The sequence below is a fragment of the Lentzea sp. NPDC054927 genome (genome assembly GCF_053610285.1).
Window position 1 is genome coordinate 1 of record NZ_JBSGXZ010000032.1, and the last position, 57,004, is coordinate 57,004.

Annotated in this window: 58 protein-coding genes (1 of these 58 cut by a window edge); 37 read left to right on the top strand and 21 right to left on the bottom strand. The window is 67.9% G+C overall.

Annotated features, from left to right (window positions below):
• Positions 1-149 precede the first annotated feature (149 nt).
• Both ACWGE0_RS31885 and ACWGE0_RS31890 read right to left on the bottom strand, forming a co-directional pair.
• Positions 150-857 carry a DUF305 domain-containing protein gene (locus ACWGE0_RS31885; protein ID WP_452264620.1) on the bottom strand — a complete coding sequence of 236 codons (708 nt, stop codon included), beginning with the start codon at positions 855-857 and terminating at the stop codon, positions 150-152.
• Positions 857-1,687, bottom strand: coding sequence for a DUF3105 domain-containing protein (locus tag ACWGE0_RS31890; protein ID WP_452264714.1), 831 nt, complete (start codon positions 1,685-1,687; stop codon positions 857-859). The genes ACWGE0_RS31885 and ACWGE0_RS31890 overlap by 1 nt, the downstream gene beginning before the upstream one ends.
• 169 nt (positions 1,688-1,856) lie before the next feature.
• On the opposite strand from ACWGE0_RS31890, the gene argS reads away from it, so the two are divergent.
• From argS to rho, 6 genes are all read left to right on the top strand, one after another.
• Entirely contained in the window at positions 1,857-3,485 is a 1,629-nt protein-coding gene (gene argS / locus ACWGE0_RS31895) for an arginine--tRNA ligase (protein ID WP_452264621.1), read from the top strand.
• On the top strand, positions 3,485-4,903 hold the full coding sequence (lysA, locus tag ACWGE0_RS31900; protein ID WP_452264622.1) for a diaminopimelate decarboxylase: 1,419 nt from the start codon (positions 3,485-3,487) through the stop codon (positions 4,901-4,903). The genes argS and lysA overlap by 1 nt, the downstream gene beginning before the upstream one ends.
• A 27-nt stretch (positions 4,904-4,930) precedes the next feature.
• Positions 4,931-6,223: a homoserine dehydrogenase gene (locus tag ACWGE0_RS31905; RefSeq protein WP_452264623.1), complete on the top strand. Its 1,293-nt coding sequence runs from the start codon at positions 4,931-4,933 to the stop codon at positions 6,221-6,223.
• Positions 6,224-6,234: 11 nt separating this feature from the next.
• Positions 6,235-7,287 carry a threonine synthase gene (thrC, locus tag ACWGE0_RS31910; RefSeq protein ID WP_452264624.1) on the top strand — a complete coding sequence of 351 codons (1,053 nt, stop codon included), beginning with the start codon at positions 6,235-6,237 and terminating at the stop codon, positions 7,285-7,287.
• Positions 7,284-8,138: a homoserine kinase gene (thrB, locus tag ACWGE0_RS31915; RefSeq protein ID WP_452264625.1), complete on the top strand. Its 855-nt coding sequence runs from the start codon at positions 7,284-7,286 to the stop codon at positions 8,136-8,138. The genes thrC and thrB overlap by 4 nt, the downstream gene beginning before the upstream one ends.
• Positions 8,139-8,458: 320 nt before the next feature.
• A complete protein-coding gene (gene rho, locus ACWGE0_RS31920) occupies positions 8,459-10,519 on the top strand; it encodes a transcription termination factor Rho (RefSeq protein WP_452264626.1) in 2,061 nt (686 codons plus the stop codon).
• A gap of 333 nt (positions 10,520-10,852) precedes the next feature.
• Here rho and ACWGE0_RS31925 read toward each other — a convergent pair whose 3' ends face one another.
• Entirely contained in the window at positions 10,853-11,215 is a 363-nt protein-coding gene (locus ACWGE0_RS31925) for a hypothetical protein (protein ID WP_452264627.1), read from the bottom strand.
• Between the two features lie 279 nt (positions 11,216-11,494).
• Between ACWGE0_RS31925 and rpmE the strand changes: the two genes are divergently transcribed.
• The 5 genes from rpmE (at position 11,495) to prmC (ending at position 16,385) form a co-directional block, all read left to right on the top strand.
• Positions 11,495-11,707: a 50S ribosomal protein L31 gene (rpmE, locus tag ACWGE0_RS31930; protein ID WP_452264628.1), complete on the top strand. Its 213-nt coding sequence runs from the start codon at positions 11,495-11,497 to the stop codon at positions 11,705-11,707.
• A 100-nt stretch (positions 11,708-11,807) separates the two neighbouring features.
• A complete protein-coding gene (prfA, locus tag ACWGE0_RS31935; protein ID WP_452264629.1) occupies positions 11,808-12,872 on the top strand; it encodes a peptide chain release factor 1 in 1,065 nt (354 codons plus the stop codon).
• A gap of 22 nt (positions 12,873-12,894) precedes the next feature.
• Positions 12,895-14,103 (top strand): acyl-CoA thioester hydrolase/BAAT C-terminal domain-containing protein, encoded by a 1,209-nt coding sequence (locus ACWGE0_RS31940; RefSeq protein ID WP_452264630.1) that lies wholly within the window; start codon positions 12,895-12,897, stop codon positions 14,101-14,103.
• A 9-nt stretch (positions 14,104-14,112) separates the two neighbouring features.
• Positions 14,113-15,498 (top strand): dihydrolipoyl dehydrogenase, encoded by a 1,386-nt coding sequence (lpdA, locus tag ACWGE0_RS31945; RefSeq protein WP_452264631.1) that lies wholly within the window; start codon positions 14,113-14,115, stop codon positions 15,496-15,498.
• 20 nt (positions 15,499-15,518) lie between these two features.
• Positions 15,519-16,385 (top strand): peptide chain release factor N(5)-glutamine methyltransferase, encoded by an 867-nt coding sequence (prmC, locus tag ACWGE0_RS31950; RefSeq protein ID WP_452264632.1) that lies wholly within the window; start codon positions 15,519-15,521, stop codon positions 16,383-16,385.
• Between the two features lie 4 nt (positions 16,386-16,389).
• Here the strand turns inward: prmC and ACWGE0_RS31955 are convergent, their stop codons facing one another.
• Positions 16,390-16,713 carry a hypothetical protein gene (locus tag ACWGE0_RS31955; RefSeq protein ID WP_452264633.1) on the bottom strand — a complete coding sequence of 108 codons (324 nt, stop codon included), beginning with the start codon at positions 16,711-16,713 and terminating at the stop codon, positions 16,390-16,392.
• Positions 16,713-18,386, bottom strand: coding sequence for a hypothetical protein (locus tag ACWGE0_RS31960; RefSeq protein WP_452264634.1), 1,674 nt, complete (start codon positions 18,384-18,386; stop codon positions 16,713-16,715). The genes ACWGE0_RS31955 and ACWGE0_RS31960 overlap by 1 nt, the downstream gene beginning before the upstream one ends.
• A gap of 217 nt (positions 18,387-18,603) precedes the next feature.
• Between ACWGE0_RS31960 and ACWGE0_RS31965 the strand changes: the two genes are divergently transcribed.
• Entirely contained in the window at positions 18,604-19,560 is a 957-nt protein-coding gene (locus tag ACWGE0_RS31965; protein WP_452264635.1) for a toll/interleukin-1 receptor domain-containing protein, read from the top strand.
• 114 nt (positions 19,561-19,674) lie between these two features.
• Here ACWGE0_RS31965 and ACWGE0_RS31970 read toward each other — a convergent pair whose 3' ends face one another.
• The 8 genes from ACWGE0_RS31970 to ACWGE0_RS32005 all read right to left on the bottom strand — a co-directional run bounded on the left by ACWGE0_RS31970 (position 19,675) and on the right by ACWGE0_RS32005 (position 25,291).
• Positions 19,675-20,202, bottom strand: coding sequence for a hypothetical protein (locus tag ACWGE0_RS31970; protein WP_452264636.1), 528 nt, complete (start codon positions 20,200-20,202; stop codon positions 19,675-19,677).
• 98 nt (positions 20,203-20,300) lie between these two features.
• On the bottom strand, positions 20,301-21,545 hold the full coding sequence (locus ACWGE0_RS31975; protein ID WP_452264637.1) for a hypothetical protein: 1,245 nt from the start codon (positions 21,543-21,545) through the stop codon (positions 20,301-20,303).
• Complete coding sequence (locus tag ACWGE0_RS31980; protein WP_452264638.1) at positions 21,542-21,844, bottom strand: type VII secretion target; 303 nt, start codon at positions 21,842-21,844, stop codon at positions 21,542-21,544. The genes ACWGE0_RS31975 and ACWGE0_RS31980 overlap by 4 nt, the downstream gene beginning before the upstream one ends.
• Positions 21,841-22,326, bottom strand: coding sequence for a YbaB/EbfC family nucleoid-associated protein (locus ACWGE0_RS31985; protein WP_452264639.1), 486 nt, complete (start codon positions 22,324-22,326; stop codon positions 21,841-21,843). The genes ACWGE0_RS31980 and ACWGE0_RS31985 overlap by 4 nt, the downstream gene beginning before the upstream one ends.
• Entirely contained in the window at positions 22,323-23,075 is a 753-nt protein-coding gene (locus ACWGE0_RS31990) for an ESX secretion-associated protein EspG (protein WP_452264640.1), read from the bottom strand. The genes ACWGE0_RS31985 and ACWGE0_RS31990 overlap by 4 nt, the downstream gene beginning before the upstream one ends.
• The gene (locus ACWGE0_RS31995) at positions 23,072-24,310 is read right to left on the bottom strand and encodes a hypothetical protein (protein WP_452264641.1); all 1,239 of its coding nucleotides are present in this window, start codon (positions 24,308-24,310) and stop codon (positions 23,072-23,074) included. The genes ACWGE0_RS31990 and ACWGE0_RS31995 overlap by 4 nt, the downstream gene beginning before the upstream one ends.
• 22 nt (positions 24,311-24,332) lie before the next feature.
• A complete protein-coding gene (locus ACWGE0_RS32000; protein ID WP_452264642.1) occupies positions 24,333-24,854 on the bottom strand; it encodes a DUF3558 domain-containing protein in 522 nt (173 codons plus the stop codon).
• Positions 24,851-25,291, bottom strand: a complete 441-nt coding sequence (locus ACWGE0_RS32005) for a hypothetical protein (RefSeq protein WP_452264643.1) — start codon at positions 25,289-25,291, stop codon at positions 24,851-24,853. Before ACWGE0_RS32005 ends, ACWGE0_RS32000 begins: the two co-directional genes overlap by 4 nt.
• Positions 25,292-26,282: 991 nt before the next feature.
• On the opposite strand from ACWGE0_RS32005, the gene ACWGE0_RS32010 reads away from it, so the two are divergent.
• The 13 genes from ACWGE0_RS32010 (at position 26,283) to ACWGE0_RS32070 (ending at position 40,218) form a co-directional block, all read left to right on the top strand.
• Positions 26,283-26,933: an L-threonylcarbamoyladenylate synthase gene (locus ACWGE0_RS32010; protein ID WP_452264644.1), complete on the top strand. Its 651-nt coding sequence runs from the start codon at positions 26,283-26,285 to the stop codon at positions 26,931-26,933.
• Positions 26,934-27,017: 84 nt separating this feature from the next.
• The gene (locus ACWGE0_RS32015; protein ID WP_166043735.1) at positions 27,018-28,157 is read left to right on the top strand and encodes a glycosyltransferase family 4 protein; all 1,140 of its coding nucleotides are present in this window, start codon (positions 27,018-27,020) and stop codon (positions 28,155-28,157) included.
• Positions 28,158-28,275: 118 nt separating this feature from the next.
• Positions 28,276-28,722 (top strand): hypothetical protein, encoded by a 447-nt coding sequence (locus ACWGE0_RS32020; protein ID WP_090008762.1) that lies wholly within the window; start codon positions 28,276-28,278, stop codon positions 28,720-28,722.
• Positions 28,723-28,872: 150 nt separating this feature from the next.
• Positions 28,873-29,649, top strand: a complete 777-nt coding sequence (gene atpB / locus ACWGE0_RS32025; protein WP_452264645.1) for a F0F1 ATP synthase subunit A — start codon at positions 28,873-28,875, stop codon at positions 29,647-29,649.
• Between the two features lie 64 nt (positions 29,650-29,713).
• Positions 29,714-29,971: an ATP F0F1 synthase subunit C gene (locus ACWGE0_RS32030; RefSeq protein ID WP_452264646.1), complete on the top strand. Its 258-nt coding sequence runs from the start codon at positions 29,714-29,716 to the stop codon at positions 29,969-29,971.
• A gap of 41 nt (positions 29,972-30,012) precedes the next feature.
• Positions 30,013-30,555 carry a F0F1 ATP synthase subunit B gene (locus ACWGE0_RS32035; protein ID WP_452264715.1) on the top strand — a complete coding sequence of 181 codons (543 nt, stop codon included), beginning with the start codon at positions 30,013-30,015 and terminating at the stop codon, positions 30,553-30,555.
• A 9-nt stretch (positions 30,556-30,564) separates the two neighbouring features.
• Positions 30,565-31,392: a F0F1 ATP synthase subunit delta gene (locus ACWGE0_RS32040; protein WP_452264647.1), complete on the top strand. Its 828-nt coding sequence runs from the start codon at positions 30,565-30,567 to the stop codon at positions 31,390-31,392.
• 47 nt (positions 31,393-31,439) lie between these two features.
• The gene (gene atpA, locus ACWGE0_RS32045) at positions 31,440-33,086 is read left to right on the top strand and encodes a F0F1 ATP synthase subunit alpha (RefSeq protein WP_452264648.1); all 1,647 of its coding nucleotides are present in this window, start codon (positions 31,440-31,442) and stop codon (positions 33,084-33,086) included.
• An 8-nt stretch (positions 33,087-33,094) separates the two neighbouring features.
• Entirely contained in the window at positions 33,095-34,009 is a 915-nt protein-coding gene (locus ACWGE0_RS32050) for a F0F1 ATP synthase subunit gamma (RefSeq protein WP_452264649.1), read from the top strand.
• The gene (gene atpD / locus ACWGE0_RS32055) at positions 34,002-35,438 is read left to right on the top strand and encodes a F0F1 ATP synthase subunit beta (RefSeq protein ID WP_452264650.1); all 1,437 of its coding nucleotides are present in this window, start codon (positions 34,002-34,004) and stop codon (positions 35,436-35,438) included. The genes ACWGE0_RS32050 and atpD overlap by 8 nt, the downstream gene beginning before the upstream one ends.
• Before the next feature lie 359 nt (positions 35,439-35,797).
• Positions 35,798-36,964, top strand: a complete 1,167-nt coding sequence (locus ACWGE0_RS32060) for an MFS transporter (protein ID WP_452264651.1) — start codon at positions 35,798-35,800, stop codon at positions 36,962-36,964.
• A 15-nt stretch (positions 36,965-36,979) separates the two neighbouring features.
• Entirely contained in the window at positions 36,980-38,491 is a 1,512-nt protein-coding gene (locus ACWGE0_RS32065; protein WP_452264652.1) for an ABC transporter transmembrane domain-containing protein, read from the top strand.
• Positions 38,488-40,218: an ABC transporter ATP-binding protein gene (locus ACWGE0_RS32070; RefSeq protein ID WP_452264653.1), complete on the top strand. Its 1,731-nt coding sequence runs from the start codon at positions 38,488-38,490 to the stop codon at positions 40,216-40,218. Before ACWGE0_RS32065 ends, ACWGE0_RS32070 begins: the two co-directional genes overlap by 4 nt.
• Here ACWGE0_RS32070 and ACWGE0_RS32075 read toward each other — a convergent pair.
• Positions 40,215-41,435 (bottom strand): hypothetical protein, encoded by a 1,221-nt coding sequence (locus tag ACWGE0_RS32075; RefSeq protein ID WP_452264654.1) that lies wholly within the window; start codon positions 41,433-41,435, stop codon positions 40,215-40,217. The genes ACWGE0_RS32070 and ACWGE0_RS32075 overlap by 4 nt on opposite strands.
• A complete protein-coding gene (locus tag ACWGE0_RS32080) occupies positions 41,426-41,914 on the bottom strand; it encodes a SigE family RNA polymerase sigma factor (RefSeq protein ID WP_452264655.1) in 489 nt (162 codons plus the stop codon). Before ACWGE0_RS32080 ends, ACWGE0_RS32075 begins: the two co-directional genes overlap by 10 nt.
• A gap of 106 nt (positions 41,915-42,020) precedes the next feature.
• Here ACWGE0_RS32080 and ACWGE0_RS32085 point away from each other — a divergent pair, with 106 nt between their 5' ends.
• Positions 42,021-42,386, top strand: coding sequence for a F0F1 ATP synthase subunit epsilon (locus ACWGE0_RS32085; RefSeq protein WP_204763922.1), 366 nt, complete (start codon positions 42,021-42,023; stop codon positions 42,384-42,386).
• Positions 42,387-42,408: 22 nt separating this feature from the next.
• Positions 42,409-42,840 (top strand): DUF2550 domain-containing protein, encoded by a 432-nt coding sequence (locus ACWGE0_RS32090; protein WP_452264656.1) that lies wholly within the window; start codon positions 42,409-42,411, stop codon positions 42,838-42,840.
• Between the two features lie 288 nt (positions 42,841-43,128).
• Here the strand turns inward: ACWGE0_RS32090 and ACWGE0_RS32095 are convergent, their stop codons facing one another.
• Positions 43,129-43,701, bottom strand: coding sequence for a cob(I)yrinic acid a,c-diamide adenosyltransferase (locus ACWGE0_RS32095; protein ID WP_452264657.1), 573 nt, complete (start codon positions 43,699-43,701; stop codon positions 43,129-43,131).
• 35 nt (positions 43,702-43,736) lie between these two features.
• On the opposite strand from ACWGE0_RS32095, the gene murA reads away from it, so the two are divergent.
• A complete protein-coding gene (gene murA, locus ACWGE0_RS32100; protein WP_452264658.1) occupies positions 43,737-45,005 on the top strand; it encodes a UDP-N-acetylglucosamine 1-carboxyvinyltransferase in 1,269 nt (422 codons plus the stop codon).
• Here murA and ACWGE0_RS32105 read toward each other — a convergent pair.
• Positions 44,995-45,282, bottom strand: a complete 288-nt coding sequence (locus tag ACWGE0_RS32105) for a hypothetical protein (RefSeq protein WP_452264659.1) — start codon at positions 45,280-45,282, stop codon at positions 44,995-44,997. The genes murA and ACWGE0_RS32105 overlap by 11 nt on opposite strands.
• Before the next feature lie 106 nt (positions 45,283-45,388).
• On the opposite strand from ACWGE0_RS32105, the gene ACWGE0_RS32110 reads away from it, so the two are divergent.
• Both ACWGE0_RS32110 and ACWGE0_RS32115 read left to right on the top strand, forming a co-directional pair.
• Positions 45,389-47,380: a protein meaA gene (locus ACWGE0_RS32110; protein WP_452264660.1), complete on the top strand. Its 1,992-nt coding sequence runs from the start codon at positions 45,389-45,391 to the stop codon at positions 47,378-47,380.
• A 21-nt stretch (positions 47,381-47,401) separates the two neighbouring features.
• Complete coding sequence (locus ACWGE0_RS32115) at positions 47,402-48,160, top strand: enoyl-CoA hydratase-related protein (protein ID WP_452264661.1); 759 nt, start codon at positions 47,402-47,404, stop codon at positions 48,158-48,160.
• Here the strand turns inward: ACWGE0_RS32115 and ACWGE0_RS32120 are convergent.
• Complete coding sequence (locus tag ACWGE0_RS32120) at positions 48,075-48,929, bottom strand: helix-turn-helix transcriptional regulator (protein ID WP_452264662.1); 855 nt, start codon at positions 48,927-48,929, stop codon at positions 48,075-48,077. The genes ACWGE0_RS32115 and ACWGE0_RS32120 overlap by 86 nt on opposite strands.
• Positions 48,930-49,031: 102 nt before the next feature.
• On the opposite strand from ACWGE0_RS32120, the gene ACWGE0_RS32125 reads away from it, so the two are divergent.
• Positions 49,032-49,733: an SDR family oxidoreductase gene (locus ACWGE0_RS32125; RefSeq protein WP_452264663.1), complete on the top strand. Its 702-nt coding sequence runs from the start codon at positions 49,032-49,034 to the stop codon at positions 49,731-49,733.
• A gap of 4 nt (positions 49,734-49,737) precedes the next feature.
• Here ACWGE0_RS32125 and ACWGE0_RS32130 read toward each other — a convergent pair whose 3' ends face one another.
• Entirely contained in the window at positions 49,738-50,145 is a 408-nt protein-coding gene (locus ACWGE0_RS32130; protein ID WP_452264664.1) for a hypothetical protein, read from the bottom strand.
• Positions 50,142-50,723 (bottom strand): DJ-1/PfpI family protein, encoded by a 582-nt coding sequence (locus ACWGE0_RS32135; RefSeq protein WP_452264665.1) that lies wholly within the window; start codon positions 50,721-50,723, stop codon positions 50,142-50,144. Before ACWGE0_RS32135 ends, ACWGE0_RS32130 begins: the two co-directional genes overlap by 4 nt.
• A gap of 108 nt (positions 50,724-50,831) precedes the next feature.
• On the opposite strand from ACWGE0_RS32135, the gene ACWGE0_RS32140 reads away from it, so the two are divergent.
• Positions 50,832-51,758 carry a GlxA family transcriptional regulator gene (locus ACWGE0_RS32140; RefSeq protein WP_452264666.1) on the top strand — a complete coding sequence of 309 codons (927 nt, stop codon included), beginning with the start codon at positions 50,832-50,834 and terminating at the stop codon, positions 51,756-51,758.
• Positions 51,759-51,770: 12 nt separating this feature from the next.
• On the opposite strand, the gene ACWGE0_RS32145 is transcribed toward ACWGE0_RS32140, so the two are convergent.
• Entirely contained in the window at positions 51,771-52,307 is a 537-nt protein-coding gene (locus tag ACWGE0_RS32145; protein WP_319965971.1) for an NUDIX hydrolase, read from the bottom strand.
• Positions 52,308-52,361: 54 nt separating this feature from the next.
• Between ACWGE0_RS32145 and nucS the strand changes: the two genes are divergently transcribed.
• From nucS to ACWGE0_RS32170, 5 genes are all read left to right on the top strand, one after another.
• Positions 52,362-53,021 carry an endonuclease NucS gene (gene nucS / locus ACWGE0_RS32150; RefSeq protein WP_452264667.1) on the top strand — a complete coding sequence of 220 codons (660 nt, stop codon included), beginning with the start codon at positions 52,362-52,364 and terminating at the stop codon, positions 53,019-53,021.
• A 288-nt stretch (positions 53,022-53,309) separates the two neighbouring features.
• Positions 53,310-55,001 (top strand): sodium:solute symporter family protein, encoded by a 1,692-nt coding sequence (locus ACWGE0_RS32155; RefSeq protein ID WP_452264668.1) that lies wholly within the window; start codon positions 53,310-53,312, stop codon positions 54,999-55,001.
• Between the two features lie 11 nt (positions 55,002-55,012).
• Positions 55,013-55,249 carry a hypothetical protein gene (locus ACWGE0_RS32160; RefSeq protein WP_452264669.1) on the top strand — a complete coding sequence of 79 codons (237 nt, stop codon included), beginning with the start codon at positions 55,013-55,015 and terminating at the stop codon, positions 55,247-55,249.
• Between the two features lie 227 nt (positions 55,250-55,476).
• Positions 55,477-56,484, top strand: a complete 1,008-nt coding sequence (locus ACWGE0_RS32165) for a DUF3558 family protein (protein WP_452264670.1) — start codon at positions 55,477-55,479, stop codon at positions 56,482-56,484.
• A 100-nt stretch (positions 56,485-56,584) separates the two neighbouring features.
• Positions 56,585-57,004, top strand: the 5' end (the start) of a protein-coding gene (locus ACWGE0_RS32170) for an aldehyde dehydrogenase family protein (protein ID WP_452264671.1). It continues 1,086 nt past the right edge of the window; 420 of the gene's 1,506 nt are visible here — the first part of the coding sequence; the start codon lies at positions 56,585-56,587; its stop codon lies off the right edge, out of view.

Consider the following 57,004-nt stretch of genomic DNA (forward strand, 5'->3'; position numbering starts at 1 on the left):
CACCCAACCTGTTCGGTGAGTGCCGAACAGGTTGGGTGTGGTTACAGGCCTGTTGATGTTGGGTTGGTGGTACTTGCAGACGCCATGACCGCAAAGCGAAAGGGCCGCCCCCACCTGGGGACGGCCCTCACGCACGGACAACCGGATGGCTACGGCAGCGGGGCGGCTCCGCGCTTCGCCAGGTAGTCCTTCATCAGCTCGGTCTCGGAAGACTGCGACTTCAGCATGTTGTCGGCCAGCGTCCGGACGAACGGCTGGCCGGCCTTCGTCGCGGCGTACTCGGCCATCGGTGCCCCGCCCATGTGGTGGCGGAGCATGAGCTGCAGGAAGTACACGTCGAAGTCACGGCCGGCGGGCATCGTCCGCAGCTTGGCCAGCTCGTCGGTGACGGCCATGCCCGGCATCAGCGGCTTGCCCGCCTCGGGGGTGGTGGCGCCGTGGCCGTGCACGCCCGAGTCGTTCATCCAGGCCATGTAGACGCCGGAGACGTTCTGCTCGTGCTCGTTCCACATCATCAGCCAGCCCTTCATGCGGCCGACCTGCTCCAGCTGGGTGGAGGCGATGTCGAACGCCAGCTGGCGGATCGCCGGATCGCTCGAGCGATCGCGGGCGATGTTCGCCATCTGGATGCCCTGCAGGTGGTGCTGGGACATGTCCTGGCAGAAGCCGACGTCCACGGAGCCGGAGGCCGGGACCGCGGAGTTCGTCGAGCCGGGCAGCTTCACCAGCAAACCGACCGCCGCGCCCAACAACAGCACGGCGAGTACGGCGGCGCCGATCACGAGGGTCCGAGCCACCCCGGAAGGGCGCTCGGACACCTCGGTCTCTGCGGAATCGGTGTCGGAAGGCGCAGTCATCAGCTCGACGGCGGCGTCGAGGCGGAGCCCGACGGAGGCGTGCTGGCGGGCGCCTGGCCCTGCTGGCCCTCGGTGGTCGACTCGTCCTTGCCGCCGTCCATCGGCACCGCGTCGGCGCCCGGCTTCTCGGCGACGAACGGGGCCGGGTTCGACAGGAACTGCGTGTTCTCGCAGGACGCGCCGACCTCGGGGTAGGTGTTCGGGTTGCGCAGCAGCGAGGAGACGAACTGGTCCACGCGCTCGTCGTCGGCCTTCTCGACCTTCAGCTGGTGGCCCCAGGACTGAAGGGAGATCGGCTTGTCGAGGCCGGGGAACGGCGACAGCATCATGTACGGGATGCCCTCGACCTTGGCCTTGAGCTTCGCGAGCGCGTCGTCCTTGACCTGGTCCGGGTTGTAGGCGATCCAGACGGCGCCGTGCTCGAGGCCGTGGACCATGTTCTCGGTGCGCACGGCCTTGTCGTAGACGACGCCGGTGCAGTCGGCCCACTGCGAGTCGTGCGGGCCGCCGAAAGCGGGGGTCTGGTCGTAGGCGACGCGCTGGGTCGGGTCGACGTGCTTCGAGCCCTTGTACTCCTTGGTCACGATGCCCGCGAGCTGCGTCGACGGGTCCTTGTTCGTGTCCGAGGGCTTCCACTTGGCCAGGGCGGCCTCTTTGACGTTGTTCGCGTGGATCTGCGAGTACGCATATCCGAAAACGCCGCCCGCGAGCCCCAGCACCGCGATCACCGCGATGATCGTGCCCCACGGCTTAGGCTTGCTGCCCACCACCGAGGAACGGGCTGCGGCCACGCTGCTGCGTGTGGCCTTCGTCTTCTTGCCGCTGGTCATGTCCGCCTCAGATGTCGTCCTGGTCAACCGGCGCCAGTGTAGGGACATCGTGTCTGATCACTGTCAGCGCAGGGCGATACCACGTCCGCGTTAACACTTGCCGTCTCACCCTCCGAGACCCGGTAACCCGGTCGAGACCTGCGACAACGCTTCTCTAAACTCATCGCCTGTGACCCCTGAAGCGCTCGCCGATCTGGTCAGGAACACGGTTGCCCAGTTGCTGGCCGACCGAGGCCTGGACGCCACCGCCGCACCACGGCAGGTGACGGTCGAGCGACCCAGGAACCCCGAGCACGGCGACTACGCCACGAACATCGCGCTCCAGCTCGCCAAGAAGGTCGGCGTCCAGCCCCGCGAGTTCGCCACGTGGCTCGCCGAGGCCCTGCTCGCCCAGTCCGCCATCGCGAAGGCCGACGTCGCAGGTCCGGGCTTCCTGAACCTCACCATCGCCACCGAGGCCCAGGGCGCGATCGTTCGTGCGGCGCTGGAGGACGGCTACGGCACCGGCTCCGAGCTGGCCGGCAAGCGGATCAACCTGGAGTTCGTCTCCGCGAACCCGACCGGCCCCATCCACCTGGGCGGCGCGCGCTGGGCCGCGGTCGGTGACGCGCTCGGCACGGTCCTCGAAGCCCGTGGCGCCGAGGTCACCCGCGAGTACTACTTCAACGACGCGGGCGCGCAGATCGACCGGTTCGTCCGGTCCCTGATCGCCGCCGCGAAGGGCGAGCCGGCCCCAGAGGACGGCTACGCGGGCACCTACGTCAGCGACATCTCGGCCGAGGTGCTGCGCCGGGAGCCGGGTGCGCTGAGCGACCCCGAGACGGTGCGCAGGGTCGGCGTCGGGCTGATGTTCGAGGAGATCAAGAGCAGCCTGCACGACTTCGGCACCGACTTCGACGTCTATTTCCACGAGGACTCGCTGCACCAGAGCGGCCGCGTGGACGAGGCGATCGCCAAGCTCAAGGCCAACGGCTCGCTGTACGAGAAGGACGGCGCCTGGTGGCTGCGGTCCACGGACTTCGGTGACGACAAGGACCGCGTCGTCATCAAGAGCGACGGCAACCCGGCCTACATCGCCGGCGACATCGCCTACCTCGTCGACAAGCGCGGCCGTGGCTTCGACCTCTGCATCTACATGCTCGGCGCGGACCACCACGGCTACATCGCGCGCCTCAAGGCCGCCGCGGCCGCGCTGGGCGACGATCCGGACAGCGTCGAGGTGCTGATCGGCCAGCTGGTGAACCTCGTCAGCGACGGCCAGCCGGTGCGGATGAGCAAGCGCGCGGGCACCGTCATCACGATGGAGGACCTGGTCGACGCGGTCGGGGTGGACGCCGCCCGCTACGCCATGATCCGGTCGAGCGTCGACTCCAGTCTGGACATCGACCTCGACCTGCTGCGCAAACACAGCAACGAGAACCCCGTCTACTACGTGCAGTACGCCCACGCGCGCACGTCGTCGATCCTTCGCAACGCCGCCGATCTCGGCATCACCCCTGGAGAGGACTTCGCGCTGCTCACCCACGAGCGCGAGGGCGACCTCATCCGCACCATCGGCGAGTTCCCGCGAGTGGTGGCCACCGCCGTCGAACTGCGTGAACCGCACCGCGTCGCTCGCTACCTCGAAGAGCTCGCGGGCACGTACCACCGCTTCCAGCAGGACTGCCGCGTGCTTCCGCGCGGCGATGAGGAGACGACTCCGTTGCACCAGGTCAGGCTTCAGCTCGTCAACGCCACCAGGCGTGTCTTCGCCGCGGGCCTCGGCCTGCTCGGCGTGAGCGCCCCGGAGCGCATGTGATGCGCGCGCACCCGGCCGGACCCCGGCACGCCGACGTCATGGTCCCCGGCAGCACCGCCGGTGACCGCCCCAGCACCGCCGACCAGCTCGACTACCTGCACCCGACGGTGTGGCCGCGCAACGCCTCCAGGAACGCTTCTGGCGTCGTGGAACTCGCGGGAGTGGACGTGCGCGGGCTCGCCGAGCAGTACGGCACCCCGCTGTTCGTCATGGACGAGCAGGACTTCCGCGCACGCTGCCGTGAGCACGCCGAGGCGTTCGGCGACCCGACGCTCGTGCACTACGCCTCCAAGGCGTTCCTGAGCGTCCAGGTCGCGAAGTGGGTGGCCGAGGAAGGCCTCTCGATCGACGTCTGCAGCGGCGGCGAACTCGCGATCGCGCTCAGGGCGAACTTCCCCGCCGAGCGCATCGCGTTGCACGGCAACAACAAGAGCGTCGAAGAACTGACCGCGGCCGTCGAGGCGGGCGTCGGCGGCATCGTGCTCGACTCGTACCACGAGATCGCGCGCCTCGACCAGATCGCGCGCGAACGCGGTGTGGTGCAGCCGGTGCTGATCCGCGTGACGGTCGGCGTCGAAGCGCACACGCACGAGTTCATCGCGACCGCCCACGAGGACCAGAAGTTCGGCTTCTCGCTGTCCTCCGGCGACGCCGCGGAAGCCGTGCGCCGCGTGCTCAAGGCGACCGGCCTCCAGCTCGTCGGCCTGCACAGCCACATCGGCTCGCAGATCTTCGACGCGTCCGGCTTCGAGGTCGCCGCCCGCCGCGTCATCGGCCTGCTCGCGGACGTGCGCAAGGAGCACGGCGACATCCCGACGCTCGCCGTCGTCGACCTCGGCGGCGGCCTCGGCATCGCGTACACGCCGGACGACGACCCGCCCCCGCCCGCCGAACTCGCGCGGCAGCTGCACAACATCGTGCAGAAGGAGTGCGAGCACAACGGCTTGGAGATGCCTCGCATCGCGGTCGAGCCCGGCCGCGCGATCGTCGGCCCCGGCACGGTCACCGTGTACGAGGTCGGCACCATCAAGGACGTCGAGCTGGACGGTGGCGCGCGCCGCCGGTACGTCAGCGTCGACGGCGGCATGAGCGACAACATCCGCACGGCGCTCTACGACGCGGTCTACGACTGCAAACTGGTCTCACGCGCCGCGGAGCCGGAGTCGCGGGCCGTGCTGTGCCGCGTCGTCGGCAAGCACTGCGAGTCCGGCGACATCGTGGTTCGTGACTGCTGGTTGCCGGACGACCTCGCACCGGGAGACTTGGTGGCGATCGCTGCGACCGGGGCCTACTGCTACTCGATGGCGAGCGGGTACAACCGACTTCCGAGGCCCGCGCTCGCCGCGGTGACCGACGGTGAGGCGCGGCTGTTGCTGCGTCGTGAGACCGAGGACGATCTGTTCCGTCTGGAGGTATAGGCAGTGTCAGTCAAAGAGGCGGGCCCCGTGAAACCTATTCGTGTCGCGTTGCTCGGGTGCGGCACGGTGGGCACCGAGGTAGTCCGGCTGCTGACGGACCAGGCCGAGGACCTCACCCAGCGCATCGGCGCGCCGGTTGAGCTCGCGGGCATCGCCGTGCGCAGGCCGAACAAGCATCGTGAAGTACCGGAGCACCTGCTCACCACGGACGCCGCGGCGCTGGTGAAGTCGGACGACGTGGACGTGATCGTCGAGGTCATCGGCGGCATCGACCCGACGCGCGGCCTGCTGCTGGAGGCGCTGCGCAACGGCAAGTCCGTCGTCACGGCGAACAAGGCGCTGCTGGCCGAGCACGGTCCTGACCTGTTCGAGGCGGCCGACGCGTCCGGGGCGGACCTCTACTTCGAGGCCGCCGTCGCCGGCGCGATCCCGTTGCTGCGACCGTTGCGGGAATCCCTTGCGGGAGACCGGATCACGCGGGTCATGGGCATCGTGAACGGCACGACGAACTTCATCCTGTCCGCGATGGACGCCACGGGTGCCGGCTACGCCGAGACGCTCGAGGAGGCCTCGCGCCTCGGTTACGCCGAGGCCGACCCGACCGCGGACGTCGACGGGTTCGACGCCGCGTCGAAGGCCGCGATCCTTGCGTCCCTTGCGTTCCACACGCGCGTGACGGCGTCGGACGTGTACCGCGAGGGCATCCGTGCGGTGTCCGCGGCGGACATCGCGGCGGCCAAGGGGCTCGGCCGCACGGTGAAGCTGCTCGCGATCTGCGAGCGCGTCACCAGCCCGTCCGGCCAGGAATCAGTCGCCGTTCGAGTTCACCCGGCGATGATCCCCAGGACGCATCCGCTGGCGAGCGTCAACGGCGCGTTCAACGCCGTGTTCGTCGAGGCCGACGCGGCGGGGGAGATGATGTTCTACGGGCAGGGTGCCGGTGGCGCCCCGACGGCGAGCGCGGTCGTCGGCGACCTGGTCGCCGTGGCGCGCAACATGGTCGCGAGCGGACGTGGTCCGCGCGAGTCGGCCTACGCCGCGCTTTCCGCGCAGCCCATGGGAAACACGCCGACCCGCTACCACATCAGCCTCGACGTGGCGGACAAGCCCGGTGTCCTCTCGCAGGTCGCCGCGGTGTTCGCCGAGCACGACGTGAGCATCGCCGCGGTGCGCCAGGAAGGCCGCATCGAGGACGCCAGTCTGGTGATCGTCACGCACGCGGCGACCGACGCCGCGCTGCGGTCCACTGTGGACAAAATCGGTGGCCTGCCCGTGGTGCGGGACGTCGTCAGCGTGATGAGGGTGGAGGGCGAAGAGTGAGCCCCGAACGAGTGAGCACTGTCAGAGCAGGCTGGCCCGGTCTCATCAACGCCTACCGGGACCGCATCGAGATTCCGGCGGGCGCGGAGGTCGTGACGCTGCACGAGGGCGGCACGCCTTTGGTGCACGCCAAGCGTCTGTCGGCGGCTACCGGTTCGGACGTGTGGGTCAAGGTCGAGGGTGCGAACCCGACCGGGTCGTTCAAGGACCGCGGCATGACCGTGGCCATGACGTACGCGCTCGCCTCCGGTCTCAAGGCCGTCATCTGCGCCTCCACCGGCAACACCTCGGCGTCCGCCGCCGCCTACGCGGCCAAGGCCGGTCTGACGGCGGCCGTGCTGGTGCCCAGCGGCAAGATCGCGATGGGCAAGCTCGCGCAGGCCGTCATGCACGGCGCGAAGATCCTGCAGATCGACGGCAACTTCGACGACTGCCTGGAGCTGGCGTCGAAGACCGCGGCCGAGTACCCGGTCACGCTGGTGAACTCGGTCAACCCGGTGCGGCTCGTCGGCCAGCAGACCGCCGCGTGGGAGGTCTGCGACGTGCTCGGCCAGGCGCCGGACGTGCACTGCCTGCCGGTCGGCAACGCGGGCAACATCACCGCGTACTGGAAGGGCTACACGTCGTACGACAAGGGCCTGCCCCGCATGTTCGGCTTCCAGGCCGCGGGCGCGGCCCCGTTGGTCAGCGGCGAGCCGGTGGCGAACCCGGAGACCATCGCGACCGCCATCCGGATCGGCAGCCCGGCCTCGTGGACGGGTGCGATCAACGCCCGGGACGAGTCCGGCGGTCTGATCGACGCCGTCACCGACGAGCAGATCCTGTCCGCGTACCGGCTGCTGGCGTCGTCCGAGGGCATCTTCGTGGAGCCCGCGTCGGCCGCGTCCATCGCCGGTCTGCTGATGACCGCCGAGGACGGGCGCCTGCCCAAGGGCTCGACGGTCGTGTGCACCGTCACCGGTCACGGTCTGAAGGACCCCGACACCGCGTTGCTTGGCACCACGGAGGTCGAGCCGGTCCCGGTCGACCCCGGCGCCGTCGCACACGCGCTGGAGCTTGCGTGAAGTTCCTCGTTTCCGTCCCGGCGTCGACCGCGAACCTCGGTTCGGGGTTCGACGCGCTGGGCATGGCGCTCGGGATGTACGACGAGGTCGAGGTGGCCGGCGGCGAAGGTGTCGACGGCCTCTCGATCGTCGTGGACGGTGCCGGCTCGGGTGAGGTCCCGCTCGACGAGACCCATCTCGTCGTGCGGGCCGTCCGCGCGACCGGGTACACCGGCGGCCTCGCCCTGAGGTGTCACAACACCATTCCGCACGCGCGGGGGCTGGGCTCGTCGGCCGCCGCGATCGTGGCGGGTGTCGTAGCCGGATTCACCCTGATGGGTCGCGAGTTGGACACGGACGCGTTGCAAATCGCTGCTGAGTTCGAGGGGCACGCGGACAACGCGGCTGCTTCTTTGTATGGCGGCGTTGTTGTTGCGTGGTCCGAGGGAGAGCGATACCGCGCGGTGCGAGCGGAACCTGACGCACGGGTGCGCCCGGTCGTGCTGATTCCGTCGCAGGAGTCGTCCACGAAGACCACGCGCGGCCTGCTTCCGGCCGAAGTGCCGCACGCCGACGCCGCGCACGCCGCGGGGCGAGCCGCCCTGGCGGTGCACGCGTTGACGAGGGACCCGTCCGTTCTCCTTGCTGCGACTGAGGATCGACTTCACCAGAACTACCGCGAGCCCGCGTGGCCCGACACCGTTCGGGTGATCAACGATCTTCGCAAGCTCGGTGTTCCCGCCTGCGTGTCCGGAGCGGGACCCACCGTGATCGCGTTCGGCGACCTCCCCGCGGAGGTGGACGTGCACGGCTTCGACGTGCGGAGACTCGACGTCGACTCCTCCGGAGTGCGCGTTCGGCCATTGGACTGACACGCCCGACCCCGGTTGTTGCATGGTGGGGGACCGGCGTCTACTCTCGGGGGCGATCAGTCACCGCGCGCACGGGCGCCGGTGTCGCGCTCGGACACTCGTTCCGAGTCGCAATCCTTTTGCGTTCCGGCTCTGTGCCGTGCGGGCGGGGCGAACGCAAAAGAGGCACCCGATCGCCGTGTGATCTGAGAAAAGTCCCGTGCTTGAGGGAAGCCGTCGTGCTTCCGTCTTCATCGGACTTGACCGCCGTTCCCCGCTGAAGTGGGAAGGCGGGTCCGCTGGGCCGCGTAGGAGGCGGGGCCTGGTCAGGAAGGACTTGTGTGACCAACACCGATTTGCTGAGCAGCGAAGTCGCAGCTGCCGCTGGTTCTGGAGCCGAGGAGAACGCTCTGTCCACCCCATCGAACGGCACGACGCCGCGCCGCCGCGCGGGTCTGTCCGGCATGGTGCTCGCTGAGTTGCGCGAGCTCGCCGGCCAAATGGGCATCACCGGAACCGCAGGTCTGCGCAAGGGCGACCTCATCGCGGCCATCAAGGAGAAGCAGGGCTCTGGCGCCCCTGCCAAAGCGGAGAAGCCCGCGAAAGCCGAGAAGGCCACCGCGAAGGCACCTGCCGAGAAGCCGGCCGCCAAAGTGGTCGAAAAGATCGCTGAAAAGCCTGTTCAGCAGCAGCTCGAGGTAGCGGACAAGCCTGCCGCCGCCGAGTCCGTCGCTGCCGACGACGGTGGCCGCTCTTCCGAGGAGGGCGGGCGCCGTGGAAACCGTCGCCGCCGTTCCGGCCGTGGTGGCGGCAACGCCGAAGCGGGCGAGGGCCAGCAGCCGCAGCAGGAGCAGCAGCGCACCGAGCGTCCTGAGCGCGCCGAACGTCCCGAGCGCACCGAGCGTCCGGATCGCGCTGAGCGTTCCGACCGCGGCGAGCGTCAGGACCGGGGCGAGCGCACCGAGCGCCAGGACCGTGGTGAGCGCACCGAGCGTCCGGACCGCGGTGAGCGTTCCGACCGTTCCGAGCGCCAGGACCGTGGTGGCGACCGCAACGAGCGCGGCGACCGTGGTGACCGGGGCGGCCGTGACCGCAACCGCGACCGCGGTGACCGCGGTGATCGCAACGACCGCCAGGGTGGCGGCCCGCAGGGTGACGACGACGGCGATGGCCGTCGTGGCCGCTTCCGCGACCGTCGCCGCCGCGGTGGCCGCAGCGAGGGCGGCGAGCGTCCGGACCGCGAGACAGAGGTCCGCGACGACGACGTCCTGCTCCCCGTCGCGGGCATCCTCGACGTGCTGGAGAACTACGCGTTCGTCCGCACGTCGGGCTACCTGGCCGGTTCGAACGACGTCTACGTCTCGCTCTCGCTCGTCCGCAAGTACGGCCTGCGCCGTGGCGACGCCCTCACCGGCGCCGTCCGCCAGCCGCGCGACGGTGAGCAGCAGCGCCAGAAGTTCAATCCGCTGGTCCGCGTCGACAAGATCAACGGCCTGGACCCGGAAGAGGCGCGCAACCGCCCGGACTTCACCAAGCTGACGCCGCTCTACCCGAACGAGCGTCTGCGCCTGGAGACCGAGCCGCACATCCTCACCACCCGTGTCATCGACCTGGTGATGCCGATCGGCAAGGGCCAGCGCGCCCTCGTCGTGTCGCCTCCGAAGGCCGGCAAGACCTCGGTGCTGCAGTCGATCGCGAACGCGATCACGACGAACAACCCCGAGTGCCACCTGATGGTCGTCCTGGTGGACGAGCGTCCGGAAGAGGTCACCGACATGCAGCGCTCGGTGAAGGGCGAGGTCATCGCCTCGACCTTCGACCGTCCGCCGTCGGACCACACGACCATCTCGGAGCTCGCGATCGAGCGCGCCAAGCGCCTGGTCGAAATGGGCCACGACGTCGTCGTCCTGCTGGACTCGATCACCCGCCTGGGCCGCGCCTACAACCTGGCAGCCCCGGCCTCCGGACGAATCCTGTCCGGTGGTGTCGACTCCACGGCGCTCTACCCGCCGAAGCGCTTCCTGGGCGCCGCCCGCAACATCGAAGGCGGCGGCTCCCTCACGGTGATCGCAACGGCGCTGGTCGAGACCGGTTCCGCCGGCGACTCGGTGATCTTCGAAGAGTTCAAGGGCACCGGCAACGCCGAGCTCAAGCTCGACCGCAAGATCGCCGACAAGCGCACCTTCCCGGCCGTCGACGTCGACAGCTCGGGCACTCGCAAGGAAGAGCTCCTGCTCTCCCCGGACGAGATGGCGGTCACGCACAAGCTCCGCCGCGTGCTGCACGCCCTGGACGGCCAGCAGGCCATCGACCTGCTGCTCGACCGGCTCCGCAAGTCGCGCACCAACATCGAGTTCCTGATGCAGGTGGCGAAGACGACGCCGGGCTCCGAGCAGGACTGACGGCCCGCGCAAGTTTCACGTGAAAAGACCCCCGGTGCAGGTCACCGGGGGTCTTTTCACGTCTGTTCACTCGAACGCCGAGGTCAGGCACCCGCCGCGGGGCAGCGGTGCACAGCGGGCAGCGGTGCACACCCAGGCGTTGCGATTGGGGCTTTACCTCGAGGGGGCGAGGTGCTTCCCTGCTGGGCTCGGCCGGTCGCGAAGCTACCGGCCTTTTCCGGCCGATTCAGCGCCTCGCCAGAGGCTCGAGGTCAAGCCCCAATCGCAATCGTCGCGCAGCGGCGATGGACTCCCACGCCGCGTCCACGGCCGTTGGTCAGCGGCGCGCGACGGTCAGCGGCAGTCCGCGGTCGGCCGGCTCTCGTCGTTCTGCACCAGGCACTGGAACACCAGCCCGAGCAGCACCGGCAACCCCACCACGGTCGTGACCAGCGCGGGAACCTCCACCGCGCCCACCAGGACCCCGAACGCCAGCACTGCCGCCAGGTACGGCCACCGCAGCCAGTGCCGTTGCCACGACCGCCTCCACTGCACGCCACCCGACACGGCAGCCGCGACCGCCACGCCGGCACCGGACACGACCGGCGACAGCGGCACCGTGGTCCAGGACGTGGTGATCAGCCCTGCCGACCCCATCAGGCCGAACACGGCGGCGGAGAACAGGAACGGCACGGCCAGCCACAGGCGCTGGCTCATGGGCCGCTCGGCGGTGCAGAACACGGCACACAGTTTGAACGGTGACAACCACCACCACCGAGCCGTATGTGGTTGAACGGCCACACCTTGCGCCGAACGGCCTATCAGGGGGGTTAAGCGGTTGTGACATCAACCACGTCAAACGCGCCGGAGCGCTCTCGGGAACAACCGCGTTTTTGCACGTGTTGCACGGTCTGGCAAACTAAACGGTCGAGTCCGGCTCCGGTTCACCCGCTCACAAACAGGGACCCGGCGGCCATCCTTGAAAGGGACAAGATCTTGAAGACTGGAATCCACCCCGAGTACACCACGACCCAGGTGTCGTGCAGCTGTGGCAACAGCTTCACCACTCGCAGCACCACCTCGGCGGCCGAGGTCCGCGTCGAGATGTGCTCGAACTGCCACCCGTTCTACACGGGCAAGCAGCGCATCCTGGACACCGGCGGTCGCGTCGCGCGCTTCGAGGCGCGGTACGGCAAGCGCAACAAGTAGCTGCTTTCACGGCGCCTGACCTCGGCAAGCGAGCCGAGGTCGGGCGCCGTTGCCGTTTCAGCGTCCATCATCAGGAACCCAACACAGGGAGCCACAGACCGTGTCGCAGTCGCTGGACAGCCTGCTCGCCGAGTACGACGAGCTCGAGAAGACGCTCGCCGACCCCGGCGTGCACGCGGACCAGGCGAGGGCGCGCAAGCTCGGCAAGCGGTACGCCCAGCTCGGGCCGATCGTGCAGACCTCCCGCGAGATCGAGCGGGTCAAGAACGACCTCGAGGCGGCCAAGGAGTTCGCCGCTGAGGACCGGTCCTTCCAGGAAGAGGTCGAGCAGCTCGAACAGCAGCTCCCCAAGCTGGAGGAGAAGCTCACCGAACTCCTGCTGCCGCGCGACCCGCACGACAGCGACGACGTGCTGCTGGAGATCAAGTCCGGTGAGGGCGGCGAGGAGTCCGCGCTGTTCGCCGGCGACCTGCTGCGCATGTACACGCGGTATGCGGAGCGTCAGGGCTGGAAGGTTGAGATGCTCGACGGCACCGACTCCGACCTGGGCGGGTTCAAGGACGTCACGGTCGCCATCAAGGCCAAGGCGACGACCCCGGACGGCGTCTGGAGCCGGCTGAAGTGGGAGGGCGGCGTGCACCGCGTGCAGCGCGTGCCCGTCACCGAGTCGCAGGGCCGCATCCACACGTCCGCCGCCGGCGTCCTCGTCTTCCCGGAGACCGAGGAGACCGCCGAGGTCGAGATCGACGAGAAGGACCTGCGCATCGACGTCTACCGGTCGAGCGGCAAGGGCGGGCAGTCGGTCAACACCACCGACTCCGCGGTCCGCATCACGCACCTGCCGACCGGCATCGTCACGTCCTGCCAGAACGAGCGCAGCCAGCTGCAGAACAAGGCCCGCGCCATGCAGGTCCTCCAGAGTCGCCTGGTGGCGCTCGCCGAGGAGCAGAAGGCGCAGGAGCAGAGTGACGCACGTCGCACCCAGATCCGGACGGTCGACCGGAGTGAACGGGTGAGGACCTACAACTTCCCCGAATCACGCATCTCTGATCACCGGGTTGGGTACAAAGCGCATAACCTGGACCAGGTGCTCGACGGCGACCTGGACGCGGTGGTGGACGCTCTGGCCGCCGCTGACCGGGCAGAACGGCTCGCAGGCGGTTAATCCGACGTGAGAGGGGCGCGTTGTGGCCGAGATTCTGGTGAACCCGCAGATAGCGCCCCTCGACCAACCGGTCGACGTAGTCGTCGTGGGCCTTCCTCCCGGCGACGAGATCACCGTCCAACTGTCCACAGGAGACCGCGCGTCCCACGGCGTCTTCAAGGCCGACGAACGCGGCGTGGTGGACCTCACCAGGCACGCCCCTGAAGAAGGCACCTACTCCGGTGTCGATCCGATGGGCCTGTTCTGGTCCCTCGAACGCACCGGCGGCAAACCAGGCCCGATGTGCCTGTCCGCCGAGGGCGCCGGCGAGATCGAGATCAAGCGCCTGACCGTGCCCGAGGGCGTCGAACGGCAGGAAGTGCGCGAGAACGGTCTCGTGGGCACGCTGTTCGCCCCTGAGGACGACGGAGGCGACCTGCCGGGCGTGATCGTGCTCGGCGGCTCCGAAGGCGGCATCCACGAGACCGACGCCGCTCTGCTGGCCGGGCACGGGTTCGTCACGCTTGCCCTCGGCTACTTCGGCATGACGGGCCTGCCGAAGCACCTCGAAGACATCCCGCTGGAGTACTTCGGCACCGCGATCGAGTACCTGTCCGAACGCGCGGGCGAGATCGGTGTGATCGGTGGCTCGCGCGGCGGCGAGCTGGCGCTCCTCGTCGGCGCCACGTTCCCGCAGGTCAGGGCGGTTGTGGGCATCGTCGGCAGCGGCGTGGTCACCCAGGCGATCGGGCCGGGCGCGAACCTGCTGCAGAAGCTCTCGCACGAAGCCGCGTCGTGGACGCTCAAGGACGAACCGCTGCCGTACCTGCCTTACTACGTGGGCGAAGACCTGCGCGCCAAGATCGTCAACGACGAACCGGTGCCGCTCCGGCTGGCGTTCGACCTGAGCGACGGCATCCCCGAGGACACCGAGATCCGCGTCGAGAACATCGTCGGGGGTGTGTTGCTCATCTCGTCCGGCCACGACGACGGGTGGCCGTCCGCCGAGCTGAGCGAGGTCGCGCTGCGGCGGCTGAAGGACCACGAGCACCCGTTCCCGTACGAGCACGTCGTGTATCCCGAGGCAGGACACCTGATCGCGGGCCCGCCGCACCGGCCCGCCACCGACGTGACCTATCCGGGGCCTGGTGTCACCTTCTCGGGTGGTGGTGTTCCGCACGCCACGGCGCACGCTCAGGCGAACGCTTGGAAACGGACGGTTGAGTTCTTGCAGGAGCAGCTCGGGACCTAGGGTGTGCTTATGAGCGCACACTTTGATGTCGTGGTCGTGGGTGCGGGTCCCGGCGGGTACGTCGCCGCGATCCGTGCGGCTCAGCTGGGGCTGAAGACCGCCATCGTCGAGGAGAAGTACTGGGGCGGCGTTTGCTTGAACGTCGGCTGCATCCCGTCGAAGGCGCTGCTGCGCAACGCTGAGCTCGCGCACATCTTCACGCACGAGCAGAAGACGTTCGGCATCAAGGTCGACGGCACCGTCAGCTTCGACTACAGCGCGGCGTGGCAGCGCAGCCGCAAGGTCGCGGACGGGCGCGTCAAGGGCGTGCACTTCCTCATGAAGAAGAACGGCATCACCGAGTACAACGGGTGGGCCAACTTCACCGACGACCACACGCTGACCGTCGGGGACGAGACCATCACGTTCGGCCACGCGATCATCGCCGTGGGCGCCACGACCCGGATGCTGCCGAACACGCGGAAGTCCGACCGCGTCGTGACCTACGAAGAGCAGATCATGACCGAGGAACTGCCCGAGTCGATCATCATCGCCGGCGCGGGTGCGATCGGCGTCGAGTTCGCCTACGTGATGCACAACTACGGCGTGAAGGTCACCATCGTCGAGTTCCTCGACCGGATGGTGCCCCTGGAGGACGCCGAGATCTCCGCCGAGCTGCTCAAGCGCTACAAGAAGCTGGGCATCGACGTGCGCGTCGGCACCCGCGTCGAGTCGATCGACGAGTCCGGCCCGAAGGTGCGCGTGTCCGTGTCGAAGAACGGCGCGACCGAGGTGCTGGAGGCCGACAAGGTCATGCAGGCCATCGGTTTCGTGCCGCGCGTCGACGGCTACGGCCTCGAGAACACCGGCGTGAAGCTGACCGAGCGCGGCGCCATCGACATCGACGGCCGCTGCCGCACGTCCGTGCCGCACATCTTCGCCATCGGTGACGTCACCGCGAAGCTGATGCTCGCGCACGCCGCCGAGTCGATGGGCATCATCGCGTCGGAGACCATCGCGGGTGCCGAGACCATGGAACTCGACTACGTGATGATCCCGCGGGCGACGTTCTGCCAGCCGCAGATCGCGTCGTTCGGCTACACCGAGGCACAGGCCCGGGAGAAGGGCTTCGACGTCCAGGTCGCGAAGTTCCCGTTCACCGCGAACGGCAAGGCGCACGGCCTCGGCGACTTCGCCGGGTTCGTGAAGCTGATCAGCGACGGCACGCACGGCGAGCTGCTCGGCGGCCACATCATCGGCCCCGAGGCCACCGAGCTGCTGCCCGAGCTCACGCTGGCGCAGCAGTGGGACCTCACGGTGCACGAGGTCGCGCGCAACGTGCACGCGCACCCGACGCTGAGCGAGGCCGTCAAGGAAGCCGTGCACGGCCTGGCCGGGCACATGATCAACTTCTGAGGTAACTTCACTTTCTCATGATGAACCGGCAGCCGCTCCGCCTCGCCGTCTCCGAGGCGGCGAAGATCCTCGCCGAGGCGGGCGTGGACAGTCCGCGCGTCGACGCGGAGTACCTAGCCGCGCACGTGCTCGGCGTGGAGCGCGGGCGGCTGCCGCTCATCCCGCTGGTCGACCCGTCGGTGATCGACCAGCTGCACAAGCTCGTCCGGACGCGGGCGTCGCGGATTCCGTTGCAGCACATCCTCGGCTGGGCGCCGATGGGAGCGATCTCGGTCGAGGTCGGGCCCGGCGTGTTCGTGCCGCGGCCGGAGACCGAGCTGCTGATGGAGTGGGGCCTGAAGTCGCTGGTGGGCGTCTCTTCGCCGGTTGTCGTGGATCTGTGCACGGGAACCGGGGCGTTGGCGCTGTCGATCGCGCAGGCCCGGCCGGACGCGGTGGTGCACGCGGTCGAGATCGATCCGCAAGCGCTTGCGTGGACGCGGCGCAACGCCGAGGCGCGCATCGCGGCCGGGGACACGCCGATCCGGCTGCACTCTGGTGACGCCACGAATCCCTCGCTGCTGTCCGATCTGGACGGTCTGGTGGATCTCGTGGTGTGCAATCCGCCTTACGTGCCAGAGGGAACTGAAGTGCAGCCCGAGGTCGGCGTGCACGACCCGCACCACGCGGTGTTCTCCGGCGCGGACGGGCTGGACGTCATCCGGCACGTCGTGTCGGCGGCAGCGCGGTGGCTCAAGCCGGGTGGGGCTGTCGGAATCGAGCACGACGACACGCAGGGCGAGTCCGTGCCGGCGCTGCTGTCGGCGCGCCGGGTGCTCACCGACGTCGCCGATCACGCCGACCTGGCGGGGCGGCCGAGGTTCGCGACCGCCCGCAGGGTGCTGTAGGACTTCAGAAGAGGGCGTCGAAGGCCTTCGCCAGGTCCTTCATCTGCTCGCCCAGCCCGCGGTCGGCCAGCTTCTCCATCAGGTGCTCGGTGACGTCCTTGCTGGGTTGAGGTTTGCGCGCCTCCACCCGCAGGTCGTCGACGGCCTCGATGGTCGCCGTCGGCGCTTTGGCAGCGTTCAGGTCCTCGCGCAGTTCGTCGAGGAGCCGCAACACGGCGGCGACGTCCTTGATCCGTCCGATGTGGACGTTCCCGGTTCTGGCGCGTCCGCTGGTGCCGACATTGCTGCCGATCACCGGCCCGTGGATTTCGAAGTTCCGTTCGCTCATCAGCTTTCCTTGGCTGTGCCGACCTTCGTGCTGCCCGTGCGTGCCTTGCCGGCCGTGGCGATGTTGCTGGAGATCACCGGGCCGGTGATGTGCACGTTGTTGTTCGTCACCTGCATGGCCTGTTCCATGAACTCGGTGACCGAGATTCCCTTGCTCTGCAGGAACTCGCCCATCGTGCGGAGCAGCCGTGACTCCAGCACCTTGATGTAGCGCTCGACGTCGGTGAGCTGGAAGTAGTTGTCCACCTGGTTCTCGCTGGCGAGCTCGCGCAGGCTGGTGCTGGCGCCGTACCGTGCGGCGACGAACGTGTTTTCCGCCTGGTGGATCGGGTTGATCCAGCCCACGGCCGTCGCGAACCGCTTGGGCACCGAGGCGGGGAACTTCAGCAGGTCGACGATCGCTTCGTTGAACGGGCGCATCGACTGCTCGGGCAGCACGTCGATCTCGCGGTGCCGCGCCTGGATCGGGTACAGGATGCAGGGCGTCCACTCGACGTAGAGCATCTCCTCGTCCAGCCCGAACGTCAGATACGCGGACACCACGACGTCGCGGTCCCACGTCTCGACCTGGAACGAGCGGAAGTACCGCATCCACTCCATCGGCCTGGCGATCAGATCGTCCACAACGGACCTGGCGACCGCTGTTTCCGGCGAGTGGTCCTTGTCCGGCAAAACGATCCGGGCCTCGGCGTCCTCGATGTGGTCGATCAGCTCGACGGACGAGATGACGACGCGATCGCCCGTCCTGAGCCCGCGCAGCCGGTGGCCGGGCGAGAGCGAGGGTGATCGGCCCGTCTTGACCAGTTCGGCGGTGAGGTGCTCGTACAGCTCGGGCAGGGCGAATCCGGGCATCGGTGCCTCGGTCTTCTCCTTGGCGGGCTTCAAAGGCAGCGCCATGGACCACGGTTCGAACATCACGCCGGAGCCGACGAAGGGCCGATAACCGTGGTAGACGATCACCTGCGCTTCGTCCGGGTTATCAGGCTCGTCGTCGTCGATCGGGTACAGCGCGAGCGCTTCGGCGTAGTTCGAGTGCCCAAGCCGGCGGAACTTCCACTCGTTGCGCCACAGCTCCTCCTCGGGCCTGCCGGTGCTGAAGTGGGCGCGGCGGAAGCTCTTCGTCATCAGCAGCCACGTGATCACCCGGTCGGCCAGCAGCACCGCGAAGATCAACGCGATCCCGATGATCACGATGGCGATCGCGCCGCCGCCGCTCTCCTGCTCGTACTCTTCGTAGTACCGCCTGTAGCTGCTGCTCTCGGAGAACTCGTCGGTGAGCTTGTACAGCACGAACAACAGCGCGATCCCGCCCGCCACCGAACCGAGCGCGAGCGGCCCGCGCACGTGCGGCGACGCTCGCCGCACGCGTTGACCGAGCCCCGTGCGAGCCCCGGCCCCGAGCGCGACGGTCAAGGCGATCAGCAGCCACGCCCCGAGCAGCGTCCCGCTCCCGGCGAAGAGCACCGCGACCGCCAGCACCAACAGCACGGCGTCTCGCACCTTGCGCCTCGTGCGAGCCGCCACCGCCTCCCGCAACACCGCGCCGGCGTTGACGCCCGGCGAACGCGGAATCGACCGAGTGGCCTCCACGAGGTACTCGCGAATGGCCGAGTCCGCGAACTCCTCGTCGCGGTGCGCGGCTCCGCAGAGGAAGCGGGTCGTGTCGTCGCGCAACTTCGGAGAATCGCTTCCCGTCGTCGCCGCGGGAGTTGACATTGTCCTGTCCACTTTCTGTCATTGAATCAAGCACTCTGTGTTTGTGCTGGTCAGGGACATGATGTGACAACGAACAACACGTATTTTTCTCTGTTGCTGGCACAATAGTGGGTCCAGATCGGAATCCGTCAAAGGTGGACGAATTGCGAATTGTCAATGCGCCGAACGAGGGCAAATGACGCCCTTCTCGGACGCCCCGCCGATCCGCTGTTTCCTGAGCTACGCCCGCCAGGACGACACGGTCATGGACTTCGTGACCCCGTTCGCGTCCTCGCTGCGCCACTACGCCTACGCCGACCGCGGCCGAGCCCTGGAGATCTTCCTGGACCGCGAGTCCATCGGCTGGGGAGACCTCGTCCAGCCAACCCTGCGCGCCGCGGTCCGCAGCACAACCGTCTTCCTGCCCGTCCTCACCCGCCGCTACTTCGACCGCCCGTACTGCCGCGAGGAACTCTTCCTCTTCTACAACCAGGCCTTCGTCGAGGGCGTCCGCGGCCTCCTGCTCCCGGTCGTCCTGCTGGGCGCCGACCACCTGACCGCCGACAACCCGGACCTGGCCGTGCAACTGGTGGTGGAACGCCAGCACCGCAGCGTCCGCGAAGCCTGGCTCGAAGGCCCGTCGTCTCCCTTGTGGCGCCGCACAATGCTCTCGCTGGCCGGCGAACTGGTAGACCGCGTCGAAGCCGCCGAGCGCGCCCTCCTGGTCGGTGCGCCCGCAGTAGAAGTCGACGTCGCCCTAGAACTGGACCGCTTCTCCCGCGACGTGCAAGCCGTGATCCGCTCGACGTCCGATGTCGTCACGGAGTTCCAGTCCCTGCTGGGCATCGACTGGCCGGCATTGGGCCCCGCCGCCATCCGCCTGCGCGACGCGGGCCGTTCGTTCGAGCGCCGAGCCTTCGAGACGGACCGCCTGCTGCGCGCCGCCGAAGCTTCCTTCCAGGCCGCCTTCGTCTCCGAACTGGCGGAGTTGGTGCCAGGCGTGGAAGCGCTGCTGAAGAGCACCCACCGCCTGGAAGCCTCCGACGTGCCCATCCGCCGCATGATGGTGGTGTTCCGCGAGGGCCTCACCGCCCTGCGCAGCGGCCTGCGAGTCGTGGAGTCGTGGGCGGAGTTGCCAAATCCTGGCCAATAACACGACGGTTCATCGCATTGAGGCCAAACGGCCGTATGTTTTCACGCTGGGGAGGGCACGCGGTCGCGCGCTACGAGGATCCGCCGCCTCGCGCGCGACCGCGTGTGCGCCTACCTAGAGGAATCCGCGTTCGAGCTTGGGCTTGTCCGGCCGTTTCTTCGGTTTCTTCGGCGGCCACCAGAGCACGGAGGCGATGAACCCCGCCCCTGCCAGCGCCGCGACGCCTACCAGAGCGCTCATCAGCGGTTTGATCGTGTCCGGCTCCGCATAGCCCGCGATTCCCTTGCTGTCCACCACCAGGTCGATCCGCCCGCCGACCGGCTTCGTCGTGTGACCGGGGCTGGGACGGTAGGTGATCTGCAGGGAGCCGCAGTTCAGGTCGTTCCAGAAGTAGGTCGGTGATCGGCGAGGGGTGTGGGACGACTGCTTGGTCACCACACAGCCGTTCGCAGGCTCGCCGAAAGCCGTGAGCCACAGCGACTTGATGCCCACCGACGACACGAACGCGATCGCGACGACAACGAGCAGGGCCCATGCCGATGACTGGCTCCAAGGACGCAGCTTTTTCGTCGCGAACCAGGCGGCAGCTCCGCACACCAGCGCGATGCCGATGGCGAGAAACGATGTCAGGTCGCCCTTCATCGCCAGAAGTGGCGCTGCGACAGCACAACCGAGCGCCACCGCCAAGAGCACAGCCCAGCGCTTCCGGCCAGTGCGGTGCGGCTGATCGTCAGCAGAGGTCACAGGTCCAGATATCCCTGCTGTCGTTCGAACGCCTTCTTCTCGTTGTCCGGTATGCCTTCCGTCTGCAGCTCGTCCTGCTTGGACGTTTCGCGGAGGACGTCCGCGCCGAGTTTGATCTGGTAGCCGCCGTCCATCACGTTCGGCACCGAGTGCGGGGTGACGGATCCGTCAGCCTTCGTGATCGGCTTGAACGGCGTGTACGCGTCCACAGCGTCTTGCTGCCACGGCTTGGACGGAACCCTCTCGCCATAGGGCTCCTCGTACTTGTTCTTCCAGGTGTTGCCGGCGTCCAGGTAGCCGTCCTTGAGTTCCCGGCCACCCTGCTTGAGCTTGTCGAACGCCTCGCCTGCGGTTGGACGCGACTGTCCCCAGTCCTCCAGCCGTTTGCCCGCGTCGCTCACGGCGTCGGCCTTTGGTGTGCGGGGCACGCTCGGCGCGTCCACCGCTCGGCCGCCGCCCTTGCCGAATCGCGCGAGCCGCGCCAGCACATCGCCCAGTTTGGCGAACAGACCCTTGAGCCTGCCGGCGATCCTGGTGATGACCTTCATCAGCTTGGCGATCTGCTGAGTGATCTTGCCGAGCACCACGGCGCCACGTCCGACTGCCCACGCCGAGAACGCCGCGATCGAGCTGCCCAGGGACACGTACGAGGAAGCGAGCGCGATGATCGCGTTGCGGATGACCTCGTAGATGAACATGGCGATGAGGTCACGGAGCATGCCGCGAACCGCGGCGGTGATCGTGCCCGCCGTGGCGATCTGCTCGGCGGCCGCCGCACAGGACTTGCTGACCGCGGTGATCTCGCCGGCGAGTTGACTCTGGCTCGACCGGAAGCGCTCGGCAGCTGCCTCCTGCCACGAACCGACCTGGCTCTGCACCGCCTTGTTCTGTTCGTCGGCGATCTGCGCGATCGCGACGGACACCTGGTTCCACGTGCCGACCGCGGCCTTGATCTTGTCGCCGTTGCCCGCGAGCCAGTCCAGCGGTTCACGCAGGAAACTGAGGTGCTCGATGAGCCAGCCGATGCCGGCGGTTGCGAGCGCGCCGACAGGGTCCATGAACACGCCGAGCGCGTCGAGGCCCAGCGCGGCCGCGTTGAGCCCCAGCTCAGCGGCGTCTCCGTCGCCGAGCCTGCCCATCGAGTCGACGGTCTGGGCCAGGGACTCGAAAACCCCGGCACCGGCGAAGTTGTCGGTTCCGAACGGATTGCCGGTGGAGTCCCAACCGGTCCAGGTGTTCATCGCGGCCCGCCGAATCGACCGCGGTTGGTGTCCTCGTTCTGCTCGTAGAAAATCGCTGTGGTTTTGGTGTTCTCCGCAGCTTCGCCGACCCCTTTGGCGAGCTGGCGGATGGCCTCGACCGTCTTGTGCGCGGTCTCTTCCGCGTCGTTGGCGAAGAACTGCAGCAGCACCCCGAACGTGTCGCCGCCAAGGTTCACGCCGGACGCCTTCTCTGCTGCTGCTTCGAGTGCCTGCTGACGCGACAACTGGCCGGTGGCGAACGAATGCAGCTCGCTCGGGTCAACGCTGAAACCGGTCATCGGAGCACGCTCCCGAAGCCGTCGTCATCGTCGTCCGCGGGCCGCGAGGGCCTCGGCGGTGGCGGTGGCTGCTGCGCAGGGCCGTTCCAGGACACCTCGCGCATGACCTGGCCGTCCTCGGGCGGTGGCGGCGGTTCCTCTTCGTCGGGCTGCGGGATGAAGCTGCGCAGGAAGTCCATGGCCTTGGTGCCGCCGAACTCGGGCTCCACAATGGACGCCACCTGTTCGGCCGACTGGATCTGGGCCTTCTGCACGGTCTGCATCACGAGCTGGCTCAGCTGGACGTGCGTCAGGCGCATCGCTACCGGTGAGAACTCGATGTGCTGCAACGCGCCGTTGGGTGCCACGCGCACGGTCACCGCCTCGTTGGGGGAGGTGATGGTGCTGCTGGCGTTCTGGATCTGCTCCTGCATCTGCTGGGAGCGTTGCTGGAGCTGCTGCGCCTTGGACTCGAGGTCCGCGATCATCTGTTCCGGGTTCATCGCTCGCTCGTCATCGCCAGCACCTGTCCGAGGTGTCGTGCCAGGCCCATGTTGTCCGCCGGGCTGATGGTGAACCAGCCGTTGCGGGTCTCGACGTTGGAATAGCGGCCCTGGTTCGTGTCGATCCAGGTGATCGGCGGGAAGTCCCGCTTGGTGCGGCCCTGTGCCAGCTGGACGACGAAGTGGCCGTTGCCGATGGCCGGGCCGGTCAGCATCTGCTTGGCGAGGCGGACGTCGTCGTTCTCCGCCGTGCGGACCGCCTGCCGAAAGCCTTGTTGCTGTGGCGCTTGGGCTTCGAAGGCCTCGCCCGGCACCGTCACCGGCTTGCCAGGGCCGGGGCGCCCCGGCGGCATGACGTTCGCCAGGCTGGTCGCGATCTCGTTGGGCTGCACCAGTTTCAACGTGACGGTGGTGTCCTCCTGGGTCACCAGCACCGCGTAGCCGCCGCGCGCCACCACGCTGGCCCGGACCAGCTTCTGCTGGTTCATGTCCGGAATGCACATGGCGATGACGCGCAACTCGGGCCGTGCCAACAGGTTCAGCGCGTCCTCGAGGTCGGGCTCCGGCCTGCCGCGCCGCGCGAGCCCCCGGCGTTCGAGATCGCTGTGCACCGCGGCCTTGATGCGGGCGCGCTCGTCCAACGTCTCGCCGTGCTGGCTGACGTCGAACGGATACGGAATGCTCCCCGCCCGCAGGTCCTCCCAGAGGACCTCGAACGCGGGCAGGGAGAGCTGAGCGATCTGCCTCATCCGCCGATCACCGGCGGCGCGACCATGCGATCGTCGTCGAAGAACTCGTCGGTCGGGATCAGGTAGTTGGACTTGTGCTCCTTGTCCTCCTCGCCCTGGCCCGCGCCACCTCCGGCACCTCCGGCACCCGCACCGGCCGCGCCCCCGCGTCCGGCAGCCCCGGCACCAGCACCAGCGCCGCCCGGACCACCGCCAGTCCCCATGACGCCCGCGGCACCGCCGGGGTTGGCCGGTCCGAAGCTGCCCATGCCGCGACCGGCGGCTCCGGCCATGCCACCGGGACCCATGCCACGACCCGCGCCGCCACCGCCTGTACCGCCGCCGCCACCACCGCCCGGCCGCATGCCAGTGCCGCCACCAGGAGGCCTGCCTGCACCGCCGCCGGGTGGCCTGCCGGTCTGGCCGCCGCCAGGAGGCCGGCTGCCGGGCGGAAACCCGCTGAGCGGCGCGATCAGCGGCCTGTTCTGACCGCCGGGTGGGAGGTTCTGGTTGTTGCCCGGTGCGGGCGGCGGCGTCGACGGCGGCGCGACCCAAGCCGGGTTGGTGGTGCCGTTGTTGCTCGTGCCAACCGGCATGCCCGTGCTGGCCGGGGGCCGGACGGTGTTGACGTTGCTGAGGCTCTGCGAGTGCGTGGTGCTGCTCGTCTGCGTGACACCCTGGTCCTTGGTGACCTCAGGGGTGGCGTCCAAGGCGGGCATCGACTGCGCCGCGGACATCATCGTGGTGTCCCGCTGCTGCATGACCCGCACAGCTTCTTGCTTGGCCTCTTGCTTCTCGTTGTGCGTGGAGATCATCTCGACGGCCCCGCCGATCATGGCCGGCGGCGCGATGACGGCAGCGGTACCCCACTTGCCCGCGATCTTCAACGGGTCGAACTCGACGGGCGTCGGCATGCTCCGGTTCGCCTGCACCGCCGCATCCCGCTGCACCGCAATGGCGCCGGCCGTGCTGTGAAAGGCCGTACCCGTCTCGTCAGCGAACTTGCTGACCTTGGTCAGCGCCTGCCGAACCCCCTCGGCAGCCGCACCGTTCCACCCGCCCTGCGAGTCGTTGACGATCTTGTTGAAGTCCTGCGCCAGCTCTCGGAACTTGGTACCGAACTGCGTCCATGCGTCGATCACGCTTGTCGCGGCGGTCGGATCGTAATTCTGGTTGACCAGGTTCTTCATGTGGTCGTGCTCTTGGGCCGGGTAGTTCTCCGTCGACGGTTGGACGGTGGGCTTGGTGGGCGCCATGAGATTCCCCCCTCGGGCGTTGTTACGACAACTTCTGTCCGACCAGGTCCGCCACCTTGGATGCACGCTCGCACGCAGCGGACGTGTCCAGGCTCGCGCCCATGGTCGAGAGGATTGAAACCGAGGAGCCGTCGGTGACAGAGATCAAGATGGTGCACGCACCCTTGTCACCGTCCGGTGCCTCGACCTTGAGGCCGGAGAATCGGCCGATTTTGACGTCCGAGATCTTGTCGCTCTTGGGATTCAAGTCCTTGATTCCGGACTTAGTGCGGATGCTCGCGCTGGTCCCGCCGTTGCCACTGATGATCCAGTCGCAGCCATCCGCCGTGCCGATGTCGGCGTCTTCGCCGGGATAGGTGTAGCCGAGGCCTGTCGCCTCTGCTTCAGAAAGCAGCTCGCACGGCTTGATCGATGCGAGCTTGGAGTCGCCCGTAGGGGCTGAGCTGCTGGTGGTTGGATCCGGTTTGGCTTCGCCGGTAGTGCCGGTGCAGCCTGCGGTCAGTGCCGCCAGGCCGATGGCGGAGGCGATGAGGATGCGCTTCATGACTTCCCGTTGAGGTTCTTGAGTGAATCGGCGCCAGCCTGGTCTGTGTTCTGGTAGGAAGCGCGACTCTTTTCGATTGCGGTCTTCAGGGTATTGATTTCGCGGATAGCTTCCCGAACCTGTCCCGTAGCTGCTTCGCCGAACTGCGAGTTGTTCTGGCTGATCACACGGGCATATCCGTCACCGAGCTTGGTGTCCTGACTTAGCTCGTGCGACCGGCGCAACATCCTGTCCAGCTGATCCTGCAGATCGGTCAGCTTCTTGATCATGCTGTCAACGACGTCCGGATCGACGGAGAACGTTCCGGACGCGGTGGCCGCAGCCACCGCCTTGCTGGCTGCCGCGATGTCTGCGGCGCCGCTGCCCAGCGCTGCCTGGACGGACTTGCTCGTCAGGCTGCGTGCGGGCTTCCCCCATGATGTTGCTTCTTCGGACACAGAAGCTCGACCCTCCCCGATTGCGCTCTGTGGTCGGCTCATGACCTTACAGTTGTGCGCCCGTTTGGGGGATGCGTTGAACTACTCATCCCCGTTTGGGCTAAAACTTTGCCTGGTCAGGGAGGTCGTGAACGCGCTAAGTGAGAATGAACGCGCGGGTTTCGGTCAGCGGAAGACGCCCACCGATGAGATCGACTGGGCCGCGGGCACCAGCTGGGGTGTGGTCTGCGCTGTGTTCAGGGTGCCCCTCGGCACGATGTTGCTGCGGCGGCACGAAGGAGCGCCGAGGCGGGCGTCGCTGCTGGCGGGGGCTTGGCGACCGAGGCCTTGAGGGGGTAGCTGCCCTCGACCATTGCGGGGTGCCGGTGGACGGGGGAATGCCAGCGTGAAAGCGTCTCGGCTCGCCACCGAGCACGGGTTCTTCACCTGGTCCACCGGGGATGTGCAGACGTGGCGGACCGGGCGGTCGGGCCGGACGAGATTCCCCGTAGGGCAGGGGTTTTCAGCGCCGTGGCGAAAGCTGGAGTGTCCAGGGTGCCGTAGGGGGCGGGTTCTTGTCGTCGAAGTTGATGTCCACGACCAGATCGGCGCGCTAGGGCAAGTTGTACAGGCTGTTGTTGGACAGCGGGTACGAACATCGGCTGATTGCTTCGCGGGCGCCCGGTGTGATCGCGGCTTCCGCCGGGACGTCTGTGTCCAGGTGCTCGTGGCCGATCGTATGTGGTCGGGGGAGAGTGAGACGCCGAGCGAGCTCAGGCAGTCGATCGGGATCAGCGCGCAAGCGTCGTGGACCGCCACGCCGCCGTACTGGATGGCGGGGTTGGGGTGTGGGGCGGGTAGTTCTGTGAGTACGGCGTGATGATCGGCGACACCATCAATCCCCCAGATCGACCTCACCGTAGCGGCCTGGGGTTGAGGGGCGGGGAGAGCGCTGCGTGACTAAGGCAGGCCTTGCGTCACTCGGTCGGGGCGGCTGGCTAGGCTCAGCGAGGTGAGCACGGTTTACGACTGCAGCGAACCGAGCAACCGCGCGGCTGGACTCGCCGCCGCGGCCGGTGCGGTGCGGAGCGGGCGGCTTGTCGTCCTGCCCACCGACACGGTTTACGGGATCGGCTGCGACGCGTTCGACGCGGAGGCCGTCCGGAGTCTTCTCGACGCCAAGGGGCGCGGGCCTGACATGCCGGTGCCGGTGTTGGTGGGGTCTTGGACCACCATCGACGGGCTGGTGCTCAGCGTGCCTCGGCAGGCTCGGGCGCTCATCGAGGCGTTCTGGCCCGGTGGGTTGAGCATCGTGTTGCCGCACGCGCCCAGCCTGGCCTGGGACTTGGGGCAGACGCGCGGCACGGTGATGTTGCGCATGCCGTTGCATCCGGTTGCGCTCGAGTTGTTGCGCGATGTCGGTCCGATGGCCGTGTCCAGCGCGAACAAGACCGGGTTCGCCCCGGCGTCCAGCGCGCAGGAGGCCAGGGATCAGCTCGGTGACGCCGTGCCGGTGTATCTCGACGGTGGGCTCAGCGGTGAGAACGTCGCCTCGACCATTGTTGATCTCACCGGGCCGGACGCGTTGATCCTGCGTGAGGGCGCGGTCAGCAAGGAAGAGGTCAACGAGGTGCTCGGCATCGAGGTCGACGTCGCGCGGTGACGCGTTGCTGCCAGAATTGATCATGTCGCCGCGGGGGTACCGTGGCGAGCACCCCCGAATCGCTCCCGATTGATTGGTAGGCCCGTGGGGCCCGCATCCTCGTTCGTCCTTCCCGTGCGCGAGTACCTGCTCGTCGCGTTGATCGCCGCCGTCGTGACGTTCCTGCTCGTCGGTCTGGTGCGCGCGATGGCGTTCAAGCTCGGGGCGGTGGCCTACCCGCGGCAACGTGACGTGCACGTGCAGCCGATGCCGCGCATGGGCGGTGTCGCCATCTACGGCGGCGTGCTGTGCGGCATGTTCGTGGCGCACCAACTGCCGGTGCTGCGGACGGCGTTCGACTTCTCCAACGATCCGTGGGGCGTCATCGTCGCGGGCGGCGTCATCGTGCTCGTGGGTGCGATCGACGACAGGTTCGAGCTCGACTCGCTCACCAAGCTCGCCGGCCAGGTCACGGCGGCGGGCATCCTCGTGTTGTTCGGCCTGCAGTGGATGATCGCGTGGGTGCCGTGGGACGGCGGCGCGACCATCTCGCTCGACCAGAACCAGGGCGCGCTGCTGACCGTGCTGCTCGCGGTCACGATGATCAACGCGATGAACTTCGTCGACGGCCTCGACGGCCTGGCCGCCGGCATCGGACTCATCGCCGCCGCGGCCACCTGCGCGTTCTCGATCGGCCTGCTCGTCGAACGCCAGGGCGCGGTCGAGGCCTACCCGCCCGCGCTGATCGCCGCCGCGCTCGCCGGCGCGTGCCTGGGCTTCCTGCCGCACAACTTCAACCCCGCGCGCATCTTCATGGGCGACTCGGGCTCGATGCTCATCGGCCTCATGCTCGCCGCCGCCACCACCAGCGCGTCCGGCAAGATCAACCAGGCCACCGGCAGCGCGGCCGACCTGCTCGGTCTGCTCTCGCCGCTGATCGTGGTCGCCGCCGTGCTGTTCGTGCCGCTGCTCGACCTGCTGATGGCGATCATCCGTCGCACCCGCCGCGGCGAAAGCCCGTTCTCGCCGGACAAGATGCACCTGCACCACCGGTTGCTGGAGATCGGGCACTCGCAGCGCCGCGCCGTGCTGCTCATCTACTTGTGGGCCGGCGTGCTGGCGTTCGGTGCCGTGGCACTCACGCTGTTCGACCCGGTCATCGTGGCGACGTGCTTCGTCATCGGGCTCATCGTGACGTTCGTGGTGTCGGTGATCCCGCGGCTCAGGGAAGCCCGCAAGTCCTGAGGATCGATCAGAGCGGCTGCCCGGGAAATTGGTGCGGCATCTTGTTTGGGGCCGCTTAACCACCGTTAACCCGGGGCTGCCCGCAGGTGCCGGAAAGCGGGTTCCTAGACTTCGGGACATGAGCGATGCGGACAAGGCCGTCACGCACGAGCTGACCGTCCAGCGACTCGCCGGGGAAATGTTCCGCGAGGCCGCGTGGGCCGCGCTCGGCACGTTTGTCCTGGGCGTCGTCGTGTCAACTGTGATCTGGGGGACCGCTGGTCTCTTCGGATCATTGATCGGTGGTGCTATCGCCATCGGTTCGAGCCTTGCCACGCTGTTGTTGATGCGCAAGACGGCGGCGCTTGATCCGATGTTCGTGATGGTCGCCGCACTCGGCGGATTCATGGGCAAGCTGATCGTGCTGCTGCTCGCGGTGATCCTGCTGCGCAACCAGTCGTGGCTCGAACCCAAGGCACTGGGAATCACCCTGGTGGCGACGGTGCTCGTGACGTCGTTCTTGGAGGCCAGAGCTTCCAAGCGCAGCCGTAGTCAGATGGTGGTCCCCGCCTCCGAAGGCACCTGAGACCTGCTGATATGGTCCGCGCAGACCAGGGACACCCGATAGCAGGGGTGCCTCTGGCAGTCGCTTGCGAACCGTAAGGTACGTTAAGTCCAGATCGTGACGATTCCCCCGGCGGAGTGAACGCCGGCCGGGAGAACCGGAAGGAACACAGTGACCAAGTTGCTGGCTTCGGGGGGCGAGTTCGTTGCTCCCGGTGTGAAGGACTTCTTCCTCCCGCCGATCTTCGGTGACGTCACGAAGCCGATGGTCCTGCTGGTGCTGTCGATCGTGATCATCGCCGTCTTCTTCATTGCGGCGACCCGCAACCTCAAGGTCGTTCCCGGCAAGTTCCAGTTCGCCGCCGAGTCGCTTTACGACTTCGGGCGCAACAACATCGCCAGGGAGCAGATCGGCGCGAAGGACTTCAAGCCCTTCGTCCCGCTGATCCTCACGATCTTCTGCTTCATCTTGGTGAACAACCTGTTCGGTCTGATCCCGATCGTCCAGTTCCCCACGATGTCGCACATCGGCTTCCCGCTCGCCGTTTCGTTGCTCGTTGTTTACCCGGTGTACCACTTCGTCGGGTTCAAGCGGCACGGCTTCGTGGGCTACTTGAAGCACCAGACGGTTCCGCCGGGCGCGCCGTGGTTCGTGCTCCCGCTGCTGATCCCGATCGAGTTCTTCCAGAAGTTCATCCTGAACCCGCTCACGCTGGCGATCCGAGTTTTCGCGGCAATGTTCGCGGGTCACCTCCTGCTGCTGGTGTTCACCCTGGCCGGTGAGTTCCTGCTGCTCAATGGCGGGCTGACCGTCATCGTGGCGCCGGTGTCCTTCGCCTTCGCCATCGCGCTGACCTTCCTGGAGGCACTGATCATGTGCCTGCAGGCCTACATCTTCGCGCTGCTGTCTGCCAGCTACATCGGCATGGCGCTGGCAGAAGAGCACTGAGAAACAGCACAAAGCCTCCGATCCGCGAACTCTCGCGGACCGAGTTGGAAAGGGAACAGCAACAGTGAGCGCTCTCCAGATCGCCCAGGACGCCGCCAACATCAACCCGGGTCTTGCGGCCATCGGTTACGGCCTCGCCGCGATCGGCCCCGGCATCGGTGTCGGTCTGATCTTCTCCTCGGTCATCAGCGGCACCGCCCGCCAGCCCGAGGCCCGCGGCGTGCTGCTCGGCCTCGCGTGGACCACCTTCGCCATCGTCGAGGTCCTCGCGCTGATCGGCTTCGTCGTGTACTTCATCGCGACCGCCAACGTCGGCGCCTGACCTAACCCTTCAACGCGTTAGGAGACGTCGTGTTCCACGCCTTGATCCTGGCCGCGGAGGACCCCTCCAAGGTCAACCCGGTCGTTCCGCACACCGCGGAGATCATCCTCGGCCTGGTCGCGTTCCTGCTCCTGCTCTTCGTCGTCAAGAAGTTCGTGTCGCCGCGCTTCGAGGCGCTGTACGCGGAGCGGACGGCCAAGATCGAGGGTGGCATCGAGAAGGCGGAGCAGGCCCAGGCCGAGGCTCAGCGCACGCTCGAGCAGTACAAGGAGCAGCTGGCCGAGGCTCGCGCCGAGGCCGCCCGCATCCGTGATGACGCGCGGGCCGAGGGCCTGCAGATCATCGACGAACTGCGTGAGCAGGCGCAGGCCGAGTCCGCCCGCATCGTCGCGCAGGGCCAGCACCAGCTGGACGCGCAGCGCGCCCAGATCGTCGCCGAGCTGCGTGCCGACCTCGGTCGCACCGCCGTCGAACTGGCGAGCAAGGTCGTGGGCGAGTCCCTCGAGGACGAGGCCCGCCAGCGCGGCACCGTCGACCGCTTCCTCAACGAGCTGGACGCCGTCGCGGCGCCGGCGAGCAAGTAGAGGCAGCCGATGACGTTGCATGCCGCTAGTCGTGAAGCTCTGGCAGCCGCGGAACTGCGGCTGCTGGAGCTCGCCGACGCCACCACGTCGACGGACGAGCTCGCCAAGCTGGGCGATGAGCTCTTCGCCGTGCTGGGCCTGCTGATCGAGCAGCCCGCGTTGCGCCGTGCGGCCGCTGACGCCTCGTCGGAGCCCGCCGGTCGCGAGCAGTTCATCCGCGGCCTGTTCGCGGGCAAGGTGAGCGACGCGACGCTGCAGGTGCTGGCCGCCGTCGTGGCCGCGCGCTGGTCCAGCCCGCGTGAGCTCGTCGACGGCGTCGAGTCGCTCGCCCGCACCACGCTGCTGGTGCGTGCCGAGCGCGACGGTCAGCTCGACTCGGTGGAGGACGAGCTGTTCCGGCTCGGCCGCATCGTGGCGGGCACGCACGACCTCGAGCGCTTGCTGGGCGACCCCGCCGGTGCCGTCGACGGCAAGATCGCGCTGGTCGACTCCCTCATCGAGGGGAAGGTCAGCCCGGTCACCAAGACGCTGGTGGACCAGCTGGTCCGCCACCCGCGCGGTGTTCGCGTCGCGAACGGTCTCGGTGAACTCGCCGACCTGGCGGCCAAGCGCCGTCAGCGTTCCGTCGCGCACGTCCGTTCCGCGGTGGCACTGACCGCGGAGCAGGTCGACCGCTTGACCGCGACGCTGACCACGATCTACTCGCGCCCGATCGCCCTGCACGTCGAGGTGGACGCCTCGCTCGCGGGTGGTCTCCAGATCAAGATCGGCGACGAGCTCATCGACGGAAGCATCGCCGGCCGGTTGGCGGCACTGCGCCGCAATCTCGCCAGCTAGCCCCCGACGCCCTTTCCCAAGAACGAAGAAGTGAGAGCAGGAACGACATGGCGGAGCTGACGATCTCGTCGGACGAGATCCGCAGTGCGATCGAGAAGTACGTCTCGAGCTACTCCCCGGAGGTCAGCCGGGAAGAGGTCGGTACCGTCTCCGAGACCTACGACGGCATCGCCATCGTCGAGGGCCTTCCGGGCACGATGACCAACGAGCTGCTCGAGTTCCCCGGTGGCGTCCTCGGCGTCGCCCTGAACCTCGAGGTCCGCAACATCGGTGCGGTCATCCTCGGTGACTTCGACAAGATCGAAGAGGGCCAGGAGGTCCGCCGGACGGGCAAGGTCCTGTCCGTGCCGGTCGGCGACGGCTTCCTCGGTCGCGTCGTCAACCCGCTGGGCCAGCCGATCGACGGTCTCGGTGACATCGTCGCCGACGACACCCGCGCCCTGGAGCTGCAGGCCGCGTCCGTGCTGCAGCGTCAGCCGGTGTCCGAGCCGATGCAGACCGGCATCAAGGCCATCGACGCGATGACCCCGATCGGTCGCGGTCAGCGTCAGTTGATCATCGGTGACCGCAAGACCGGCAAGACCGCGGTCTGCATCGACACGATCATCAACCAGAAGAAGGCCTGGGAGTCGGGCGACCCGAAGCAGCAGGTCCGCTGCGTCTACGTCGCCATCGGCCAGAAGGGCTCCACCATCGCGGGCGTCAAGACCGCGCTGGAGGAGGCGGGCGCACTCGAGTACACGACGATCGTCGCCGCCCCCGCTTCTGACTCGGCCGGCTTCAAGTGGCTGGCGCCGTACACCGGCTCCGCCATCGGCCAGCACTGGATGTACCAGGGCAAGCACGTCCTGATCATCTTCGACGACCTGACCAAGCAGGCAGAGGCGTACCGCGCCATCTCGCTGCTGCTGCGCCGCCCGCCGGGCCGCGAGGCCTACCCCGGCGACGTCTTCTACTTGCACTCGCGTCTCCTCGAGCGTTGCGCGAAGCTGTCGGACGACCTCGGCGGCGGTTCGATGACGGGTCTGCCGATCATCGAGACCAAGGCGAACGACGTGTCGGCGTACATCCCGACCAACGTCATCTCGATCACCGACGGTCAGTGCTTCCTCGAGTCCGACCTGTTCAACGCCGGTGTCCGCCCGGCCGTCAACGTGGGTATCTCGGTTTCCCGCGTCGGTGGTGCCGCGCAGATCAAGGCGATGAAGGACGTCGCGGGCTCGCTGCGTCTCGACCTGTCGCAGTTCCGCGAGCTGGAGGCCTTCTCCGCGTTCGCGTCCGACCTCGACGCCGCGTCGCGCGCCCAGCTGGACCGCGGTGCCCGTCTGGTCGAGCTGCTCAAGCAGGGCCAGTACTCCCCGGTCCCCGTCGAGGAGCAGGTCGTCGAGATCTTCACCGCGACCAAGGGTCACCTGGACGACGTCCCCGTCGGCGACATCCGCCGCTTCGTCGCGGACTTCAAGGACTCGCTGCGCCGCAACCACGCGGACCTGCTGAGCAGCATCGTCGAGACCAAGAAGTTCCCCGAGGACTCGCAGAAGCGCGTTGTCGCCGCCGTGTCCGAGTTCAAGAAGCAGTTCACCGCTTCTGACGGCACGACGATCGTCAACGAGGCGCCCGAGAAGGCGATGGACGCCGACAAGGTCGCCCAGGAATCGGTGAAGCTCCACAAGCCCGAGCCCACCAAGAAGTGATCTGAGCCATGGGCGCACAGATTCGGGAGCTCCGCCAGCGGATCCGAACGGTCAACTCGACCAAGAAGATCACGAAGGCCTACGAGCTCATCGCCACGTCTCGCCTCGCCAAGGCGCAGACCAGGGTCGCGGCCTCGCGCCCCTACGCGGACGAGATCACTAACGTGCTCTCCGCGTTGGCCGAGGCCTCGGCGAACCTCGACCACCCGCTGCTGTCGGAACGCGAAAATCCGAAGCGCGCCGCTGTCCTGGTCGTGACCAGTGACAAGGGCATGTGCGGTGGTTACAACGCGAACGTCCTCAAGGCGGCCGAGCAGCTGATCCAGCTGCTCAAGTCGGAGGGCAAGGAGCCGGTGCTGTACGTGACCGGCCGCAAGGCGATCGGGTACTACAACTTCCGTCGTCGTGAGGTCACCGCCTCGTGGAGCGGGTTCTCGCAGACCCCGCACTACGTCAACGCCGTCGAGGCTGGTGACGCACTGGTGGAGGCGTTCCTGGAGGGCACGGAGGACGGTGCGCAGGGCGTGGACGAGATCCACGTCGTGTACACCGAGTTCAAGTCCATGCTGAGCCAGACGCCGACCGCCAGGCGGATCGCACCGATGGAGGTCGAGTACACCGGCGAGACCCCCAAGGGTCCGCGCGCGGTGTACGACTTCGAGCCCAGCGCCGAGGCGCTGCTCGGTGCGATGCTGCCCAAGTACGTGAAGACTCGCCTGTTCTCCGCCATGCTGGAGGCGGCGGCTTCGGAGTCGGCTGCTCGTCGTACGGCCATGAAGGCCGCGACGGACAACGCTACGGAGCTGGTCCGGAACCTCAGCCGGGCGGCGAACTCGGCCCGTCAGGCCCAGATCACCCAGGAGATCAGCGAGATCGTCGGTGGCGCCTCCGCGCTTACCGGTGGCGCAGGAAGTGATGAGTGACATGAGTGCTACTGCCACCACCACCCGCACCGGCCGTGTGGTCCGGGTGATTGGTGCGGTCGTCGACGTGGAGTTCCCGCGCGGCGCCGTGCCGGAACTGTTCAACGCTTGCCACACGGAGATCACCTTCGAGGCGGTCGCCAAGACGCTGACCCTCGAGGTCGCGCAGCACCTCGGCGACAACCTGGTCCGTTGCATCTCGATGCAGCCGACCGACGGTCTCGTCCGCGGTGCCACCGTGACCGACACCGGCGCCGCCATCTCGGTGCCGGTCGGCGACGTCGTCAAGGGCCACGTCTTCAACGCCCTCGGTGACTGTCTCGACGAGCCCGGCCTCGGCCGCGACGGCGAGCAGTGGGGCATCCACCGCAAGGCGCCCGCCTTCGACCAGCTCGAGGGCAAGACCGAGATCCTCGAGACCGGCATCAAGGTCATCGACCTGCTCACCCCGTACGTCAAGGGTGGCAAGATCGGTCTGTTCGGCGGTGCGGGTGTCGGCAAGACCGTGCTCATCCAGGAGATGATCACGCGTATTGCCCGCGAGTTCTCCGGTACGTCGGTGTTCGCCGGCGTCGGTGAGCGCACCCGTGAGGGCACCGACCTGCTGCTGGAAATGGACGAGATGGGCGTCCTCCCGGACACCGCCCTCGTCTTCGGTCAGATGGACGAGCCGCCCGGCACGCGTATGCGCGTCGCGCTGTCCGCTCTCACGATGGCGGAGTACTTCCGCGACGTGCAGGGCCAGGACGTGCTGCTCTTCATCGACAACATCTTCCGGTTCACCCAGGCCGGTTCCGAGGTGTCGACCCTGCTGGGCCGCATGCCTTCGGCCGTGGGTTACCAGCCGACGCTGGCCGACGAGATGGGTGAGCTCCAGGAGCGCATCACCTCGACGCGCGGTAAGTCGATCACCTCGCTGCAGGCCATCTACGTGCCCGCGGACGACTACACCGACCCCGCACCGGCGACCACCTTCGCCCACCTGGACGCGACGACGGAGCTTTCCCGTCCGATCTCCCAGAAGGGCATCTACCCGGCCGTCGACCCGCTGTCGTCGTCGTCTCGAATCCTCGAGCCGTCGATCGTCGGCGAGGAGCACTACCGGGTCGCGCAGGAGGTGAAGCGAATCCTGCAGAAGTACAAGGAGCTGCAGGACATCATCGCCATCCTCGGCATGGACGAGCTCTCCGAGGAGGACAAGGTCCTCGTCGGTCGCGCGCGTCGTCTCGAGCGCTTCCTCGGCCAGAACTTCATCGTGGCCGAGAAGTTCACGGGTCAGCCCGGGTCGTTCGTGCCCATCAAGGACACGATCGAGGCGTTCGACCGCGTGTGCAAGGGCGAGTTCGACCACTTCCCGGAGCAGGCGTTCTTCTCCTGCGGCGGGTTGGACGACGTCGAGGCCAACGCCAAGAAGCTGGCCGGCAACTGAGTTAGGTCTGGCTGTTTCGAAGGGCCGTTCCTCCATTGTGGAGGGGCGGCCCTTTGGCGTTTCTGGTGTGTGTGGGCCCGTTGCGGGCGGGTGGTTGCGTTCCAGCGGGGTTGCGTGGGCATTGACGAGGCGTGGGGGTGCATCGCTACCCATCGAGGTACCACTGCGCGGGCTCACCCGGCGCGGCATCGCACGGGCGTGCTCGCCGGTGTATCGATCCCGTGCGTGGTCAGGGCGCCGCCGCATCCTGTCGATCCCAGCCAGGTTTCCGTTCAGTGGAAACCGCACTCCCCGCTGACCGGGCCCTCGCCGCAGGATTCACGGCATCTCAGGCCATCCCTCAGCGAGGAGGAGAGCGCGTGAACAAATGGGTGTTGCCGCTGTGCTGGGCCGCTGTCCTGCTCGACGGATTCGATCTGGTCGTGCTCGGCACGGTGATTCCTGTGCTGTTGCAGGAGAAGTTGCTGACCACGGCCAGTGCGAGTGCGGTGTCCACTGCTGGGCTGGTCGGGATGATGTTGGGGGCGCTGATCATCGGCACCATCACCGACGTCATCGGGCGGCGCAAGGTGATGATTTACGCGGTGGCCGGGTTCTCTGTGTTCACGTTGGCCTGTGCGGTGGCGCAGGACGCCACGACGTTCGGGGTGCTCAGGTTCCTTGCTGGGCTTGGGCTTGGGGGTTGTTTGCCCACGGCGATCGCGTTGGTCAACGAGGCGCGGCCTCAGGCTGGTGGGCGGGCCACCACGTTGATCATGACTGGGTATCACGTGGGTGCTGTCATCACGGCGTTGCTGGGGATCGTGCTGATTCCGGATCTTGGGTGGCGGGCGTTGTTCGTGGTGGGGGCGTTGCCTGCGCTCGTGTTGATTCCGTTGATGCTCAAGTACTTGCCGGAGACGGTGGTGCGCAGGGCTCCGGCGCGCGAGGCGGTCGGATCGCTGTTCAGGCCTGGGCTGCGGAAGTCCACTGTGGCCTTCTGGGTTGCGTCGTTCATGGGGCTGTTGCTCGTGTACGGGCTCAACACCTGGTTGCCGCAGATCATGCGCAGTGCCGGGTATGAGCTCGGGACGGCGTTGGCGTTGTTGCTGACGCTCAACATCGGTGCGGTGATCGGGCTGTTGATCGCCGGTGCGGTTGCTGATCGGGTGGGGATCAGGCCGGCGGTGATCGGGTGGTTTGTTGGTGCTGTGGTGTTCTTGGCGTTGCTGAGCATCAAGTTGCCTGGGCAGACCATTTACGTGGCCGTGTTGCTGGCTGGGTGTTTTGTGTTCAGTGCGCAAGTGCTCGTTTACGCCTATGCCGGGCGGGTTTACGAGGAGAACCGCGCTACGGGGATCGGGTGGGCTGCTGGCATCGGGCGGTTGGGGGCTATCAGCGGGCCGTTGCTCGGTGGGGCGTTGCTCACAGCCGGGCTGGCGCATCCGTGGGGGTTCTACGCGTTTGCGGTGGTTGCGGCGTTGGGGGCGGTGGCTGTGGCTGCTGTGCGACTGCGGGCTAAAACGGTCGTGTCGCACTCCGGGTGATGGCACAGTCGGGTTGTGGCCCGACATGCTCCGTACGACGATCCTGGGACGCCTGACCTCCGATCGCCCTGGCGGTACCTGTGGTGGCTGGTCAAGATGCAGCGCTGGCGGGTGCTTGCCGGGGCGTGGTGGGGGTCGCTGTGGATGTGCGGGCTGATTCTGCCGCCCTACCTGATCTCGCGGGCCATTGAGGACGGTCTGCGGGGCGGTGATCGCGTTGCGCTGGTGTGGTGGTGCGGGGCGTTGCTCGGTGTGGCCGGTGCGTTGGCTCTCGTCTTCATCGCGCGGCACCGCACGATGACGTTGGTGCGGACTGACGCCTCGTTGCGGACGGCGCAGCTGGTCATCAGGCACGTCACGCGGCTTGGTGGTGTGGTGCGGCGGAAGCTGTCCACCGGGGAGATCACGTACCTGCAGAACGGGGACACCGCGCGGATCGCGCACGCGCTCACGAGTACTGGACCCGGTGTCGGGGCGGTGATCGCTTACGCGGCCACGGCGGTGTTGCTGGTGCGGATCTCACCGCTGGTGGCGGTCGTGGTGTTGCTCGGTGTGCCGGTGCTCGCGGTCGTCACCGGGCCGGTGTTGCGCAGGCTGCACGCGGTGGAGGCCGGGTATCGGCACCGCCAGGGGGAGTTGAGCTCGCGCGCCGGAGACATCGTGGCCGGGTTGCGGGTGTTGTCCGGGATCGGGGGCAAGCCGGCGTTCGAAGGGCGTTTTCGCGCGAAGTCGCATGAGGTGCTGCAGGACGGCTATCGGGTGTCCGCGTGGCTGAGCTGGGTGCAGGCGCTCACGTGGGGGCTGCCGACGCTGTTCCTCGCGGTGGTCACGTGGATCGTGGCGCGGATGGTGGTGAGCGGCGCCATCTCGATCGAGGAGATGGTCGCGGTCTACCTGTACGTCACGACGTTGATCGTGCCCGTCAGCTTCTTCATGGAGGGCGCCGACGCGATTCCGCGGGCGTTGGTGTCGGCGCGGCGGGTGGTGGACCTGTTGCGGTTGCGGCCGGCTGACGAGGGCACCGGTGCCGCGACGCTGGAGGTGAAGAGCGGCGCGTTGACGGTGGTGGCTTCGGCGAACGCGACGCTGGCACGGGAAGCGGTGGAACGGTTGCCGGGGCAGGTCGTGGTGGCGGACAACGACGACTACCTGTTCGCCGGGCCGGTGCGCGAGGCGGTGTCGGTGGGCTGCCACAGCGATGCCGAACTCGGCCAGGCGATCTGGGCGGCCGTCGCGGCGGATGTCGTGGAGGCGTTGCCGGACGGGCTCGACTCACACCTGGAGTCGCAGGGGCGCAACGTTTCCGGCGGCCAGCGGCAACGGCTCAGGCTCGTCAGGGCGTTGCTCAGCGAGCCAGAAGTGCTGGTGCTCGTCGAGCCGACGTCGGCGCTCGACGCGGTGACCGAGGCGGCGGTGGCGGAACGGGTGCGACAGGCACGAATCGGGCGGACCACCGTGGTCGTGTCGTCGTCACCGTTGTGGGCGGGACAGGCGGATCAGGTCGTGCACTTGGAGGAGGGCCGATGAACCGGCTGCCGATCGCCGGGCGGCGCGAGGTGCGGCGGGCTGCCGTGCGGCTGCTGCGGGGCGAACGACGTGCGTTGGCGGTGGTGCTCGCGCTCACCGTGCTGACGGCGCTGGCCGGGCTCGTCGGGCCGTACCTGCTCGGCAAGATCGTCGGCGGAGTGGAGAGCGGGAAGCTCACTCTCTCCACTGTGGACTGGATCGCGCTGGGCGTGCTGGGCGCGGCGGTGGCGCACCTGTTGCTGGTGCGGTACAGCGCTTTGCTGGCGACCAGGCTCGGCGAACGACTGCTGGCCTCGCTGCGCGAGGAGGCGGTGGCGCGCACGCTGGCGTTGCCGGCCCGCGTGGTGGACCGGCTGAGCACCGGCGATCTGCTCACCCGCGTGACCAGCGATGTCGGGACGATCGGGCAGGCGTTGCGGGACAGCGTGCCCGAGGTGCTCACGGGCGTGGTGCACCTCGTGGTCGTGTTCGCGGCGGTGTTCTGGCTGGATCCGGTGCTGGGTCTCGCCGCGCTGGTCGGAACGCCGTTCGTCGTGTGGGTAGTGCGCTGGTATCTCGCTCGTGCGCGCGACGCGTACCTCGCCGAGAGCGAGGCCAACGGTGACGTGGCGGAGATTTCCGCGGCGGTCGGCGAGGGCAGCCGGACGATCGAGACGTACGGGCTGCGGGACCGGATGGTCGCGGCCGCCGATGACACGATCGCGCGCTCCTACCAGGCACGGCTGCGGACTCTCAGGCTGAGGAACCGGCTGTTCCCGGTGACCAGCTTCATGAACACCGTGCCGACCGCGGTGGTGCTGCTCATCGGCGGCCTGTTCTACGCGGCGGACGGCGTCGACATCGAGGTCGTCGTCACGGCCGCGCTGTGGGTGTGGAGGCTCGTGGAGCCGATGGACCGCATCCTGTTCTGGGTCGAGTTCCTGCAGCGCGGCGGTGCGTCGTTCGCGCGGGTCGAGGGAATCGGTGCCAACGTCGAACCCGCGCCGGCCGTCCGCGAGCCGGACGGTGATCGCATCGAGGTGCGCGGCGTCCACTATTCCTATGTGGACGGCCATGAGGTCCTGCACGGCGTGGATCTCGTTGTGCAGCCGGGAGAACGGCTCGCGATCGTCGGCGTGTCCGGCGCGGGCAAGTCGACGCTCGGCAGGCTGCTCGCGGGCGTCGACCGGCCGGCCGCCGGCTCGGTGCTGGTGGGAGGGGTGCCGGTCGCGGACCTCACGGCGGCGGGCGAGCAACGGATCGTGCTGGTGACGCAGGAGCATCACGTGTTCATCGGCACCCTGCGGGAGAACCTCGCGATGGCCGCCCCCGACGCTTCGGACGAACGGCTCGTCGAAGCGCTGCGCACCGTTGACGCGCGGTGGTTCGACGAACTGCCGGACGGGCTGGACACGGCTCTCGGCGCGGGCGGGATGGAGCTGGATCCCGCGCAGGCACAACAACTCGCGCTCGCACGGGTGGAGGTCGCCGACCCGCACACGCTGGTGCTGGACGAGGCGACGTCGTCACTCGACCCCGCGACGGCCCGGCATGCCGAGCGCGCGATCGCGGCCGTGCGGGAGAGACGCACGGTGATCGCGATCGCGCACCGGCTGCAGACCGCGCGTGACGCTGACCGGATCGCGGTCGTCGACGCGGGTCGTGTCGTGGAGTTGGGGTCCCACGACGATCTGGTCGCCAGAGACGGCACCTACGCGACGCTCTGGCGTTCCTGGCACGGCGGTTAGCCCAGCTGCACGACCTTGGTCGCGTCGCCGTGCCGCACCGTCACCTCTTTCGTGCCCGCGGGAGCCAGCCACGCGTGCGGGCGCTCCTGCGGGCCGATGCGGGCCTCGAAGTCGGCGACGAGCGTGCCCTGGCCGTCCGGCAACGCCAGCACCACCGGCGAGCCCTTCACCGTCGGGCCACCGATCAGGTGGGCGTTGAACGCGCCGTCCTGCCGGTAGATGCCGCCGTACACCTCGCCGAACGCCTCGAACACCATGGCGTAACGGCCGTCGGGCAACCACGCGCAGACGCTCCAGTCACCGGTCACGTCCCAAGCGACCAGGTAGTCGAGCAACGCCGCCTTCTGCAGATCGCTCTGCGGCGACGCCGGCTTCATTCCGGGCCACGTCACGCCGGAGGGCGCGTCCGACGCGCACTCCTGCCCCGACCAGCCGAGGCCGGGATGCGGCACGAAGGCGCGTTCCGGCCGCGAGTCGAACTCGCCGCGCAGCGGTTCCCGCGTGAAGTCACCGGCCGCCGGCGGACTGCTGCCGCGGACGAACACCGGCCGTTCCGACGGCTTGGCGGTGACCACCGCGACACCGCCGGGCCCCATCTCGGCCCGTTGCCAGGTGCGGGTCAGCCGGAGGTCGGGGCCGCGCGCCGGATTCACCGACCAGAACACCTCGCTGCCCAGACCCAGCGCGACGTACGTCGAGTTGTCCGGCCCGAACCGGAACAACCCCGCCTCCTGGCCGTAGTCGACCTCGCGCTGCACCAGGGCGCCCCCTGCCACCAGACCGACGACCGTGTGCGACTCCGGTTGGTCGTTGATCCGCACGGCCTGCGCGACCAGCGCCGCCGGGCCGCTCGGCGTGTTCGCGGCCCAGAAGACGTTCGACGGCGCCGTGAAGTCCGTCACTTTGTCGTACGAGCGCCAGCCCTGCTTCCGCGCGTCGTTCCACACGGTCAACGTCTGCTCGATGAACTCGGAATCGCCCGACAGGTCTCCACTCGTCGCCGCGGTCAGCCGTGCGTCACCGGTGGCGGGTTGGTCGGGGGAGGGGCCGGTCAGCACCACCCCCGTCGTCACGCCGGCGACCAGCGCCACCACCGCGGTCACCGCCAGCAGCTTGCGCGTGTGCCGTCGTCGAGCCCCGGTCATGACGTCCCCCACGAATCCCGGCCGCACGTCCAGGTCTGCCGTCGCGGCCTCCATTGCGTCCTTCAGTTCCACGTCAGCACCTGCTCACCCATCAGTTCCCGCATGCGAGCGAGGCCGCGCGAGGTCTGGCTCTTCACCGTGCCGACGCCGCAGCCGAGCGTGCGGGCGGTGTCGGCTTCACTGAGGTCGTCGAAGAATCTCAGCACCAGAACGGCGCGCATCTTGGTAGGCAACTGCGCCAACGCCCGCACCACGCTGTCCGCGTCCACGACCTGTTGTTCGTGGCCCGTGGTGGTGGGCGTCACCGCTTGCTCGAACGGCGCTTCCGGTTTGCGTGATCGTCGCCGCCAGCGGTTCGCCGCGGCGTTGGCCAGTGCTTTGCGCGCGTACGCTTCAGGAGAAGTCTTGATTCGGCGCCACTTGCCGTACATGCCCATGAGGACGTCCTGCAGAATGTCCTCAGCGGCACCTTTGTCGCCGCCGCAGAGCAGATACGCGGTGCGCAACAGAGCCTGTGAACGCAACGCGACGAAGTCCTCGAAGTCCTGCATGTCCCCCCTCCGGCGGTTGTCGAACGTACTGACACCGGGCGGGGCGGCAAGGTTGTCGGGTGACCGTTTAGACTCAGTTCGACTCCAGACGACGAGGGAGATACGCGTGGCCGAGATGACCGTTGAACTGGTCGCCGTTGAACGCCGCCTGTGGTCCGGTAAGGCCACCTCTGTTTCGGCGCAGACGACCGAGGGCGAGATCGGCATCCTGCCCGGTCACGAGCCCGTTCTCGGCCAGCTGGTCGAGGGTGGCGTGGTGCGTGTCCGCACGACGGACGGTGGCCTGGTCACCGCGGCCGTGCATGGTGGCTTCCTCTCCGTGACCGGCACCGGCGTATCGATTCTCGCCGAGGACGCCGAGCTCGCGGGCGAGATCGACGTGGACGCGGCGCGATCGGCGCTGCAGGACGCGGACGACGCAGAGCGCGCACGTGCGGCAGCGCGCGTGCGGGCCGTGGAACAGTCGGCCTGAGAACAGGCGCGAGGGCCAAGCCGTGGGGATCACCGAGATTGCCGGACTGATCCTGCTTGGAGTGGCGATCGTCATCGTCTACTTCGCCTGGCGCCGCATCCGGCTGCTGCGTGAGGGTGGCGTGCACGTCGCGCTGCGCAGTCAGTTCGACGATCGTGGCCGTGGCTGGCATCTGGGTGTGGGGCACTACCGGGGCGACTCGTTCGCGTGGTTCCGGGTGCTCTCGCTCGGGTCCGGTCCTGATCAGCTGATCTCCAGAGACGGGCTCGAGATCGACGCGCGCCGGGAGCCCACGGGGCCGGAGACGTATGCGATGCCGGTGGGCGCGACGGTGCTGCGGTGCCGGTCCGCTGCCGGTGTGGTCGAGATCGCGATGGGCCCGGACGCGCTGACCGGATTCTTGTCCTGGTTGGAGTCATCGCCTCCGGGCCGTGCCATTCCCTGGGCTTCCTAGTAAAGCTTCTGAGCAACGAAAAGGGCGCTTCATCCACGTCAGGTGGAGGAAGCGCCCTTCGTCGTTCGTCAGGCGTTCTCGCCGAGCTGGTGTGGTCTCGTTGTGAGGGCCGGCGCCGGTCCCAGCGGGGTGGAAGCCTGCCGTGCTCATCTCACCTGGCGCAGGTGGTTGCGCAGGCATGGACGAGGCGTGGGAGTCCATCGCCGCTGCGCGACGATTGCGATTGGGGCGGGGTTTGCCGCGCGTTCGCCGACCGTGCGCCTCGCACCGCGGTCGCCGCCCCGTTCGTCAGGCGTTCTCGCCGGGCTGCCACAGCACGTCGCCGTCCGGGTTCGCCACGCGCGCCAGGATGAAGAGCAGGTCCGAGAGCCGGTTCAGGTACTTGGCCGTCAGCACGTTGGTGTGCTCCGCGTCGGCCTCGATCAACGTCCACGCCCGCCGTTCCGCGCGCCGCGCGATGGTGCGGGCCTGGTGCAGCAGGGCCGCTCCGGGGGTGCCGCCGTTCAGGATGAACGAGTCGAGCTTGCCCAGGCGTTCGTTGAACGTGTCGCAGTAGCCCTCCAGGCGGTCCACGTAGGCCTGGGTGATGCGCAGCGGCGGGTATTTCGGGTCCGGCACGATCGGCGTGCACAGGTCCGCTCCGACGTCGAACAGGTCGTTCTGCACCTTGCGCACGACGTCGTGGACGTCTTCCGCGAGCTGGCCCAGTGCCAGGGCCACGCCGAGGGACGCGTTGGTCTCGTCGACGTCCGCGTACGCCTCGATGCGGGGATCGGTCTTCGGGACGCGGGAGAAGTCGCCGAGTCCGGTCGTGCCGTCGTCGCCGACCCGTGTGTAGATCTTGGTGAGATGTACCGCCATGGCTCGCACTTTAAGGGCGTACGTAGGATTGCCGCGTGAGCGAGCATTTCCGGGTACACGGTGGCGCACGTCTGGTCGGCGAGGTTGATGTCGTCGGCGCCAAGAACAGCGTCCTCAAGTTGATGGCGGCGGCTCTGCTCTCCGAGGGCACGACAACCCTCACCAACTGCCCGGACATCCTCGACGTGCCGCTGATGGCGGACGCGTTGCGGAGCCTCGGGTGTGAGGTCGAGCTCGAAGGTGACGTGGCGAGGATCACGACGCCCAAGGAGCTGAGCTACCACGCCGATTCCGAGGCGATGGGCAAGCTCCGGGCGTCCATCTGCGTGCTCGGGCCGCTGGTCGGCCGGTGCAAGCGCGCGGTCGTGGCGCTGCCGGGCGGTGACGCGATCGGCTCGCGGCCGCTCGACATGCACCAGAGCGGGCTCGAGAAGCTCGGCGCCAAGACGTGGATCGAGCACGGCTGCATCGTCGCCGAGGCCGAGGGGCTGCACGGCGCGCAGATCTGGCTCGACTTCCCGAGCATGGGCGCCACCGAGAACATCCTGATGGCGGCCGTGCTGGCCGACGGCACGACGGTCATCGACAACGCCGCGCGCGAGCCGGAGATCATCGACCTCTGCCTGATGCTGACCCAGATGGGCGCACGGATCGAGGGTGCGGGCACGTCCACGCTGACGGTGCACGGCGTGCCCGGCCTCAAGCCGACCGAGCACCGCGTGATCGGTGACCGGATCGTCGGCGCCACCTGGGGATTCGCCGCCGTGATGACGCGCGGCGACGTCCGGGTGCGCGGCGTGAACCCGCACCACCTCGACCTGGTGCTGGAGAAGCTGCGGATGGCGGGCGCCGAGGTGACCGTCTACGAGGGCGGCGAGGACGAGGGCTTCCGGGTCGTCATGGACGGCCGGCCCAAGGCGGTCGACTTCGTGACGCTGCCGTACCCCGGTTTCGCCACCGACAACCAGCCGTTCGCGATCGCGCTGTCCGCGGTCTCCGAAGGCACCTCGATGATCACCGAGAACCTGTTCGAGGCGCGGTTCCGGTTCATCGACGAGATGATCAGGCTCGGGGCGGACGCGCGCACCGACGGTCACCACGCGGTGATCCGCGGCGTCGAGAAGCTGTCGAGCGCACCGGTGTGGGCGAGCGACATTCGCGCTGGTGCGGGGCTTGTTCTCGCCGGACTGTGCGCGGACGGGGCCACCGAGGTCTACGAGATCTTCCACATCGAGCGCGGTTACCCTGGGTTCGTGGAAAACCTCCGCAAGCTGGGCGCCGACGTGGAGCGCGTCAGCTCTTGAGCACCAGCCGCGCGTTCGCGACGTCCGCCGGGAACACCATCACCCGGTAAGGCGCGTTCCGCGACCGCGTGGCCCGCACCCCGTTCGCTTTCAACTTCTGCACCAGGACGTTCGCGGCCTCTTCCGTGGGCACGACGGCCACCTCGCTCAACAACCCGAAGTCCGTGCCGTCCAGATCCGGCACGGGCCGCCTGTCGTTGCCCGCGAAGTACCTCAACGTCAGTGCGAGCAGGCCGAGCACTCCGAACACGACAGCTGTCTGGTAGAAGCCCGTCACCTCTTCATAATGCTCTTTGTGGTCACGATTCAGTGAGCAATCGCACGCGCGGCAATGGTTACCGGCCAGTACGCTCCGGGGAACGACGATGTGGGAGGTTGCTGCTGTGCCGTACCCAGCTGACCGCGAACGCGACCGTCCCTGGGTGATGCGCACGTACGCGGGTCACTCCTCGGCTACCGCCTCCAACGCCCTTTACCGCCGGAACCTGTCGAAGGGGCAGACCGGGTTGTCAGTGGCGTTCGACTTGCCGACGCAGACCGGCTACGACCCCGACGACGAGCTCGCGAAGGGCGAGGTCGGCAAGGTCGGTGTGCCGGTCAGCCACATCGGCGACATGCGGCAGCTCTTCGACCAGATCCCGCTGAGCACTGCCAACACGTCGATGACGATCAACGCGACGGCCATGTGGCTGCTCGCCATGTACGTCACCGTGGCCGAGGAGCAGGGCGCGGACCCGTCGACGCTCGCCGGCACGACGCAGAACGACATCATCAAGGAGTACCTGTCCCGCGGCACCTACGTGTTCCCGCCGGGACCGTCGCTGCGGCTGATCACCGACATGGTCGCGTGGACCGTGTCGAACGTGCCGAAGTGGAACCCGATCAACATCTGCAGCTACCACCTCCAGGAGGTCGGCGCGACGCCGGCGCAGGAGGTCGCGTACGCGATGTGCACGGCGATCGCGGTTCTCGACTCGGTGCGCGACTCGGGTCAGGTGCCGCAGGAGAAGTTCGGTGAGGTAGTCGCCCGCATCTCCTTCTTCGTGAACGCCGGTGTGCGGTTCATCGAGGAAATGTGCAAGATGCGTGCGTTCGCCCAGCTGTGGGACGAGATCACGCTGGAGCGCTACGGCGTCGAGAACCCGAAGCACCGCCGGTTCCGCTACGGCGTGCAGGTCAACTCGCTGGGGCTCACGGAAGCACAGCCCGAGAACAACGTCCAGCGCATCGTGCTGGAGATGCTCGCGGTGTCGTTGTCCCGCAACGCCCGTGCGCGTGCGATCCAGTTGCCGGCGTGGAACGAGGCTCTTGGTCTGCCGCGTCCGTGGGACCAGCAGTGGGCGTTGCGCATGCAGCAGGTCCTGGCTTACGAGACCGATCTGCTCGAGTACGACGACATCTTCGACGGCTCACCGGTGATCGAGGCCAAGGTCAACGAGATCCTCGCCGGTGCGCGTGAGGAGATCGACCGGGTGCAGGCGATGGGTGGTGCCGTCGCAGCCGTCGAGTCCGGCTACATGAAGTCGAACCTGGTGTCGTCACTGGCAGACCGCCGCCGCCGCGTCGAGGCGGGCGAGGACGTCGTGGTGGGCGTCAACAAGTTCGACACCACCGAGCCGTCGCCGTTGCAGGCCGAGGGCGCGAACGCGATCGAGACCATCGACCCGATCGTCGAGATGCACGCCGTCGAGGCGATCCAGCAGTGGCGCGCCAACCGCGACAACGCTGCTGTTGCCGCTTCATTGGACGCGTTGCGTGAGGCCGCGAAGACCGATCAGAACCTGGTTGAGGTGACGCTGGCGTGTGCGCGCGCCGGTGTGACGACCGGTGAGTGGTCGCAGGCGTTGCGTGAGACGTTCGGCGAATACCGCGCGCCCACGGGCGTTTCCGGCGCTTCGGCGTCGGGCGAGGCCGGTTCGGAGATCGCCCGCGTGCGCGACCGGGTGCGCACGACCGGTGAGGAGATCGGCGAACGGCTGCGCATGCTGGTCGGCAAGCCGGGCCTCGACGGGCACTCCAACGGTGCCGAACAGGTGGCCGTGCGAGCGCGCGACGTCGGTTTCGAGGTCGTCTACCAGGGCATTCGCCTCACGCCGTCGCAGATCGTGTCCGCGGCCGTGCAGGAGGACGTGCACGTCGTCGGCCTGTCGATCCTGTCCGGTTCGCACCTCGAGGTCGTGCCCGCAGTGGTCGACGGACTGCGCGCGGCCGGCGCCGGGGACATCCCGGTGATCGTCGGCGGCATCATCCCGCCGGACGACGCCGCGAAGCTGCGCGATCGGGGTGTGGCGCGGGTGTTCACGCCGAAGGACTACGAGCTGACCCAGATCATGGACGAGATCGTCACCGTGATCCGTGAGGTGCATTCGCTGTAGCAGGGCCTTAGGGTCACTGAGATGGTCGACGTTGCGCGTGAGGGTTCGGTAGTCCGGATCACGATGAACCGTGCGGCGAAGCGCAACGCGCTGTCCGCCGAGCACTTGAGCGAACTGCTGGACGCGTTCCGCGAGGTGCGCACGTCAGATGCGGCGGGCATTGTGCTGGCCGCGGAAGGCCCCGTCTTCTCGGCTGGGCACGACTTCGCGGACGTGCACGCCCGTGACGAGGAAGGTGTGCGGCTGCTGCTGGAGCTGTGCACGGTGCTGATGAAGACCATCCAGTCCGCGCCGCAGGTGGTCATCGCGCGAGTGCAGGGGCTGGCGACGGCGGCCGGGTGTCAGCTGGTGGCGTCGTGTGACCTGGCGGTCGCGGCGGACACGGCCGGGTTCTCGTTGCCAGGCGGCAAAGCCGGGTGGTTCTGCCACACGCCTGCCGTGCCGGTGGCGCGGTCGATCGGGCGCAAGCGTTTGATGGAGCTGGTCCTCACCGGTGACGTGATCGACGCGGCGACGGCGGTGGAGTGGGGCCTGATCAACCGCGCGGTGCCGGTCGGCGAGCTGGACGCGGCGACGGACGAGCTGCTGGCGCGGGCCACGCGGGGCAGCCGCGCGTCGAAGGCCATCGGCAAGCGCACGATCTACGCGCAGCTGGACCGGCCGGAGATCGACGGGTACGAGATCGCGCTGTCCGTCATGGCCGAGACCTCGCAGTCCCCGTCAGCCAAAGAGGGACGGGCGTCGTTCCTGGAGAAGCGGCAGCCCGTGTGGCCCGACTAGTCGCGAGGAGCTTCAGCGCGTCCGCGTTCGGGCCGGGCTCCGCCTGGTAGATCACCAGGAACTGGCCGGGCGCCTCGCGGACGTCGAACGAGTGGTAGTTCAGCTTCAGCGCGCCGACGGCCGGGTGCACGAACTCCTTGGCGTCCTGGGTCTTCCCGCGCACCTCGTGCTGGTCCCAGAGCTCGCGGAACGTCGAGCTCTCGCTGAGCGCCTCCACCATCTGCCGCAGGCGCGGTGACTTCGGGTCGGCGGTCTGGCGCAGGTGTCCGACGGTGCTCTGCGCGACCCAGTTCCAGCGCGGGTAGAAACTCGCGGCGGCGGGGTCGAGGAACGTCATCCTGGCGGCGTTGTCGGCGGGCGTGAACGGCTCGTAGAGAGCCTCGGCCAGCGGGTTCACCGCGAGGATGTCGAGCAGCGAGTTCATCACGAACGCGGGCATGTCGTGCATGCCGCCGATGAGCCGCATCAGTTCCGGGCTGACCTTGTCGGTCGAATGACCTTCGTCCGCGACGACTCCGGCGAGGCGGTGCAGGTGCGCCCGCGCGTCGGTGTCGAGCTGGAGCGCGCGGCTCAGGGCGTCGAGGACCTGCGCCGACGGGTTGGTCTCACGGCCCTGTTCGAGGCGGGCGTAGTAGTCCGCGCTCACGCCGGCCAGCACCGCGACCTCTTCCCTGCGCAGGCCCTTGACCTTGCGCTGGGTGTGGCTCGGCAGGCCCGCGTCCTGGGGGTTGACGCGGGCGCGGTGGGCTTTCAGGAACTCGCCTAGCACGGTTCCGAGGTTATTACGCGGCTTGGTTTTCTGCCTGGGTGTGCCACACCTAGGGAGAAGGTGTCCTGGTAGGGGCCGTGTCGCGGGCCGATCGTTGGTGCCATGAGCGAAAAAGTTGTGGTGATCAGCGGAGCTTCCAGCGGCATCGGCGAGGCGACGGCCCGCGTCCTGGCCAAGGCCGGGCACCAGGTGTTCCTGGGGGCACGGCGGGAGGACCGGCTGGCGGCGCTGGCCGACGAGATCGGTGGCGCCTACGCGCCGTTGGACGTGACCTCCCGCGAGTCGTTCCAGTCCTTTGTGGACGCGGCCGTGGAGCGGTACGGCCGGGTCGACGTGCTCGTGAACAACGCGGGCGTGATGCCGTTGTCCCTCATGGACTCGCTGAAGGTCGACGAGTGGGACCGCATGGTGGACGTGAACATCAAGGGCGTGCTGAACGGCATCGCCGCCGTGCTGCCGCGTTTCACGGGCGGCGGGCACGTCGTGAACGTCGCCTCGATCGGTGCGCACATGGTGATGCCGACCGCCGCCGTGTACTGCGCGACCAAGTACGCGGTGTGGGCGCTGTCCGAGGGGCTGCGCCAGGAGCGCGACGACCTGCGCGTCACCGTGATCTCGCCCGGTGTCACGGAGTCCGAGCTGGCGGACACCATCACCGAGGACTTCGCGGCCTCGTTGATGGAGGACTTCCGCAAGCTCGCGCTGCCGGCGTCCGCCATCGGTGACGCCATCGCCTACGCGATCTCGCAGCCGGCGGAGGTCGACGTGAACGAGATCGTGGTGCGGCCGGTGTCCCAGCGCTAAGCGCTCAGGCGCCGGTGGTCGAGCCGGGCCGGAGGATCATCAACACCGTCACCGTCGCCCACAACAGGTTGAAGACACCGGTGTACATGGCGAGGTGCTTGATGTCCTTGGTTTTGATGGCCTTCTCTTGGCCTGGCAGGATTTTGAGAGCCAGCACGAACGCGGCGGCGGTGGTGAGCGCGATCGACACGATCACCCACGGGTGGCCGGTCACGCCCATCACGCCGGCCGTCGCGAACCCGAAGACCGGCACCGAGATGCCGATCAGGGCGTAGACGCGGCAGATCCGGTGCAGCAGTTCGGGGTTGCCGTTGTCCCGGACCGCTTTCGGGAACATGCTGGCGGCGACCGTCACCGGGCCGATCGCGATGATCGCGGCCAGGACGTGCAGCGAGAGGAACAGCTTGCTCACGCCGCCCTCCAGACGGTGCCGCGGCGCTCGTGCGAGAAGAGGGTTTCCACTTCGAGTGCCTGCTGGGCGCCGATCTCGCGTTCGACCAGGTAGAGGCCCAGATCGACACCCGAGGTGACACCGGCGGCGGTGACCAGGTCGCCGTCGTCGACGACGCGGGCGCGGACGGCGTTGACGCCCATGGATTCCAGCGCGTGCAGGCCGAGGTGGTTGGTGGTGGCGTTGCGGCCCTTGATCAGGCCGGCCATGGCCAGCACCAGCGATCCGCCGCACACGGTCGCGATGAGCGCGGTGGCGTCCTTCACCGCGGGGCCGACGGTGGCGGCAGCCGCGTTGAGCAGGGCCAGCGTCGTGGTGTCGTCGAGCGCCGCCGCTCCGGGGATGATGACCAGGTCTGCTTCTTTCGCGGTCAGCCGGCCGGTCGCGGTGAGGGACAACAGGTTCAGGCCCGCGGGGACCTCGCGGGCTCCCTCGACCGTCACCAGTTCGGCCCGGATGCCGCCCGCGGCCAGCGTTTCGTAGGGGCCGATCACGTCCAACGGGTCGAAGCCGTCGAACAACACCACTTGAGCTTTCACTGCGCTGACTCCTTCGTCGGTGATCACGACGGTAGAAGGGTTCCGGTGCTCGCAGAACTGGCTGGAATGCCATGTTCCAACGGATTCTCGCCAGCTATGGTGGTTGACGTGCACGAGGTTGCCGTAGTAGCGATGGACAGCGTGGTCCCGTTCGACTTCGCCGTGGCGGTCGACGGGTTCAACTGGACCGGGCGGTACCGGGTCCGGGTCTGCGGTCCGAAGAGGACGGTCAAGGCCGAGCTGTTCGAACTGAAAGTGCCGCACGGCTTGGAGTTGTTGTCCGAAGTGGACACAATTGTGCTGCCCGGCCACGATCCGGACCTGGTCATCCCGAAGCAGGTGATCGGGGCGCTGCGGCAGGCCGCGGCGAGGGGCACGCGAATCGCGTCGATCTGCTCGGGCGCCTTCGTGTTCGCGGCCACCGGGTTGCTGGACGGGCTCCGGGTCACCACGCACTGGCTGGCGGCGGAGGAACTGGCCGCGAGGTTCCCTGCGGTCGAGGTCGACCCGGACGTGCTTTACGTCGACAACGGGCAGTTCCTCACGTCCGCGGGCGCCGCGGCGGGCCTTGACCTGTGCCTGCACATGATCCGGCGCGATCACGGGTCGGCGGTGGCGGCCGATGCGGCGCGGTTGGCCGTGATGCCGTTGGAGCGAGAAGGCGGGCAGGCGCAGTTCATCGTGACGCCGCCGGTGGCGCCTCAGGGTGCGGAGCTCGAACCGGTGCTGCGGTGGATGGAGGCCAACGCCGCGCGCGATCTCACGTTGGAGGACCTGGCGCGGCAGGCGGGGATGAGCACGCGGACGTTGAACCGGCGGTTCCGCGAGCAGACCGGGACGACGCCGTTGCAGTGGCTGCACCGGGCGCGGGTGCGCCAGGCGCAGCACCTTTTGGAGACGACCAAGGACTCGGTGGAGCTGATCGCGAGCAGGGTCGGGTTCGGTTCGGCCACGGCGTTCCGCGACAGGTTCAAGCGGATCGCCGGGACCTCACCCAACGCCTACCGGTCGGCGTTTCAGGGTTGCCAGAACTAGGGCCGCCAGAATTTAAGGCTGGGAGTGCTCGTGCAGCAGCAGAAGCGTGTAGGCGGCGATCGACTGGGCGTCGGTGATCTCGCCCTTCGCGATCATCGCCTCGAACTCCGCGCGCGGGAACCACGCCGAGCGCATGTCCTGCTCCTCCAGCTCCCGCTCGTGGAACCCTTCGGTGAGCTGGGTGGCGAGGAACACGCGGCCGCGTTGCGACGTCATGCCCGGCGCGACGTCGAGCAGTCCGAGCTCGATCATCTTGCCGGCGCGCAACCCCGTCTCCTCGCGGAGCTCGCGGCCGGCCAGCTCCAGCGGATCGGAGTCGGCGCGGTCGGGCGCGGTGCCCTGGGGGAACTCCCAGCGGCGCAGCCCGAGCGGGTAGCGGAACTGCTCGACGAGGCGAATGCGCTCGCCGTCGAGCGGGATGACCAGTGCGTAGTCGGGCTTGTCCACCACGCCGTAGATGCCGTCAGTACCGTCCGCGCGGCGGATCGGGTCTTCGCGAACGGTCATCCACGGGTTTGCGTACACCTGACGGGTGCCGAGGCTTTCCACGGCACGGACCGTACCTAACGTCCCGATTCTGGACACACCCCGTAGCCTGTCGCGGTGCGTCTCGTCATCGCTCGCTGCCAGGTCGACTACGTAGGCCGACTCACCGCCCATCTGCCCATGGCTCAGCGCCTGCTGCTGATCAAGGCCGACGGCTCGGTGTCGATCCACTCCGACGACCGCGCCTACAAGCCGCTGAACTGGATGAGCCCGCCCTGCTGGCTGATCGAGGACCCGGACATCTGGACCGTGCAGAACAAGGCGGGGGAGAAGCTGATCATCACCCTCGAAGAGGTCATGCACGACTCCAAGCACGAGCTCGGCCCGGAGCCCGGCCTGCAGAAGGACGGCGTGGAAGCCGACCTGCAGAAGCTGCTCGCCGAGCACGTCACCACCCTCGGCGACGGCTGGTCCCTGGTGCGCCGCGAGTTCCCGACCCCGATCGGCCCGGTCGACCTGATGTGCCGCGACTCCTCCGGCAAGTCGGTCGCCGTGGAGATCAAGCGCCGCGGCGAGATCGACGGCGTCGAGCAGCTGACCCGATACCTGGAGCTGCTCAACCGCGACCCGCTGCTGGCACCGGTGCGGGGCGTGTTCGCGGCGCAGCAGATCAAGCCGCAGGCGCGGGTACTGGCCGAGGACCGCGGGATCCGGTGCGTGGTGCTGGACTACGACGCGTTGCGCGGGATCGAGCCGGACGAGTTCCGCCTGTTCTGATCAACCGCTGCCGAACATGCCGATGGCCTGGATCGCCGCTGTGAGCGAGTGATCCGGGCCTGATGTTTCGTGCGCTGCGGCGCGCGAGTCGAACCCGGTCATGCCGCGAGTCTCGGTGAACGAACCTCCGTCCGCACCCCGGTTTTCGCACGTCCGGACTTCAGTGAGCGCCCTAGATCAGGTCGTGGTTTGGTGATCATCCACACGGGGTAAGAACTCGCGCACCTGGAGTACTGTCCTCTCCTGGTCGATGATGTTCGACTTTGTTGAAAGTCTTGGAGGTGGGCGGTGTCGGTGTTGGCCGAGGCGGACCTGCGGCTGGACGCGGGACCGATCGACTACGCGTTGCTCGTCATCTACTTCGTGGTGGTGCTCGGCATCGGCGTGATGGCGCGACGATCCGTCTCCACCAGCCTCGACTTCCTGCTGTCCGGGCGGTCGTTGCCGGCGTGGGTCACCGGACTCGCGTTCATCTCGGCGAACCTCGGTGCGCTCGAGCTGATGGGCATGACGGCCAACGGCGCGCAGTACGGCATGGCGACCGTGCACTACTACTGGATCGGCGCCATCCCCGCGATGGTGTTCCTCGGTCTGGTGATGATGCCGTTCTACTACGGCTCGAAAGTGCGCAGCGTTCCCGAGTTCATGCGCCGCCGGTTCGGCAAACCCGCTCACCTGGTCAACGCCATCAGCTTCGCCGTCGCGCAGATCCTGATCGCGGGCATCAACCTGTTCGCGCTCGCGGTGATCATCGACGCGCTGCTCGGGTGGCCGTTGCCGGTGTCGATCGTGGTCGCGGCACTGGTGGTGCTGGCGTACACGACGCTCGGCGGCCTGTCCGCCGCCATCTACAACGAGGTGCTGCAGTTCTTCGTCATCGTGGCCGCGCTGGCGCCGCTGACGATCGTCGGCCTGATCAAGGTCGGTGGCTGGCAGGGCATCGTCGAGAAGATCAGCGACCCCGAGCAGCTGTCCGCGTGGCCCGCGACAGAACTCACCGGCATCAACAACCCGGTGTGGAGTGTCATCGGATTGGTGTTCGGTCTTGGCTTCGTGTTGTCGTTCGGGTACTGGACGACGAACTTCGCCGAGGTGCAGCGCGCGATGAGCGCCAAGTCGATGTCCGCGGCCAAGCGCACGCCGATCATCGGCGCGTACCCGAAGGCGCTCATCCCGGCGATCATCATCATCCCGGGCATCATCGCCGCGGTGATCGTGCCGGAGATGGCGCAGCTCAAGGCCGGCGACACGAGCGGTGGCGTGGCCTACAACGACGTGCTGCCGCTGTTGATGCGCGATCTGTTGCCCAACGGCATCCTCGGCATCGCGATCACGGGTCTGCTGGCGAGCTTCATGGCCGGTGTCGCGGCGAACGTCAGCTCGTTCAACACCGTCTTCACGTACGACCTGTGGCAGGACTACATCAAGAAGGACCGGCCGGACGAGTACTACCTGCGCATCGGCCGTCTCGCGACCGTGGGTGCGTGTGTGCTCGCGATCGGCACGGCGTTCATCGCGGCGGCGCTCGGCGGGTCCAACATCATGGACTACATCCAGGCCCTGTTCTCGTTCTTCAACGCACCGCTGTTCGCGACGTTCATCGTCGGCATGTTCTGGAAGCGGATGACGCCCACCGCCGGTTGGGTGGGTCTGCTCGCGGGCACGTTCACCGCGATGTTCATCTACGCGATCTCGGAGCCGTCGTTCGGCATCAAGCTGCTGGAGCTGCCGGGTCAGGGTGCGAGCTTCCTCGGCGCGGGTCTCGCGTTCGTGGTCGACGTCGTCGTGAGCGTCGCGGTCAGCCTGGTCACGCGGCCGAAGCCGGACAGCGAGCTGGTCGGGCTGGTCTACAGCCTGACGCCCAAGAAGGACAGGTCGCACTCCACCACCGGCGAGGACGCGGGCTGGTACCGCTCGCCCGCCCTGCTCGGCGGCGGAGTGCTGGCGCTGACGACCGTTCTCTACTTCTTGTTCGGCTGAGGGAGGCCGCTGTGAGGTTGTTCGACCTGCGATTGATCATCGCTTTCCTCTTCGGCCTGTACGGCGTTGTACTGGTCGTCATCGGTCTCGGTTTCACGTCCGACGACGACCTGAAGAAGGCCGAAGGGGTCAACATCAACCTGTGGGCCGGCATCGCCATGGTGGTGCTGGCGGCGGTGTTCGCCGCCTGGGCGACGCTGCGGCCTCAGTTCGCGGACACGGACAAGCAGCCGCTCAAGGAGCTATGACTGGGGACGACCAGGGTAAACAGGGTTGAAGGCCTCGATCGTCCACGCGTCGAGCCAGTTGAATGCGCGGCGAATTCGGTTTCGCACGTCTCTCCTTCTGTCGGGGTCTTCACCTGGTTCAGCGCGTTGATCTTCTGAATCGTTCCCGTAGCGCTGGGTGACATGTGCCACGGGGTAACTCGGGGTACCGCCCACGAACGCACGCAAAGGTCGCTACCGTGCACGTCGTGCCTCGTTTTCGTGCCGCCGCCGTGGTCGCCGCCGCTGCGTTGCTGATGGCCGGTTGCGCCACCGGTCCGGGTCTGGCGAAGACCAACTCGCCGCGCCGCACCGTGCAGGCGGGCGCCGACGCGACCTCGACCGAGCCGTCGACCAAGTCGTCCGCGCAGCCGAACAAGCCGGTCGACCCCGCGTTCGCCTCGGAGCGGTTGCGGCTGGTCAACCCGTGCGCGTTGATCGAGAAGGACGTGCTGCAGACGGTCGGCACGCCGTCGAAGTACTCCAGCAGCAGCTACACGCGCTGCTCGAACTACATGAAGAACAAGGCCGGCAAGACGCTCAACATCACGATGGACATCGGTTACTCGATGACGTCCACCGAGGTGAAGAACGCGACCAAGCAGCTCGCGGGACTGAAGAGCAGCGAGCAGAAGCTGACCAACTCGTGCGCCGTCGCGGTGGTGACGCAGGAGAACCCGGCGCAGGCCGCTCGGGTCTCGGTGGGCACCGGCAGTGACGGCGGCGAGGCGTGCGAGCCGGCGCGCAAGGTGCTCGAGGGTGCGGTGCGCAAGCTCAGGGGCAACCCGCAGAAGTACAGTCCGCCGAAGGGATCGCCGGTCGAGGTCGACCCGTGCACGATCGTCGAGAAGGCGACGCTCGCGCCGGTGCTCGGTGCCTCGCCGCGGCAGCTCGCGTTCGGTCTGCACCAGTGTTCGTGGTCGGGGCAGAACGCGCAGATGCAGATCGAGTTCAAGACGGCGCGCATCCCGAAGGACGGCAAGTTCGACTCCAAGTCCGTCGAGGTCGACCTCGGCAACGGGCTCAAGGGCTACCAGGCGCTCAAGGACGGGCCGTTCCCGACCTGTGAGCTGGTGGTCGTCCGCACCAAGGACGCGAGCGACGCCGGTGAGATCGTGGAGTTCCAGCTGGGAGCTTCGAAGGACAAGGAGCTGGACCGCTGTGCGGCGGTCCAGACGTTCGGCAAGGCTGTTCTCCCCAGCCTCCCTGCCGCGTGACGGTGACCTGGCCTGGAACGTGACGAGGCCAGGCGGGGGCTGAAAGTTGTAGAAGTACGCGTTAGTGTCGAGGTTACTGGCGAGTACCTGGAGGGCCCTCATGACGCAGACCGCTTCGGACAGCGCGCTGTCGGCCGATGGCGAGCAGCGGCGGTTCGCATCACTGGACCCGCGCACGGGCGAGGTCGTCGCCCATCACCCGATCCACACGGCGGCCGAGGTCGAGGACGCGGTGTCCTCGGCGCGGGAAGCCGCGGCGTGGTGGGCGGGTCTCGGTTTCGAAGGACGCAAGACCAAGCTCGACGCGTGGCGCAGGGTCCTGTCGAAGCGCGCCGACGAGTTCATCACGCTGATCAGCGCGGAGACCGGCAAACCCGCCGACGACTCCCGCGTGGAGATCGCGCTGGTCATGGACCACCTGCACTGGGCAGCCCGGCAGGCCGGGCGCGTGCTGGGCAAGCGGCGGGTGTCCTCGGGCATGCTGATGATCAACCACGGCGCGACGCTCGAGTACCGGCCA

Excerpts from the sequence above, each read along its gene's own strand:
- ACWGE0_RS32050 (WP_452264649.1), top strand. The coding sequence starts at position 33,095 with ATGGGCGCACAGATTCGGGAGCTCCGCCAGCGGATCCGAACGGTCAAC.
- ACWGE0_RS32020 (WP_090008762.1), top strand. The coding sequence starts at position 28,276 with ATGAGCGATGCGGACAAGGCCGTCACGCACGAGCTGACCGTCCAGCGA.
- ACWGE0_RS32095 (WP_452264657.1), bottom strand. The coding sequence starts at position 43,701 with ATGGCGGTACATCTCACCAAGATCTACACACGGGTCGGCGACGACGGC.
- ACWGE0_RS31955 (WP_452264633.1), bottom strand. The coding sequence starts at position 16,713 with ATGAGCGAACGGAACTTCGAAATCCACGGGCCGGTGATCGGCAGCAAT.
- atpA (WP_452264648.1), top strand. The coding sequence starts at position 31,440 with ATGGCGGAGCTGACGATCTCGTCGGACGAGATCCGCAGTGCGATCGAG.
- ACWGE0_RS31970 (WP_452264636.1), bottom strand. The coding sequence starts at position 20,202 with ATGAAGGGCGACCTGACATCGTTTCTCGCCATCGGCATCGCGCTGGTG.
- ACWGE0_RS32115 (WP_452264661.1), top strand. The coding sequence starts at position 47,402 with ATGGTCGACGTTGCGCGTGAGGGTTCGGTAGTCCGGATCACGATGAAC.
- lysA (WP_452264622.1), top strand. The coding sequence starts at position 3,485 with ATGCGCGCGCACCCGGCCGGACCCCGGCACGCCGACGTCATGGTCCCC.
- ACWGE0_RS31975 (WP_452264637.1), bottom strand. The coding sequence starts at position 21,545 with ATGAACACCTGGACCGGTTGGGACTCCACCGGCAATCCGTTCGGAACC.
- ACWGE0_RS31990 (WP_452264640.1), bottom strand. The coding sequence starts at position 23,075 with ATGAGGCAGATCGCTCAGCTCTCCCTGCCCGCGTTCGAGGTCCTCTGG.
- ACWGE0_RS32000 (WP_452264642.1), bottom strand. The coding sequence starts at position 24,854 with ATGAAGCGCATCCTCATCGCCTCCGCCATCGGCCTGGCGGCACTGACC.
- ACWGE0_RS31965 (WP_452264635.1), top strand. The coding sequence starts at position 18,604 with ATGACGCCCTTCTCGGACGCCCCGCCGATCCGCTGTTTCCTGAGCTAC.
- ACWGE0_RS32080 (WP_452264655.1), bottom strand. The coding sequence starts at position 41,914 with ATGCAGGACTTCGAGGACTTCGTCGCGTTGCGTTCACAGGCTCTGTTG.
- lpdA (WP_452264631.1), top strand. The coding sequence starts at position 14,113 with ATGAGCGCACACTTTGATGTCGTGGTCGTGGGTGCGGGTCCCGGCGGG.
- ACWGE0_RS31925 (WP_452264627.1), bottom strand. The coding sequence starts at position 11,215 with ATGAGCCAGCGCCTGTGGCTGGCCGTGCCGTTCCTGTTCTCCGCCGCC.
- ACWGE0_RS31890 (WP_452264714.1), bottom strand. The coding sequence starts at position 1,687 with ATGACCAGCGGCAAGAAGACGAAGGCCACACGCAGCAGCGTGGCCGCA.
- ACWGE0_RS32070 (WP_452264653.1), top strand. The coding sequence starts at position 38,488 with ATGAACCGGCTGCCGATCGCCGGGCGGCGCGAGGTGCGGCGGGCTGCC.
- ACWGE0_RS32040 (WP_452264647.1), top strand. The coding sequence starts at position 30,565 with ATGACGTTGCATGCCGCTAGTCGTGAAGCTCTGGCAGCCGCGGAACTG.
- ACWGE0_RS31995 (WP_452264641.1), bottom strand. The coding sequence starts at position 24,310 with ATGGCGCCCACCAAGCCCACCGTCCAACCGTCGACGGAGAACTACCCG.
- prmC (WP_452264632.1), top strand. The coding sequence starts at position 15,519 with ATGAACCGGCAGCCGCTCCGCCTCGCCGTCTCCGAGGCGGCGAAGATC.
- ACWGE0_RS32125 (WP_452264663.1), top strand. The coding sequence starts at position 49,032 with ATGAGCGAAAAAGTTGTGGTGATCAGCGGAGCTTCCAGCGGCATCGGC.
- ACWGE0_RS31985 (WP_452264639.1), bottom strand. The coding sequence starts at position 22,326 with ATGAACCCGGAACAGATGATCGCGGACCTCGAGTCCAAGGCGCAGCAG.
- ACWGE0_RS31885 (WP_452264620.1), bottom strand. The coding sequence starts at position 857 with ATGACTGCGCCTTCCGACACCGATTCCGCAGAGACCGAGGTGTCCGAG.
- atpD (WP_452264650.1), top strand. The coding sequence starts at position 34,002 with ATGAGTGACATGAGTGCTACTGCCACCACCACCCGCACCGGCCGTGTG.
- ACWGE0_RS31980 (WP_452264638.1), bottom strand. The coding sequence starts at position 21,844 with ATGACCGGTTTCAGCGTTGACCCGAGCGAGCTGCATTCGTTCGCCACC.